The organism is Paenibacillus sp. FSL K6-2441, from assembly GCF_037964765.1.
Taxonomy (GTDB): domain Bacteria; phylum Bacillota; class Bacilli; order Paenibacillales; family Paenibacillaceae; genus Fontibacillus; species Fontibacillus phoenicis.
The window spans coordinates 631373-689043 of sequence record NZ_CP150174.1 but is presented as its reverse complement, the minus strand read 5'-3'; the positions used below and the strand labels follow the sequence as shown (position 1 = coordinate 689043).

Genomic DNA, 57671 nt, shown 5'->3' with positions numbered 1-57671 from the left:
CTTGCGCTGAAGCGACGTAGTCAACCATTTATGCAACATCTTGCGCTCCCCCTTTGCTTCGGTGTAGGATGTTCCTCCCTTATCCTTTCACCGCGCCGGCCGTCATCCCCTTCATCATTTGTTCCTGAAACAGCAAATAGAGGACGATCGTTGGGATAACCGACAGCGTCATCCCCGCGAACGACAAGCCATAATCCGTCTGATAACCGTCAGCGAAGTTGGCGATAGCCAGCGGCAACGTTTTGAGCGCCGTCTTGTTGATGAACACCAGCGCGAAGGAGAAATCGTTCCAGGAATGCAGGAAGCTAAGAATCGTCACCGTCGCCAAAGCCGGAACCGACATCGGCAGCATGATGCGGAAAAATAACCCCCACAGACCGGTCCCATCGATAAACGCCGCCTCCTCCAGCTCACGCGGTACACTCGTCAGGTAGGCCGTCAACACGAACACGGCTGTAGGCAACGCAAAGGCGGTATAAGGCAGAATCAACGCCCAATACGTGTTCAGCAACGACATCTGCTTCATGAGAATAAACAACGGAACCAACGTACTATGAATCGGAATCAGCATCCCGATCACAAAAAAGGTCAGTACCCCGCCTTTCCATCGGAACTGGAAGCGGGCAAGAATAAACGAGGTTAGTGCGGCGATAAACAACGTCAGCACTAGCGAGCCGATCGCCACGAGCACCGAATTGCCAAACGCTGTGCCCAGCCGCGAGCTTTCCCAGGCCCGCGTGAAATTGTCGCCATGCCACACCTGCGGGAGTCCAAAGGGCCGGACGTAGAAATCTTCATTTGTCTTAAACGCACTGATGACCAGCCATAAGAACGGGTACAGCGTGATCACGCCATAAAGCGTCAACAGCCCCCAAAACAAAGTGCGGCCTGTCTTCCTTAACACCCGTCCGCCGCCGCCAACCCCTGTATTTTTCGCGGATAACGTTGTGGTTGTATTGATGTTCAAGTTCATGGTTCCTCCTTTCCTTAAGCGGCATCCTTTTTACGATTGGTCAGCCACTGGCTGGTTCCGATCAACAACAAACTAATGATCATGATGCTGGTGGAAATGGCACTCCCGAACCCGTACCGGTAGGTCGAGAACGTGGAGTTATACATATACGTCGCCAGCAGCTCCGTCGCATGCGCCGGTCCACCCTTCGTCATGATGTACACCAGGTCGAAGGACTTCAAGCTGCCCGAAATACATAGAATAACCGCCACCTGCACCGTGTTCTTAATCATCGGCAGCGAGATGGTTAGCAGCTTGCGGACGCCGGAGACGCCGTCGATTTTAGCCGCATCGTGAATCTCGCCCGGAATGTTCTGGAGCGCGGACATAAAGATGATGAGATACAATCCAACGTAGCTCCAGATCAGCGGCGGCAGCAGCGAATAGATCGCAATCTTGCCGTCCGAGAGCCAATCCAGCTTCCAACTGGACAATCCCAATGCATCCAGCAAAAAGTTCAGAATCCCAATCTGCGGGTGATAAATGTACTGCCAAATCATCCCGATGACCACCGTGGACAACACCATCGGCAAAAATACCGCTGAGCGCAGGAAGCGCTGCAGCAGGTTGCTCTTGTGCAGCAGCACGGCCAACACGAGAGCGAGTGGAATTTGTCCGAACACCGAGGCCAGCACGAACACGATGTTATTTTTCAGCGCCCGCCAGAATATGGGATCTCGCAGGATTTCCGCATAATTGCTGAGGCCGGTGTATTTCGCTTCGCCGATGCCCGACCAGTTGAAGAAGCCGTAGTAGGCCGACCAGATCACCGGCACGAAGACGAACAGCGAGTAAATCACCAGCGCGGGCAGCAGTCCGGTGATGATAAAGCTCTTGCTGCGCAATGCGTTCATGCTTTCTCACATCCTTAAGAGGAAAAATAATCCCCCTCCCCTGAGGGGAAGGGGTTCGCTTTAATTGGCGGCTACCGATGCAGCCTGTGCATCCTGGATTTTGCGGGCGATATCCTCTGCCTTGCCGCCCATCAGCAGCTCCTGCAGCCCGTTGTTCACCACTTCAACCGTGGCCGAGCCCAGCTTGGAGTCGTAAACCGGAACAATCTTCACACGTTGGATCAGATCGTACAGTTCAACAAACAGCGGATGCGCTTTGCTCTTGTCGAGCTCGATATTGTAGCTGACGAGCGTGCTGCTCTCCAAGGTTGCCTTTTGTCCATCTGGACCTGCCAAGGCGTAGAACAGCTTCATCGCCGCTTCTTTCCGGGCTCCGGTCAGCTTCTTGCTAACCCCGAGACCGGTACCTACGACGCCCGAGGTGGTGTCTGGCGCACCTTTGCCTCCCGGGATTGTCGGAACGATGGTGATATGCGTGTTATCCAGCACTTCCGCCGGTGCGTTGTTCACCAGGTTTGCTAATGCCCAGCCGCCGTTTACAACCATTGCGGCATTCCCTTGGAAGTACAGCTGCATCATTTGCGTTTCATCGATACTGTTGAAGCCGTCTTGGAACGCCTTGATTTCACCAAGCTTCTGGAACGTGGTCAGCGCTTCGACAAACTCAGGATCCGTAAACTTCGCTCCGTCCTGGGCAACCGCCTTCAAGAACCAATCGGTACCGGTAATCCGGTCCGCCACGGTGCTAAAGAACGTCGACTGTGCGACCCAGTTCGCTTTGTTGCCCAGCGCGATCGGTATGACGCCGTTGTCGTTAAACGTTTTGACCGCCGTCTCCAGCTCTTCCCACGTTTCCGGTACTTTGACGTTATATTTCTTAAACAGGGCATCGTTGTAGAAAATAAACGAGCTTGGCGCCAGGTTCATCGGCACGGAGTAGATTTTTCCGTCCACGGTGTAGCCGTCCAGCGCATTCGGAATGAAATTGTTCTTCCAATCCGGATTGGCATCCAGTTCGTCATTGATCGGCTGCAGCAAATCGCCCTTCACGAATTCCTTCGTCATGGCGTCCGGCCACATGACGAACAAGTCCGGCATTTCGTCGGCCGCAGCTACCGTCCGCAGCCGAGTCTTTAACCCGTCAGTCGGAAGCCCTTCGTCGATGACTTCAATCTCGGGATGCTGGGCCCGAAAGTCCTCGATAATTTTTCGCATGGCCACCGCTTTCGCGTCTTGGCCTGTCCAGTTATGCCAGATGGAGATGCTTACCTTCTCTCCACCATTATCTCCGCTGCCGGAAGCTTCATTCCCCCCGCCGCAACCAGCTAGCAATACCATCAGCATGGCGGCGCTGCACAATAGTGATATCCATTTTTTCATCTTGTTTGATTCCCCCCTTGCTTTGATTAAACCCATTGTAATGTTAGCGCTCTCAAAACATAAGGAGAAGAATCGCGGCACCAGGGGTGAAAAATTTCGGCACTCCACACTCTCTTATGCTCTTAAATGTTAGCCCCTCATTCGACCTACAATTTCCTCCAGCGCTTTCTCCAGCGTATCGTAATGGAAGGTAAATCCCGCCCGTTGCAGCCGTTCCGGCAACACCCAGCGGCTCTTCAGCACCAGCTCGGTTTCCGTGCGAATGAAACGTGCGCCCAGCTCCAGCAACCAGCGCGGTGCGGGCAGGCCGATCGGAACGCCCATCGCCCGGCGCAGGCTGGCCATCAACTCCCGGTTCGTGACCGGGTTCGGAGCGGATGCGTTAAACACGCCGTCCAGCTCAGGGTGCTCCTGCAGGAACCTGACGATTCGGAACAGGTCCTCCATATGAATCCAGCTAAACTGCTGACGGCCGGATCCTTGAGCACCGCCCAGTCCAAAGCGAACCAGGTTCCGCAAGGGGGCCATGACCCCGCCGTCGTCCAGCACGATGGCGATCCGCAAGGCGATTTGCCTTGTAGCCGGGAGGTCAAAGGCAAAAAAAGCCTCCTCCCACGCCTTCGCAACGTCCACCGAAAATCCCGTGCCGATTTCTCCGCCCTCCTCCGTCATCGGGCGGTCTTCTGCATGCCGGTAAATCGTTGCCGTGCTGGAGTTGATCCATAACGCCGGCGGACGGCGGCAAGCCAGGACGCACTCCCCAAGCTGGCGTGTCGTTTCCGTCCGGGAGTTTAAGATCAGACGCCGGTTCTCCGGCGTATAACGGCAATTTACCGATCTGCCGGCCAAATTGATCAGCAGGTCTGCCCCTTCTAACGCCTCCACAATGGCGCTTTGATCCTCCCAAGGGATATGGGGAGCCTGTCTGGAAATGATCTTTACCTCCGCCCCCAGTTCCCGAAACCGCCTCGCAAACGCCTGTCCAACAAACCCCGTCCCCCCGGCCAATACCACTTTTGGCATGCGTTCCACTCCTTCGCCCTGATATTTTATTTAATTATATCATGGAGGGTAAGGAGGGGATTCCGCCTGGGAGTTGCAAACCGAGTAGGGGTAGGAGATAATTCTTCTAACTAAAGATGAGGAGGATGGCCGGTGGACAAGTTCGGCATGTACGCCAAATTCAAGGCGCAACCCGGGACGCGCGACCAGTTGGTCGACATCTTGTTGGAAGCCGCTGCGGGTGCGGGGGCAGCTCCGGACTGTGAGCTGTATGTAGTAAACGTTTCGGAGACGGAGCCCGAGACCGTGTGGGTCACCGAGGTCTGGAGCAGCAAGGAAGCCCACGACGCCTCACTGCAAGATGAAGCCACGCGGGCAATGATTCAGCGGGCCATGCCGTTGATCGCCGGCGTGGAGTCGATTCCGCTCCGCCCGATGGGCGGGAAAGGCATTAAGTAGCTGTAGAGTTGCAGAGTTTTGTATAGACTTAAAGTCGAATATTCGCAAAGTCACAGAGTTGCAAAATCGCATAGATGCAAAGCCACATACTCGCTTAATGGCATGGCCGCTAGTAGCAGAGTCGCATAGTTGCTGAGTCGTATATTCACATAGCCGAAGTGTCTCAATGTCGCATACCCTGCTAGTCGCAGAGTGACTACTCGCATAATCGCATTGCCACATCCCCTGCTAGTCGCAGGTGGAATGTAAAAGTGCAGTTCATTTTCGTTATTTTGGCTCGATTTAGGGCGTTCAAATGTAAAAGTGCAGCTTAAATCCGGTAAAAACTCCTCTTTCCACGGATTTGATCCTGAATGAAATGCACTTTTACATTTCAGCCGCTAAAAATAGCCGGTTTCGCGGAAAATCAACTGCACTTTTGCAGTTGACCCGCCGGCGTCAGCTCCAATGGGAAAGCCGCTGAACGCAAAAAATCCCTGTTCCACTCCCGGAACAGGGATTTTCGTCATTAGGCTTGCAGTTCTTTTACGATGCCGCGAATGGCGTCCACGACCGGAGTTACCGGCCGGCCCAGCAAAGCTTCCAGGTCGCCGCTCGGAACGTCCAGCGCACCTTCGCGAATCGCGCTTTGGATGGAGACGAGGAACGGAACCACCGGTTCCGGCACTCCCGCACCGCGCATCGTTTCCGCATAGGCCGCATCGTCAACATGCTGGACGGGAACTTCACGGCCCAGAACTTCACCGATCTTTTTCGCCAGTTCATCATGCGTCAGCACGGGTCCCGACAGCTCATAAATCTTGTTCTCATGGCCGCTGCCAGCCAACACCGTTGCTGCGGCTTGCGCGTAATCCTCACGCGTCGCCCAGCCAACTTTGCCGTCTCCAGCGGAAGTTACAAGCGGGGCTCCTGCCAAAATGCCTTGGATCGTCCCTGTTTCATTTTCGATGTACCAGTTGTTCCGTAAGAAGGCGTACGGAATGCCCGTTTTCGCAATCGCTTCCTCGGTCGCTTTATGGACGGGAGCTAACGCCAACGGGTTCGCTGCAGCATTCACCACACTCGTATAGGCGATGAACTTAACGCCTGCACGTTCTGCCGCCGCGACAGCCGCCAAGTGCTGGCGAGTCCGCGTATCGTTGTCACCCTGCGTGGATACGATAAGCAGCCGTTCCACACCGGCAAAAGCCGTGTCCAGCGAAGCCGGATCATCAAAATCCCCCTGTCGCACGTCCACGCCGCGCTCGCTTAACGCACTAGCTTTCTGGGGATCGCGTACGCTCACTGCCAGCTGTTCTGCTGGCACCGAAGCCAGCAGCGCTTCAACCACCTTGGCGCCGAGTTGCCCCGTCGCCCCTGTCACCAAAATCTTCATCCAAGACTCCTCCTATCAAATGGATTGCCATGAAGTCTACATTCTCACCTGTAACTATTATAGTTACACACCATCGATAAGTCAAAAAAATCTTAAATGATGAATGGTGCCGGGAACGCGGGATGGGTAGACGAAACGGCCGGCTGCTCGATAACCCTTTACTTACTCCTCTCGCAGCAGCTCCCTTAGCATACCCTCCCGACGATTGACGAACTCCTTCATGATGATATAATGGTCGGTCTCCTCCAGCGTGGTTTTCTTGATCCCGTCCGGCGTGAGCTGATACATGAGACTGTCCGGATAGGCCATCAGGATGGGCGAATGCGTGGAAATGATAAATTGGGAGCGACGTCCGACCAACTCATGGATCCGCGACAACATCGCCATCTGCCGGAACGGAGACAACGCCGCCTCCGGTTCGTCCAAGATGTACAGACCGTACCCGCTGAAGCGGTTCATAAACGCAGCGAAAAATGATTCGCCATGCGACATCGCATGCAGCGATTTCCCGCCATAGGAGTTGCGTATAGGTGGGCCAAAACTGTGTTCCCGGTCCAACCGATCGATTTCCGAAGCCAAGTTATAATAGCTCTCCGCCCGGAAAAAGAAGCCGTCCCGCGGCCGCATCGGCCCCCTTACGGTTCGAAGATACCGATGCAGATCAGAGTGGGTCTCAGCCGTCGCGAAACTGAAGTTCATCGTGCCGCCTTCCGGGTTAAATCCCAGAGCAACAGCGATGCCCTCCAGCAGCGTGGACTTGCCCATGCCGTTTTCGCCGATGATGTACGTGACTTTCGGGTGGAACTCCAACTGCCCCAGCGACGAGACCGCCGGTAAATGGAAAGGATAGTCGTCAAACGTCGGCACCTCGTCCCGCTGCAACATGATCCGCCGCAGATAGGCGTTCCACTCCATTAGGCGTCGCCCTCCTCTTGTTCTGCGTCCAAGCCGCCGTGGTACAAGCTGTAATAGAATCCGCGACGCCGCAGCAACTCTTCATGCGAGCCCTGCTCGATCAAACGGCCTTCCTTCAGGACCAGAATCTTGTCAGCCTGACGAATGGTATTCAAACGGTGAGCAATCACGAAGCTGGTTCTTCCTTGCATCAGGCGTTGCAGGCCCTCTTGGATTTTGATCTCCGTTACGGTATCGATGCTGCTGGTCGCCTCGTCCAGCACAAGGATCGAAGGATCCGCCAAAATCGCCCGCGCGATGGCCAGCAGCTGCCGTTGCCCTTGGCTGATGCCGCCGCCGTCTGCGCCAAGCACCTTGTCGTAGCCGCCCGGCATCCGCACGATGAAGGAATGCGCATTCGCCAGCTCGGCGGCCTCCTCCACCTCCGCATCGGTCGCATCGAGACGGCCAAAGCGGATATTCTCGCGGATCGTGCCCTGGAACAGGAACGAATCCTGCAGCACAAACGCCATCTGCGATCGCAGGCTGTCGCGCCGGATCGTGCGGATATCGCGTCCGTCGACCGTGATCGTCCCCCGGGACGGTTCGTAGAAGCGCGAGAGCAGCTGGATCAGCGTCGTTTTGCCGGCCCCCGTCGGCCCGACCAAAGCGATCGTCTCGCCCGGATTCGCGGTAAAGCTGATTCCCTCCAGCGTATCGCCGCCCTCGTTTTTATTTTCTTCATAGGAGAAGTACACATTGGAAAAGACCACCTCGCCCCGAACGGACGACAGCTCCACGGCCCCTTGTTCATCACTGGCTTCGATCTCCTCATCCAGCACCTCAAACACCCGCTCCGCACCGGCGATCGCCGACAGCAGCGTGTTCCACTGGTTCGCGAGGTCGTTCAGCGGTCGGGTAAATTGCCGCGCATACTCAACGAACACAACGATCACCCCAACCGTCACTCCGGCGCTCCCGCGCACGGCCAGTACCCCGCCGATCCCTGCCACGATCGCAAAGCTAAGGTTGTTCAGCCCGTTCATCAGCTTTGGAATGAAGCCGGAAATCGTCTGCGCCCAGAAGCTGGAGCTGCGGATCGCACCGTTACGCTCGCGGAAGCCTTGCAGCACCCGCTGCTCTTGTGAGAACGCCTTGATGATCCGCTGCCCCGACAACGTCTCCTCGATGTAGCCGTTCAGGTTGCCGAGATCCTGCTGGCGCCGCTTGTACAGCGGCCCCGTCCGCTTCGTGATCCAACGCATCCCGACCATCATCAGCGGCACGACGAGGAACGTCAGCAGCGTCAACAGCGGGCTGAGGTACAGCATGACCGTCAGCGTTCCGACCAGCGTCAGCACGCTGGAGAAAATTTGGATCGCCGAGCTGTTTAGCGTTGAGCTGACGTTGTCCATATCATTGGTCAACCGGCTCATAATCTCGCCCTGTTGGCGCTTGCCGAAGTACGGAATCGGCAGCCGGTGCAGCTGGGCGAACAGCTCGGAACGCATGCGGTACACCGTCTCCTGGGCAATGGTGATCATCCAGATATTTTGTAACCAGGAGGTGAGCGACGACCCTGCAAAGACCAGCGTTAGTCCGATGAGAAACAGCACCCACGGCCGGCCGCTGCCGGCCTCTAAGTACTCATCGATTGCCACCCCAACCAGATAAGGACCCAACAACGCTAATCCTGAGCTGAATACAACCATCAGCAGGACCGCGGCCAGCCGGGCTTTGTGAGCAGATAGATAACTCCAAATTCGGCTTAGCGTGCCGGACCAATTCTTCGCTCGCAGTTTGGGCCGTACGCTGCCGGGTCCACCGCCATGGCCGGGCCGGCGAGGCGCAGTCGCCGCAGGAGTTGGATCCTGCCGGGAGCCTCCGCCCTGCTGTGCAACCTGTGATAGTGGATCCAGCTTCGGGTACGGATGCCGGAACGGTTCAGTGAAGGTCTTGAACGGCATGAGCTTCCGCCTCCTTTCCTAGCTGGGATTCGCAAATCCGCCGGTATAATTCCGAATGCTGCAGCAATTCCTCGTGTTTGCCGCTGGCGATCAACCGCCCGTCATCCAGGAGCAGGATCAGATCCGCCGTCATTGTGGAGCTGATCTTCTGCGTCACCAGCAGCGTCGTGCAGGACAAGCGCGAGATCTCCTTCAACAAGGCCGCCTCCGTTCGGACGTCCAGCGCGCTCGTGCTGTCGTCTAGGATGAGGATGGCTGGGCGGCGGACCAAGGCCCGGGCGATCGACAGGCGCTGCTTCTGTCCGCCGGACAGATTCACGCCGCGTTGCCCAAGCCGCGTCTCATAACCCTGCGGCTGCCGCTCGATCGTGTCATGGATCTGCGCCTGCCGGGCTGCAGTCTGGATTTGCTCCAGCGTAGCGTCCTCGCGCCCCCAGGCGATATTTTCCCGGATCGTACCAGAGAATAACATCACTTCCTGCGGCACATAACCGATGGAACGGCGCAGCCGTTTCCGATCCAACTCGCGAATGTCCGTTCCATCGATGAGGATCGTACCTTCCGTGGGCTCATACATGCCTGGAATCAACTGGACAAGCGATGATTTCCCTGAGCCGGTGGCCCCCAGGATGGCGATTCGCTGTCCCGGCTCCGCCGTAAACGAAATCCGCTCCAGCGCCATCACATCGCGACCCGGGTAGCGGAACGAGACCTCGAGAAATTCAATGCGGCCTTGGATCGGCGCCGCCTCTCCTTCCGCATCTGCACCGCTTGCCCCTCCTGCGCGGCTTTCCCGTTCGCCTACCGGATCGCTCTCCTCCAGCACCTCGCGCACCCGACCGGCGGATGCCGCTCCCCGCGACAAGGAGCTCATGATCCAGGACAACGCGGACAACGCGCCAATCGTACGCAGCGAATAGTTGATCACGGCGACGACTTCACCAACGCTGGCGCCCCCGTCCGCAATCTCGATTCGGCCAAACCACAGCACCGCGATGATCCCGGCGTTCATGATAAACAGCAGGAACGGCATTGTCGTCTCCGTCAGCTTCAAAGCGGCGACCGTGCCCTCCCGCAGCTCGCGGTTGCGCTGCTCAAAGCGCCCAATCTCGTGCGACATCCGGACGAACACGCGGATCAGCCGCATGCCGGTCAAATTTTCCTGGATCAGGCCGTTCACATTATCCGTTCGCCGCTGCACCGTACGAAATAAAGCGGACGCTTTACGGATCATCCACAGGACGAACGCCAGCAAGACGGGAACGGTCAACGTCAGCAGCAGCCCCAGCTTCACATGCACGACCAGCGCCATCACCACACTCCCGACAACAATCAGCGGCACCCGTGACGCAAAGCGCAGGCACATGAAGATCACGTCCTGCAACACCGTAATATCCCCGGTCAGCCGGGTGATCAACGACGAAGCAGCAAATCGGTTAAACACCTCGTACGAAAAAGACTGCACCTTCTCGTACAGCTTGTCGCGCAGATCGTACCCGAAGCCTTGGCTCACATGCGAGGCGAAAAAGGAACTGGCGATCCCGGCGAGAAATGCCGCCAACGCGCTTCCCATCAGCACCCCGCCCCAAATCCAGGCGACGGACACTGCGTGCTGCCGAATCCCGTGGTCGATGATCCGCGAGATGATCAGCGGTTGAACCAGCTCCACTGCCAGCTCAATCAGCAGCATCACTATCGCGGAGATGGCGGCGATGCGGTATTTTTTGAAAATAGCGGTCATGACGGACATCCTGATACCTCCAGTGCGGGTGATTCCGTAAGAATCGCCAATTTGGTGAACTATGTTGTTTTATTATAAATCAGTTGGGAGGGCTTGTGTATTTTTCCAGCGGAAAACAAGCGTACAACACGCTATAGCAAAAAAGCCCTTCCTGTCCGGAATCAACCGGATCTCAGGAAGGGCATGATGTATGCCTTTAGCTTAATTTTGTTCCCCAACAATAAATTGGTAAATGCCGTCCACTTTCTCCTCCGTCAGTTCGCCGCTGTTGTCGAACACAAGAATCGATGAAGACGGGATGTCCCAATTAATCTCCGGCACGAATTGCACGCGGTGCTTAAAATCGTCCCAATGCTCCAGCTTCCACGTATCGCGGTCCGTACAGCGCTCGATAATCCGTTCCTTTTGGGTTTCCATGTCCTTGAGCGTCACGACAACCACCTTCACGTCCACTTCCTTCTTGGTGAGACCCGCCTCTTGAAGCAGCGTTTCGATCCAGTCTTTGTTCTTCAGTTCCGCCGTGAACGGGGAAATCATAAATACGTTTTGGCCGGCCGCCAAATTTTCGATGCAGATGTCCCGCGTCGTATCGTATTCCAGGTCACGCAGGTGCTGCTTGTAAAAATCGGAATCCCGGTCGTTCACGTCCAGACCGTTCATCGCCAGAATCTTCTCGACACAGCGGCCGCCCACCGTATCCCGATCCAAAAAAGCCGCCGGCATCCGTCTTGCCAGCTTGCGAGCCACCGTCGTTTTCCCCGTTCCAGCGACTCCTACGAAAAAGACCAATTTCAACATGATGTCCAAAAATCCCCCTTCGACAATTGCGAGCAGATATACCTTTTGTCCTATTGTAACATGTTTTGTCCGTTTGCGTCGTTGGCTGCGGCCAGAAGAAAGCCGTTTTCTTCGAGATCCCTTCGATCCATGAATAGCGGGACGGCAATTCCCATCAAAAATCTCAAAAAAACCGGCCCCAGGAAGCTTCCCGGTGCCGGCGATATTGGATTCTCCGCAATCCAAACATGTGTTGCCGTGATTCTTTTGGTTTGGCTTAAGACTGTTGGCGCAGGCGCGTTTCCCGGGCGAGCTCCTTCACGTTCTCCTCCAGCCGGGTGCGCAGCTCCCCGGCAATATCGAAGCCGCCGGATTCGGTGCGTGCTACCTGGGCGTCCACCGTATACACACCGCCCAAAATATAACGTGCGCCCAACGCGGACAAAACCGGCTTCAGCGCATAATCGATCGTCAGCAGATGCGCCAGACTGCCTCCAATAAAGAGCGGCAGCACGACTTTGCCGGCCAGGCCTTTTTGCGGCACGAGATCAAGGAACGTCTTCAGCACGCCGGTATACGACGCCTGATAGACGGGGCTGGCGACAACCACCGCGTCCGCCGCGGCGACCAGCGCATTCGCTTTGACGATCGCTTCACTTTCAAATTTCGTATGGATCAAATCCTCCGGCGGCAGCTCCACCACGTTCACATGGCTGACTTCGAAGCCCTCACCGCGCAGCAATTCCTCCGTCAACGCAATGACGGCCCCTAGCCGGGAGCCTGGTGTTGGACTGCCGTTAATAATCGTCACTTTCATATCGGATTCTCCCCTTATCTGCGACGGAGGTTCGTTTTCTCGCGAACCCCGGCCATTTGCCTAAATTTTAAAACGATGCTATCAATATTTGCTTGAAAAGTCAATGCAAACCGCGCCGCCGAAGGGCAATCCGGCGGCGGGCGGCATAAAGGCGCAGCGGGTTACAGCGCCTCGATGATATCCCCGGCGATGAGCGACGCCGGGTTACCCTTCCGGGCCGCGGCCGCGCGCTCGCCGGCCTGGCCGTGGAGGTACACGCCGAACGCCGCCGCTTGCACGGCGTCCAGGCCCTGGGCGAGCAGCCCGGCGATCAGGCCGGTCAACACGTCCCCCGAGCCCCCGGTCGCCATGCCGGGGTGCCCGGTGACGTTGACGAACACGCGGCCGTCCGGGGCCGCTACCACGGTGCGCGCGCCTTTCAGCACGAGCGTTACGCCGTGCTGAACCGCATAGCGCCGCGCCAGCCCGATGCGGTCCCGCTGCACCTCGGCCGTGGAGAGGCCGGCCAGCCGGGCCATTTCGCCGGGATGCGGCGTCAGGATCGCCGCCGCGTCCCGGCGAGGCCACGCCGCCGGCGCGCCCGCGGCGGCGAGGATGTTCAGGGCGTCCGCGTCCACGACGAGAGGACGCGGGGCGCCCTCCCAGACGGCGCGCAGGAAGCCGTCCTCGCCCGGGAAGCGGCCCAGCCCCGGGCCGATGGCGAGCACGTCGCGCGCCTCCAGCAGCCGCAGCAGCTCGGACGCCGCTGCGGCGTTCCAGGCGCCGGCTTCGCCGCCGGCCGGCGCCAGCATCAGCTCGGGCACGGCCCCGAGCACCTGCGGCAGCAGCGCCTCCGGCAGCGCCCACGTGACGAGGCCGCTGCCGGCGCGGAGCGCGGCTTTGGCGGCCAGCAAGCCGGCGCCGCTCATCGTGAGGCTGCCCGCCGCCAGCAGCACGTGCCCGTACGTGCCCTTGTGGCCGTCGGCCTCGCGCCGCCGCCCCGGGTCCACCCCGAGCTCGCCGCGCAGCGACTCCTCGGTGAGCAGCACCCCGGCTTCCGCCATCCCCGGCGGAAGCGCGCGGGGAATGCCGATATAGCGGACGATCACGTCCCCCGCCGCCTTCGCGCCCGGATACTGCGTCAGCCCCGCCTTCAAGAAGGCGAGACAGACGGTGATCCGGGCCTCTATGCACGGGTCGTGTACCGCGCCGGTATCGGCATCCAGCCCGCTGGGGATGTCGGCTGCCACGATCGGCAGCCGGCTCTCATTCGCCTCCCGAATCAGGGAGGCGTAGGCCCCCCGGGGCGCTCCTTTCGCCCCGGTGCCCAGCAAGGCGTCCACGATCCCCGTCACCCCGCGGGATCGGGCCGCCGCGACCGCGCCGGGCGTGTACACCTCGCCCGGCAGCCCCAGCGCTGCAGCGATCGCATGCTGCAGCGCAGCTTCGCCGCCGAGTCGCTCCGGCTCCTCGGCGTACAGCAGGCTCACCCGAACGCCCGCATCCACCAAATGGCGGGCGCACACCAGGCCGTCGCCACCGTTATTTCCCTTGCCAATGAGAATCAGCCAATGCTCTTCCGGCCACGCTGGCGGGCTGCCCAGATCCCGGTCCAAGCTGTCCGCACCAGCTGGACGCTCGCGGATCGTCTCCTCGGGGCGCTCCGGCAGCCGCCCTTCCCGCCGTTGCCGGCAAAAAAGCAGCACCTCCTCGGCAATCGCCCGCCCGGCGTTCTCCATTAACGCGACCGCCGGAATGCCGATCTGCTCAATCGCATAGCGGTCGACGGCACGCATTTGCTCGGATGTCACGAATTTCACTGGTTCTCCTCCCCCATCTAACCTAGTACCCTACGGTAAAACGGGTGCCGATATAATACGGGTCCTCCGCTTCGTCCAGGAGGGCTGCTGCGTAATCCTCCGCCGTAATCCGGCTGTGATCCCGTTCGTCGGCGACCAGACGGTCTAACCCTAAGCGGAACATCCCTGTGCGCTTCCCGGGCTCGATGAGCGCCGGCGGACTTAACACCGTCCACTCCAGGTCCGACGCCCGGTAGAGGTTCAGCGCTTCTTCATGGGCCCGGGCCAACGGCCGCACCTCCTCCGGAAACTCGGGCGTGTCCATGAGCCGCACACCTGGAGCAACTTCCAAGCCGCCTGCTCCGCCCACAGCGATCAGACGGCGGACACCGCCGCGCTTTACGCCTTCAATCAGCGAACGCGTGGCTTCCAGGAGCTCGTCCTCCTCCCCCAAGCGCGGCCCATACGCGCTGATCACAAGGTCTTGTCCTTGAACCAGCCGGGCGATGGAATCGGGGACCAAAATATCCCCTTCCTTCAGGATCAAATGCCCGGCCCTTTTGGAATCCGTCGGAACGAGATCAGTCACCCCCGTTTCGGCCGCCCGCGCCGGATCTCTGACCACTGCCGTCACTTCATGTCCGCGTTGCAGCGCCTCCACCGCGATTCTTTTTCCAATCATGCCCGTTGCGCCAAATAATACGATCTTCATCTATCGGTACGCCCTTTCTTCGCTGTTGGATGCGATTCCCAAGTTTTGCTGCTTACATTATAATCATCCTGCCCCCGCAAGTCCAAAAACAAAAGGGCTTCCCCCGCCGCGCGGTCAGAAAGCCCCAGATTCCCGCTGATTCCCTTAGCCCGCCTTCCCCAAAGCGAAGCTCAGGATCAAGATGATAAACACAATGGCAGTAATAACTACGTACCGGTAGTCCTTCTCCGCCCAGAACAAAAAGAGCGAGACGAACACCCGAAATACCGGTGTCAAAATGAGCAGCAGCAAACCGGTCTGGATGACCGCAACCGACTTCAAGGCCAGTAAGCCGGACATGATCGCGCCAAAGCTGGTAGGGTACGTATCCCCCGGGTATCCGCTGTCGCCCGTGACCAAAAACTGGATGAGCCCAATTACGATCACAGCGGCAGCGAGGATCACGCCAACCCGGAGCATTTTGCTGATGGCCGTCTCAATCTCAAAGGTGCGATTTTGCGTTGTCTCGTTATGGTCGCCCATGTCAGCCCCTCCATCCTTGATAGATCATTTGAAACGCCACGTACACCATGACCGGGATAAACAGCTTGCGGATCGTTTTACTCTTCATGCGCTGCATCAGGCGTGAACCGACGGTGGCTCCGATCAAAACGCCCAGGGCAACGGGAGCCGAAATCACCGGAATTATGTCCCCGCGGAGCAAATAGATCCCCGCACTGGCCGCCGCCGTAACGCCCATCATAAAATTGCTGGTGGCACTCGACACTTTCAGCGGCATTTTCATAAACACGTCCATCGCCATCACCTTAAAACTCCCGCTGCCAATGCCCAATAGCCCGGAAATGACGCCCGCACCGTACATGACTCCAAAGCCTTCGTACACACGGTCTACGTTATAGGCGACGGTCTTGCCCAGCGCCTTGTCGTAATACTCCCCTTGCAGCCCCAGCTTTTCGGCCACCGGATGCAGCGGAACGTTTTCCGGAACCTCTTGTTTGCTTTTTTTGATCATGGCATAGGCCGAGTAGAGCAGCAGTAAGGCAAAAATAATATACAAAAACCGCGGGGCAATCAACGCCCCGATAAATGCTCCGGTAATCGCCCCGACCGTCGTGGCGATCTCCAGAAACATGCCGACCCGCAAATTGGTGATCCGGTCGCGAATGTACGCCACCGCCGATCCGCTTGAAGTGGCGATGACGGAAATGATGCTCGCCCCGATGGCATGGTTGATGTCCACGCCAAACAGCAGCGTCAGCGCAGGGGTCACGATAATTCCGCCGCCCAATCCGAGAATCGAGCCCACGATCCCCGCCAGAATCGCGATCATAAAAATTTCAATTACTGTCGTAGTCAATCCGATGGCATCTCCTTTGCCCTTTACTCACCGGAGGGCTTCACTTGCTGCAAGCCTTCCCCTTGCTCACGCTATCGTTGTCTCCAATACATCCCCAGTCCGCCAGGAGCGGTATATTCGAAGCCGAAACGCCGGTACAACTTGTCTGCCGGCACATCCGCGATCAGGCTGACATAAGTTAAAGGCGGCGCATGTTGCTCCAGGAACCCCATAATTTCGCTCATGATCAATGTGCCTAAGCCCTTTCCCTGAAGATCCGGGCGCACAGCGATGTCCACCACCTGCAAAAAGCAGCCTCCATCTCCCACGACTCTTCCCATCCCCGCTAATCCCGCATCATCGTACAACGAGACGGCGAAGATGGAGTTGCTTAGGCCAATCTCTGCTCCTTCTGCGCTGCGCGGACTCATTCCCGCTAGTTCACGAAGCCTCAGGTAATCCGTAACTTCGGGCGCTTCGTATCTGATCTTCACATCGGCCCCCGATTGTTGTTCATTCATGCCGTTCCCTCCGCCTGCCGTTTTTTTGTGTAAGTTTTCACCAATTTTCAAGTATATCATATTTACAAAACTCCTGACTCAAGCTTGAATCCGAACGGCACCTGTGCAATAGTGAAAGGAGGAATATGGAAAGGGTGATCGCCGTGTCACTGTCGGAATGGGTTTCTTGGCTACAGAGCCCTGATCATGCCGCGCTGGCTGCCTTTCTGGCATTGTCTGCGTTCCTTGCACTTTATGTCGCATCGCGCAACAAACTCATTCGGGACGAGCGAATCCGGCTGGATTACATTAACTCGACCTTGGAACGCTATGCGGCAGCTGCGGGGTCGTTGATGTCTGCAACGGAATCATCTTCGTCAACGCTCCCGGACCCCAGCGCCCTGCGGGACAAGCTGCTGGCTTGCCGGGCCGCGCCTTATGTCAGCGAAAATGTGCTCGCGCAAATCTCCGCGTTTACCGAGGATGATGACGCCTCTCGCCTGCCTCTGCTGCTGAGAACCATCGAGCGGGAAAGCGAGACGCTGATCGCCGAACGGGACAAGCTGCTCCGCCAAATGGAAGGCCCTGGCTGGGGAAGCTGGCTATGGCGCATTTTTCGGCCCGTTTTGCCGGGAGTGCTCGCCGCCGCCTTCTTTATCTCACTGCTCTGGTTGTGGCACCTGCTGGACACAAGCCTCTCCAGCGGTGCGGGAAGCGAAAGCGCGCGGGAATTGGCGCTCGACTGGATGCAACTGGCCTCGACCTGGTTTGCGCTGCTCATGCTTTCCTTGGCCGTGATGGGCGGGCGGAACCGGCACGTTAACGCGGTACCGGCCCGGCTGCTAGCGGCCTTGATCGCCGTGCTGGCCGTAGGACATTGGGCCGGTTCTTGGCTTGCCCCATATCTACTCGGGGCACAGCTGCTGCTGTTTCTCGGCGGTTTCCGCCTCAACAGCCGCAAACCGCGGAGGGCGCGTCCGTACGTTGGCCATGATCCGCTGCCGATGACACCCAAGGCTTCAGACGCCGTCTCCTCCGAAGCCGTGCAAGCGCTAAGCCATAAGGGCGACGAAGGCGAAACGACGCAATAAGAAAAAAATCTGAAACGCAAACAACCCCGATTCCTTGAGGCGGACAGGCCTTCTGCCTGACTGCCCGGAATCGGGGTTGTTTTTTGCCTTGGATGATGTTTTCGATGTTATTCGGCTTGTTGTTTTCGTGTTGCTCCTCGTTCTCCATTTTGGATTCAGTCTTTGTGCTCGTTCTGGTTCTGGTTCTTGTGGAGCCTGGCAGCCGCTTAACGCTGTCTAGATTCACGCAAAGGTTTGGCCGTATGACGGGAAGCTCCGGTAGCCCTGGAGGCATTGCCCGGGTTCAACTCGTAACGTCTGCGCTCCGTACGTTCCATTTGCACGATTTGGCCTTCATGGACAACGATGTTCAATGAACCGAATTCCATGCCGCCCAGCAGCTCCGCAATCCGTTCCAGCCAAATTTCATCAACTTGCAATGGTTTCGCCATCCCCCTACCCCTCCCCTGATTTAGGTATATAGGTAAATCAATAGTTCTCGCTGGATCCCAGGCACTTTCGCTACACAGCCCAGCCAGCGCCCAATCTTGAATTCAGCCGAGCCTTCCGACCACTTGCAACATCCCTACGCCAAGCTCATGCTCAAACGACTGCATGTTTCCACGTTCGTCACACACTTCTAACGGAACCTAGCGCCGCTAATTGTGCTTTTCGCGGGTGTTTCCAATTCTAACGGAACGAGGAGACCTTATTTCGGACGATCTCTGTTCTTTCTCTACTTTTTCTGCCCAATAAGGTCTCTTGGTTCCGTTACAGCGGGAAAAGTCCGGGAAATAGGCCAATAAGGGCTTTACGTTCCGTTAGATGCTGAGCCCCACAGGATCTGGCTCGCGCTTGCACAGAAGCCAGCCTTCACCCTTCGCGGAACCGCCTCCCCGGAAGCTATCCCCGGCTTCACCCAGAAGGCTCTCCCCGTGCTTCCCCGCTCCATCTCTTCCCAAGGCCAGCCTGCGCAACTGGCGCACCCCTTGTCCCTGGTCTCAACCCTCCCTAATGACGGCTTTGGCGAGTGAACCAGCCTTTGAGCAGCAGGGTCACAAGCGCCAGCAGAAGCAAGAGAGAGGCTACCGCAAAGGACGCGGAAAATTGGTATTCGTTATACAAAATCTCCACGTGCAGCGGCAATGTGTTGGTTTCTCCCCGGATGTGGCCCGAGACGACGGAGACAGCGCCGAATTCTCCCATCGCTCGCGCATTACAAAGAACAATTCCGTACAATAAACCCCATTTGATGTTCGGGAGCGTGACCTTCCAGAAGATCCGGAAGCCCCGCGCTCCCAGCGTGATTGCAGCTTCCTCCTCCTGCTGCCCCTGGTCCTCCATCAGCGGAATGAGCTCACGGGCTACAAACGGGAAGGTCACGAACAACGTCGCCAAGATGATGCCTGGCAGAGCAAAAATAATCGAGATATGATGCTCCTCCAGCCACGGTCCGAACCACCCGTGCGAGCCATAGACCAGCACGTAGATCAGACCGCCGATCACCGGCGATACGGCAAACGGCAAGTCGATTAACGTGACCAGCACCTGCTTGCCGCGAAATTTAAATTTGGTGACGGCCCAAGCGGCAGCCACTCCAAAGATGGTATTCAGCGGGACGGTAATCAAAGCGACGAGCAGCGTCAGCCGCAGTGCGGATAATGCATCCGGGTCACGGATGGCTGCTACGTAGACGTCCCAGCCTTTCTTGAGCGCCTCCGTCAGGACGACGGCAAGCGGCAACACGATGAGCCACAGCAGGACCAGTGCGGCCGCCGTGATCAGCACCCACTTGATTACGCCAGAACCCTGCCCCGCCTGCTTCCGCGGAGCCGTTGGCTTGCTTGCTGCTAATGGCACAGAACCGGCCATCCTCTTCCCTCCCTATCGATTGGCGTTCCCGAGCTTGCCTATGCTCACCGGGCAGATAGCATCTCGTGATCGTCAGCTCTCCCCATCGGCAACACTCGTTATCGTGAGTCCGCGCTCTCAATCTCCTACCGCGCGGTCTTGCGAATCCGGCGCTGCAGCGTGTTGATGAGCAGCAGCAGCACAAACGAGATCAGCAGCAGCATCAGCGCAACCGCCGTCGCCCCGGCGTAGTCGAATTGCTCCAGCCTCGACATGATGAGCAACGGGGCGATCTCCGTCTTCATCGGCATGTTGCCGGAGATGAAGACAACGGAGCCGTATTCGCCGATGCCGCGGGCAAACGCGAGCGCAAACCCCGTTAACATCGGGGGCAGCAGCTCCGGCAGCACCACTTGGCGGAAGGTGCGGAAGCGGCTAGCGCCAAGCGTGGCCGCCGCCTCCTCCACTTCGGCATCCAGGTCCTGCAGCACTGGCTGTACGGTGCGCACAACAAACGGGATGCCGATAAACATCAGCGCAAGCGTGATGCCCGCCGGCGTAAACGCGATGCGAATCCCCAGCGGTTCGAACAAGGAACCGATCCAGCCGTTGGCCGAATAGATCGCGGTGAGGGAAACCCCGGCCACCGCCGTCGGAAGGGCAAAAGGAAGGTCGATCATGGCATCAAAAATGTTTTTGCCGGGAAAATCGTACCGGACCAGCACCCAGGCCAGCAGCAGCCCAAGCACCGCATCGATCAATCCGGCCACCGCCGCGGTCACAAAGCTCACTCTGTATGAAGCAAGCACGCGCGGGTCGGTTGCGATATCCCAAAATTTCTCCCAGGTTAGTCCTGTAGAATTCAGCAGCAAGGCGGAAAGCGGGATCAGCACGATCAAGCTGAGGTACAGCACGCTAAATCCCATCGTCAGCCCGAAGCCGGGCAGAACGCCGCGCTTTGCGGTGCTACTGTGCATATTCTTCGCCTCCGATTCGTTACGGTCGGTTCGTATTATTGCGGTACGTAAATTTGGTTAAAGATGCCGCCGTCATTGAAATGCTTCGTTTGGGCTTCTGCCCAGCCGCCAAATTCCTCAATCGTAAACAGCTTGATCTCCGGGAATTTGTCGGCATACTCCGCCTTGACGCTGTCGAGCGTTGGGCGATAGTAATTCTCCGCAGCGATCTTCTGTCCTTCTTCCGAATACAGGTATTTCAAATAAGCCTCGGCGACTTCGCGGGTGCCGTTGGCATCTACGTTTTTGTCGACCACGGCAACCGGCGGTTCAGCCAGTATGCTCTCCGACGGATAGACGATATCGAATTTATCCGGCCCCAGCTCCTGCACGGACAACCAGGCCTCGTTCTCCCAAGCCAGCAGCACGTCGCCGAGTCCACGTTCTACGAACGTCGTAGTAGCGCCGCGCGCCCCGCTGTCGAGAACCGGAACATGCTTGAACAGCTCTTGCACGAACTCCCGTGCTTTAGTTTCATCGTTATTGTTTTGATGCAGGGCATATCCCCATGCCGCCAGGTAATTCCACCGCGCCCCGCCAGAGGTTTGCGGGTTTGGCGTGATCACCTCAACGCCATCCTTGATCAGATCGTTCCAATCCTTGATGTCTTTGGGATTGCCTTTACGAACCAGAAATACGATCGTGGAGGTATAGGGCGAGCTGTTATGCTCGAACTTTTGCTGCCAGCCTTCATTGATCAGCCCGGTTTCCGCAATGGCGTCAATGTCGTATCCCAGCGCCAGGGTAACCACATCGGCTTTCAACCCGTCAATGACAGCCCGGCTTTGCTTGCCCGATCCGCCATGCGACTGTTTAATGGTGACCTTCTGTCCTTTTTCTTTCTCCCAATATGCCGCAAAAGCTTTGTTATAATTTTCGTATAATTCCCGGGTCGGGTCGTAGGATACGTTCAGCAATTCCACCGCTTTGGGCTTCTCCCCGCCGCCGGAATTCCCGGCTGCCGCGCTGGCCGCATCGTTGCCGCCGCTCGTGTTGGACGAGCAAGCCGCCAGGACCCCAACCAATATCAATGCCAGACTCATCAGAACCCCTTGCTTCAACCTTCTGTTCATCGTATCACTCCCCATACTCTTTTCTCGCTTTACTAGGGCAGGGCAGGCATCCACCGTATCAACCACTTGACAACGGAAAACGGAGAAACGCCCCACCCCCTACGGTCAAACCGAGCCACTACCCGTGTCTGCCAAGGCAAGTAGAGCGTTCCTCCGTCCGTACGGTGAGAACATTTTTAATTATTCCTACCTGTTTAGTATGCTATGGTGTTATTTTATATGCGGCAGCCCAGAAATGTCAAACCTTTTTATGCAAAAAAATCAATTTTTTTATAAGCCTCCCTTATAGCCGGTACAGGCTGCGGTATGGGTTGCGGACCTCCCTTCCAGACAATGCAAAACACCCGAAGACCGGCAAAATGCAGGCCTTCGGGTGTCTGGATCGGATCCTTCGTCCGCTTGGATATGAGATGAAGCTTCTGATTCACATGGAACCTGCCGGATGCTTACCCACGGCAAAGTCTGCCGGCAGCGGTTCAATGCAGGAGGGTTTGCTGATACTCAAGCTATGCACCGCAGGCGTCAGACTGCCGCTCTCGGGATCACGCCGCAAGGCGGCGATATTGCCGCTGTACTGATTCGCCACCAGCACATAGTCGTCCAGGACGGCGAAGTTCCGCGGCCAGCAGCCCCCCACACTCGTCCATTCCGGGTCCTCGAGGCGACCGGTGTGCCGATCGATGCGGAAACGGACAATGCTGTCATGTCCGCGGTTGGAGCCGTATACGTAACGTCCGTCCGGCGAGAAGTGAATATCGGCCGGATAGTTTTCCCCGCGGAAATCATCCGGCAGGGAGCTGACGTGCTGGATCGCCTCAAGCCGCCCCTCCACCGGATCGAAAGTATATGCCGTCATCGTATTGTTCAACTCGTTCATGCCGTAAGCAAACCGTTCCGACGGATGGAGCACGAAATGCCGTGGACCTGTCCCCGGCGGCAAATGGGTTACCCCGTGCTTTACTAGCCGTCCGCACTCCAACCGATAGATCACTATCTGGTCGGTTCCCAGGTCGGAGACGAAGGCGAACCGTCCATCATGGCTAGGCACAATGCTGTGAGCATGAGCCGATTCCTGGCGCTCCTGGTTTACACTACTTCCCTCATGGCGGATCAGGGCCGTCATTTCCCCTAACGACCCATCCGCTTCCAGTGCAAAGGCATTCACATGCCCGCTGGAATAGTTGGCGACCAGCAAAAACGGATCCCGCCCACATTTCAAAGCCAGATGGCACGGGTCGGCCCCATGCGTTGCCCGTTCGCTGTGCAACATCGTCAGCTTCCCATCCTTAGGATCAACCGCAAATCCAGCAACCTGCCCTTCGGTCTGTTCACTTACCGCATACAATCGCATACCCTTCGCATCGAAGGTCACAAAGGAAGGGTTGGTGAGGCCCGCAGTCTCGTGGATAACCCGCATCTCGCCGGTATCCCTCTGCAGCTCGCAGAGATAAATTCCGGGCTCCCCGCGATCAGCATAAGAACCCACAAAAAAGTGCCAATTCGGTCCAGCTTCCTTGCTCACCGATTTCTCTTCCTTCTCTTTCTCAAATTCATCCAGCATCTGCTTCACTTCAGACAACGGAAGCCGATCAAAAAACATCTCCACCTGTTTCTCTGCCCCGCTGTAGATCTGGTTCATCACGGCAGGGATGTTCGAGGAGATATTACAGGAAGAGTGCTCGCTGCCGGAACACCAGTTGGGATGCAGCGATCCTTGAGCGAAGATGCGGTACAAATCGCCGAGAGTAACCTGCGAAAGCTCGCACTTTAGCAAGTACCCGCCGCGGGCCCCTTCCTTCGTCGTCACCAGGTCGTGGCGGCGAAGCAGGCTGAGCACCTTACGTACACGGGCCGGATGGGTCGCGACGCTGCAGGCGATCTGTTCGCTATTGGCCATGCGATCCTCCTTGGAATCTAAATACAACAAGCAATGGACGGCGACCGTTAATTCGCTATTCATCTTCCTTCTTCCCCTTCCCTTACCAAGTTTGAAACAAGTGCAGACGAGTATGTTATAATGTTCTCGCGAATCGCTATTCGCTAGTCACTTTATTCCATTTCGCTAAATACTCAATATATACATACTATATACTTACAGAAAGGGAACCTCTATGAACCTAATGAATCCCTCTTATATGCAAGCCGCCTTTACCGTTGGTGCGATGGCCATGGCCGTCGCTGTTCTGTTTATCCGTCTGAAAGCCAGTCGTCGGCCTGTCACGGTGAAGAAAATCATCATTCCCCCGCTAGGAATGGCAACCGGCCTCTTCATGTTTGTTGTGCCGGAAACGCACATTCCTCTCCTGTGGGGCGTAATCGCCTTCGCTTTCGGTTGGCTCCTGTTCTCCTATCCGTTGATTCGGACAACCAAGTTCGAGAACATCGGCGGCGAAATTTACGCGGAACGTTCCCGCAGCTTTATCTTTATCCTGATTGGACTGCTTGTCGTCCGTCTCTTGCTGCATGAGGCCGTAGAACAATACGTCTCCGTCATGCAAACCGCGGCGCTGTTCTTCCTGCTCGCTTACGGCATGATTATTCGCTGGCGGCTGTATATGCTCAAGCAATACCGGGCAATGACCGGGAATACCGCCTCCTCATGATTCACGAAACCGTTGCAGCACCTCAAACATATTAAATTTTCTATATAGATGCAATCCTTTTATGGAGATTTTATTTTTGCATCACTTTCCAATCTATCACCCGGATGAATACAACAACAGCCGTACTCGCATGAAGCGAATACGGCTGTTGTTGCTCACCGCGCTCTCCGATTCCGGCAGCAGCTTTCGCCTATGCCTTCTTGGACGACGATCTTTGATCGGAGCTTGGATTGCTCAGTTGAGGGAGCATGCGCATCCCCATGACCATCTCGGACGAGCAGAGCGGACATACGGGGCTATATTCAAAGGTGAAATTGTCCCGCATCCACCCGTTGCAGTCATCGCTAGTGCAGGTCCATACCGGCGTATTTTCCTCAGGAATTTCCTCTAACGTCTTTTTACGGTAGTTCATAAATTCCCCTCCTCTTCAAGGTGAACGTTCCAACCAGGTGAATCGATGTAATTGTTGCAGCTTTATATGTACCATCAGAAGCGGACTTCTGAAAAATTAACCTCATGAATGATCTTCGCGAAGAAAAACTGCCCTTAATGCGAGCACGCATTAAGAGCAGTTCCTAACTAACTTACAGTTTTACAACGTTCTCGGCTTGCGGGCCGCGGTTGCCTTGAACCACGTTGAATTGTACGCGTTGGCCTTCGTCGAGGGTTTTGAAGCCTTCGCCGGTGATTGCGCTGAAATGAACGAATACGTCATTTCCGCCTTCCACTTCGATGAAGCCAAAACCTTTCTCAGCGTTAAACCATTTCACTGTTCCGGTTTCCATGGGGAATACCTCCTGTTTCAAGATTAACATGATTCATTTTTTTAACAGAAGTCGCTCAATAAAGGCTGACCCTTATTGAACATGCACCACTTGTATAAAAAAAATTCACACATTGAAAAAAGTTCCAGTTTTATAAAGTGACACCCTTTTCAATGCGTGAATGATATCCTCTTTCAAAACCATGATTTGAACTCATTATATCCTTTTGCCAGATAAAAAGCAAATCCCCTGGTTTTTGCAAGCTGGTCCGGAAAGACTGGACAAATCCAGTTGGCGAAAACTATAATGACAGATGTAATCTGCAGTCATATTGTTCAGGGGTGCTGGAATTGGCCGGCTGAGAGTGTATCCCTCCAAGATACTGACCCTTCAACCTGATCTGGATAATGCCAGCGTAGGGAGCCATACCATGGTGATGAACTTATTCTACATGTCATTTCCATTGCCTATTGCGTCCCGGATCCGGGACGTTTTTTTGTATCCGGAAGTTGGAAGTTACGCTTAAGGACGCACATCCAGGGTTATACCAAGAACAAGCTGCGGAAATCTACACCAACGAAGGAGAGTAGAAGTCGTGAAAGTTCAAGTACGTACCGCACTGGCCATGTTTCTCAGTTGCTTGCTGCTGATATTGTCCGCCTGCGGCGGAGCGAATGGGAACAGCGCCGGGAAGGCGAAAGCCGGAAACCCAAGCGGGCAAAATACCGAAGCCGCCGCACCAAATCAAGGTTCTAACACAGAGCTGCAAGATGTTAAAGTCGTGCTCGACTGGAGCCCGAATACGAACCACACCGGGCTTTACGTCGCCAAGGATCAAGGCTATTTCGCCGAGGAAGGGCTGAATGTGGACATCCTCTTGCCCGGTTCCGGCGGTGCTGAGGCGATGGTTGCCTCCGGAGAGGTGCCGTTTGGCGTCAGCGTGCAGGAGAACGTAACGCAAAGCCGGATCCAAGGCGTCCCGCTCGTCTCGATTGCCGCGATCATTCAGCACAATACGTCCGGCTTCGCTGCCCCCGTAGACAAGAATATTAAATCGCCTAAAGACTTCGAAGGCAAAGCCTACGGCGGCTGGGGCTCTCCGGTGGAACAAGCGGTGATCCAATCGATCATGGACCTGCAAGGCGCTGATGTCAACAAGGTGAAATTCGTTAATATCGGGGATGCCGATTATTTTACGGCGGTGAAGCGGGATATTGATTTTGCCTGGATTTTCTACGCCTGGACAGGCATTGAGGCCGAGCTGCGGGGCGAGCCGATCGACATGCTGTATGTCAAGGATTTCTCCGAGAAGCTGGACTACTACACCCCGGTACTCGTGACAAACGAGAAGACGATCAAGGACAACCCCGAGCTGGTAAAGGCTTTTATGCGGGCCGTGTCTAAAGGTTACAATTATGCGATCGACCATCCGGAAGAAGCGGCGCAGATCCTGTTGAAAGCCGTACCGGAGCTCGACAAGGACCTGGTGGTGGCCAGTCAAAAATGGCTGAGCCCGAAATACAAGGACGATGCTCCGCGCTGGGGCGAGCAGAAGAAAGAAGTGTGGCAGAACTACTCCGATTGGATGTTTGAGCGCAAGCTGCTGGAAAAACCGCTTGACGTAGATGCCGCTTTTACCAACGAGTTTTTGCCAAGCGAATAATTTACTATACTTTAACCCAATGATGCCAAATCCCTATTCGAAAGGATGAACCCACCCATGCCAAACGCGTTATTAAGCATTCAGATCATTCCGAAGACACCCAACGGCGAAGACGTCATTCCCTATGTAGACCGGGCCATTGAAGTGATTCAAGCATCCGGGGTCAAATATCAGGTGAACCCCCTGGAGACGACCATGGAGGGGGATCTCGACGAGCTGCTGGCCATCGTGAAGAAAATGAACGAAGCCGTCATTGAGTTCGGCAGTACGGGCATCATTTCGCAAATTAAAATTTCGTACAATCCCAAAGGCGTCAGCATGGATAAGCTGATTGAAAAATATCGGCCATGAATCTCCGCAGCCTTTGGCACAGCATCTGGCCGCCCCTCGTGGCGGTCATCTTGTTTTTGCTGATCTGGCAGGGCGCTACCGCCTGGTTCCACATCGAGAAGTGGATTCTCCCCAGCCCGGTGGATATCGGTCGTGAAGCGGCTGCCGGTGCGGCCAGCTTAGGGGAACACACGGCGGCGACGCTGCGGCTGATGCTTATCGGCTTTGCCATCGGGACGCTCGTAGGCTTGCTGACGGCGTTTGTCCTGCATTATGTCCCGTTTCTGAAGGCGTCGCTATATCCGCTGATCATCCTAAGTCAAAACGTGCCAACCATTGCGCTGGCGCCGCTGCTGATGATCTGGTTTGGATTTGGCATCCTGCCGAAGATTATCGTCATTACGCTCGTCTGCTTCTTCCCTGTCGCCGTGGCGGCCATGGACGGACTGAGCCGCACGGATCGGGCGATGCTCGATTATATGCGAATGATCGGTGCGTCCAAGGCGGATATTTTCCGCAAGCTGGAGGTGCCCTACGCGATCCCTTCGATCATGTCCGGGGTGAAAATCGCCGCAACATACAGCGTCATGGGGGCGGTCATTGCCGAGTGGATCGGCGCGGACAAGGGCATCGGCTACTATATGATGCTGCAGAAGGCGTCGTTCCGCACGGATAAGATCTTTGTCGCCATCGCCATCATCGTGGCGATCAGCCTCGCGATGTTCGCCTGCGTCGCTTTGTTGGAAAAATGGCTTGTCCGCTATAAACCGGCGAACGACCGGAGATAGGGCAGCTTACGGAAAGGAAGGCTTGGTTCATGAGCGAAGCATCAACGCATAGAGATAACGCCATCCCCGCGCTGGAGGTCCGGCAGATCCATAAAACGTTCCGCGACCGACGCCGGGAGGTCCCGGTCCTTCAAGACATTTCGCTGCGGGTGCCGGCCGGCGAATTCGTGTCGATCATCGGCCCATCCGGCTGCGGCAAAAGCACGCTGTTTCACGTCATCGGCGGCCTGACTGCGCCGGATCAAGGCGAAGTGCTCCTTCAGGGACGCCCAGTCACCGGCCAGCGCGGACATATCAGTTACGTGCCGCAGCAGCCGGCGTTATTCCCTTGGCGGACGATCGAGGAGAACGTCGTGCTGGCGCAGGAAATCGCCGAGGCCGGAAGCCGGAGCTCCCGTGCGGACATCCAGCACTGGCTCCAAAAAGCCGGGTTAAGCGGGTTTGAACGGGCTTATCCCCATATGTTATCCGGCGGCATGCAGCAGCGAGCTTCGTTCCTGCGGGGCCTGCTCGCCCCCCAGGAAGTGATGTGCCTGGACGAGCCGTTTAGTGCGCTGGACGCCTTAACGCGCAGCGAAATGCAGCGCTGGCTGCTGGACATTTGGGAAGAGAATAAGCGCTCCGTCCTGATGATTACGCACAGCATCGAGGAGGCACTGATGCTCTCGGACACGATTGTTTTATTTTCAAACCGGCCAGCCCGTGTGCTGCATACCATTCAGGTGCCGTTTCCCCGGCCGCGGCGCGAGGAAATGACGGAGGATCCCGATTTTATGCGATTAAAACGGGAGATTGCGGCCATGATGGCGGCGGAACAACGCAAAACAGCAGCAGGAGGAGTCTGAATCAGACTTCCTCCTGCTGCTAGAAATCCATCGCAACCTCAGTAACCTCCACCTGATCCACATCCAGCATCAGTTCGACCCATCGTTGCAGATGCTTGGCTTCCCCTGCAAAGGCGATCAGCCAGGTCACCGATTCGATGGATTCTAAAGGTTCCGCCGGATCTGAGAGATTCGGCGTCCGGTCCAGCACCTGCTCATAGGCGCTTAACTTCATGTCAATCAGCCGGAATCGCTCCAGCTTCTGTGTACAATCGGGAATTAAGGTCACGCGCAGGTAGAGCAAAGTCCTCCCTGTCCGGTTGGCTTCCTCCAGTTCCTCCGGAGTAACGGGACGGCTCCAGGACCTTTTTTCCATGTCCATTCCCCCTGATATCCGCTGATTACATAATGGAGTAAATATTCAGCATTTCATCGGAAAGCTCCATTAACGCATCCACTACTTCCGGATCGAATTGGGTCTCACGATGTTGGTGCAATTCCAGCTTGGCTTCAGCCATAGTCAGCTTCCGTTCCCGGTAATGCCGGTCCGATGTCATCGAATCGAAGGCGTCAACCACCGCGCAAATTCTCGCCTTATAGGGGATTTGTTTCCCCTTCAGCCCATCCGGGTACCCCGCCCCGTCCCAACGCTCATGATGCCAGCGGACGATATCCGCAATGCCCGGTCCAAACGCAGGATCCGCTTCTACCAGCTCTGCCCCGATGACCGGATGCAGCTTAATGATCCTCCACTGTATCTCCGTCAGCGGCTCCCGCTGCTCAATGATCGCGCGGGGGATCATCGTTTTGCCGATATCATGCATAAAGCACCCGCGGACCAGCATGTCCTTCTCAGCTCCGGTGATCTTCAGCGGCTCGGCGATTTTCTCTGCCAGCATAGCAACCCGTATACTATGGTGATAGGTTTCCGGATGTTTGCGCACCAGCAGGTTAAACCACTTCACGGCTTCCGGGCTATAGTCCATGTACCAATCGTCGACGAACTCATTAAAAACAGTCAACCGTTCTGCCCCCTAAAAAACCTGTGTCGTCATTTGTCTCTCCCGTCTCGGAGTCGACGTTCCTTATTTCCCGAAAGAAAAAAGTTATTTTGGCTAATAATTTGCTTAATCCCCGTTAAATTTTAACGCTTTTTACCCGATGATGATTCAGAGCAAACGGATGAAAAACAGACCATGTCGTACAATAACAATTATGCGACAACCCTAGGTAAAAACTGGTCGAAATTTGGCAAGGTTTGTAATTAACCCTTGTTACATTATAGGACAAAAGAGCGATTTTTGCATTATTTTCGACACAAAAAATAGATAAATAGCACTAAAAAAATAGAAAAATCACATAAATTCCATCAAACAGTCCTGTACGAAGTCAGGAGCCGCCTTCTTCATTTGCTCGACGGTGTGCAGATAGCGCTGGGTCGTGTTGATATGGGAGTGCCCCAAGCTTTCCTGAACCTGCTGCAGCGAGGCGCCCTGCAACAATGCCAGCGTCGCGTTGGTATGTCTTAACCAGTGGGGGGTCGGCTGCTTCTGAATTCCGCTCGCAATGCCTGCTTGTTTAATGATTCGTTCGATTTGCCGCGGCGTAATTGCAAACAGCTTCAACTCCGGATCCGGTTCATGCCCCTTCGCCAATCTGCGTGCATGCTCCTGGTACATGTTCCAGAGCTCTCGCGGAATTTTGACCTCGCGTGTTTTTCCGCGTTTTGCGTGGGATACGGTGAGCCATATGGATGTCTCCAGCATATCGGCATGAAAGTCCTTCCACTTGATGCCGCATAACTCGGACACGCGAAGGCCCAACAGCACCAGAGACAGGCCGATCAAGTAATTTCTCAGGCTCTGGCGCCGCAACGCCTCCAGCAGCTTGCCGACCTCGTTGCGGGTAAGATAATGTCTGCGGCTCGTTACGGCAATGGCCGGGATACGGACATTTTGCGCCGGATTATGATCGAAAAAGCCGATGCTGCTGTCGCTTCCCCATTTATAAAACGACTTCAGAGGCGCGATAAATGCAGCCACACTGGCCGGAGCAAGCGGTTTTTGGCCATCGCGGTAGAAGCCCTTCGTGAGGTAGATTTTATAAGCTTCGATTTCCCTCCAAGTCACATCCCGAAAACGCATTCCCGAAAGGAATTGCCTGAAATGCTCCAGGGCCCTAAAATAGTTTCTGCGGGTATTTGGCGCTTTGGCGCATGCCGTCAGGAACATTTGAATGATCTGTTCGTCCTGATAATCCTGTGTGACAGATAAATGGAACGGAAATTGCTGGGCTACAGCGGACAAATAATTAGTACCCATATTATGTAGTGGACCTCCTGTTGACTTTAATTTTTGTCGCATAATTGTTATTGTACGACATGCCCGGTTTCGCAGTAAGATTTAACCTTTTACATGATGGGCATTCTCTAACCAAAAAACGAAGAAACCCCGTGGCATCCGCTGAAACCTACCTAAAAACAGGTATAATGAGTACAAGCGGTTAACCTGTTTCTGGAAAGGGTCTGGTGAGATGTCCAACAATCTTTTTCGCGGTTTACCGAAGGGAATCCAACTCCCGTTCATTGATGCCCATATTCATATAGACCTTTACGACGAAGATACCCGTGAACGCCTGCTGCAGGAACTGCCGGGCTGCGGAGTGGAAGCCGTCATTGCCGTTTCGATGCATTTAGCCTCCTGCAAGCTGAACAACGCTTTGGCGGAGCGCTATCCGAACCTGGTGCGCCCGGCATTCGGATTCCACCCCGAGCAGCCTATCCCTGAGGATCGGGAGATCGATCTCCTGCTGAATTGGATCAAGCAGCATGCCGAGGATATGATTGCCGTTGGTGAAGTCGGGCTTCCATATTATGCGCGGCAAGAAGCTCTCCAGCAAGGAAAGGGCTTTGAGCTTGAGCCCTACGTGGACCTGCTGGAGAAGTTTGTGATGCTTGCCAAGGCGTTAGACAAACCGATTGTGATGCATGCGGTATACGAGGACGCCGAGCTTGCCTGCGACCTGCTGGAACGCCACGGCGTCACCAAAGCACATTTCCACTGGTTCAAGGGAGCCGAATCCACAGTGCGCCGCATGGCGGATCGCGGTTATGCGATCTCTTTTACGCCGGATATCGTCTACGAATCGAAAATCCAAGACCTCGCCCGGCGCTATCCTCCCGAGCAGGTGATGGCCGAAACGGACGGGCCTTGGCCGTTTGAAGGACCGTTTGCCGGTCAGATCACCCACCCGCGCATGACCCGTCACGTCGCCTTGGCCTGGGCGAATCTTCTGGGCATCTCTCCGGAAGAGGCCGCAGCGACGTTGTACCGGAACACGCGAAGTTTTTACGGATTATAACTTAACGACGAAAAACCAGCTAATGTTTGTCAACCCCAAGTGATTGGATTATGGCAAAGATACTGTTATACTATTTTTGTGCAGCACAAAAAAGCCTCCGTTGGCGCGGATGCTTCTGGGTAAATTTGATATTATGCTTTGTAGGGCTTGCCCTCTTTCCTTACACCATTTCCACCATACTCAGCAAAGCCGTCTGTTGTGCTTTGCTTGACTTGCTTAGAGACGGTAACGCCTGAATCTTCTCTTGAATCTTCTCTGCCTTTGTCTGAATCCAAGCCTTGCTGTGTGACGATCCTGCCGTTTCCCGAATCGTTTCTACCGTGATACTGTTTCCATACGGCTTATTTCGATCTGTAAACGCTTGGAGCACACTTGTCCCTTTCGACACATCCAATCCAATAACCGGTCTCATGTCATCTCCTCCTGAATAATAGCCGGCACTCCCACGATGGTTCCAATCCCACAGCTTCGCTTGTGATTCGAGGTCCGATGCCTCAACCAGCTCAAACATGGTCATTGGGGGTAGTGGGAGAACAGTTTTTGTGACGGGATCATTGCCCCTAAAAGCCGCACGTTCTCCCGGCTACCGCCATCTGACAGCGCCTAAGAAAAAAGGCCAACCAGAAATTTCTGGTTGACCTAATAATATAAGAAAAACGCCTGGCGGCGTCCTTTTAAGTTCGTTCAACTGAGTTCATACGTGTAAAATGGCCGGGTGTGGGAGAAAAACTTATACCCGGCTATTTTCTTACATCGCTAATCCTGTACTCGTAACCATGAATTCCCTCGTAATATTCCGGGTACATGCCTCCTCCACATTCTTCGCAGCTGAATTGCGGAGGTACGGTTGGATCTCCATCATCCATCGCATCGAAATTCCGAACGACATTCAGCGGAATCTCTTCTGTTGTATGACATTGAAGACAGATGTAGGTTACTTTCGCTTTGCTATGCAGCCCGCTTTGCGGCTTTTTCTTTTTCTTCGCTACCTTTCGTTTCTTTGACACCGGCGACATCCCGAATCATCCTCTCCAGACATGCCTTTGAGGTGGAGCACACCGCGTACTTCACCTTCAACTTCCCATCCTCAAGGCAGGCTTCTCCCTTGTATTCGTAATAACTTTCGCATTTTGGGCAACATGGCGGCTTCCCCGTCTGCTCCTTGATCCGTTCACTCCACGTTCTGCGTTTTAATATCCGCTTTGCCTTGACAATCCATCTTCTCGCGGCTTTTTGCCACTCACTGACTAACTTCTTGCACAGGCTCTTGATCCGCCGCGAATAAACCCCGTAGTAACGGATCGTTTTGAAGTTTTCATCCGGAATATGCCGCACAAGTCTACCCATAAATTCTTCTACCGAAATCGTCTCGGTCTTCTCTTCCCCGTCATTCTTATCCCGGTAACGAAATGTCACCTTTTCTCCGTCATACGCTTCGATCCGGCTAACCGCTATCGCTGGTCTTCTCATGTATCGCCCGATATACCCGAGTTGCTGCTTGACGTTCCCTTTCTGTTTCGGAGCATGCACATAAAAGCCTTCTCCGTTCTCGCAGTAAGCTTTTTGCAAACGGGACTGCACTTGCTTTTTCTCTTGTTCACTTAACTTTCGACGAATCAGCTTCAAAACAACCGTCTGCCATTGCTTACGCAGCATCTCGAACGGAATAAAATCGTATGTTTTCCACTCGCCGGTCTTCTTCATTCCTCCCATCGTTACAAGCATATGTACATGAGGATTGAAGTTAAGCCGTGCCCCAAACGTATGCAACCCGGCTACGATTCCGGGAGTTACCTTATGTTTCTTCTCAAAATGTTCTTTGACTAAGCGTACCGCTTCATCCATAAATTCTTTGAGTAATTTTGCCCGATGGAGCAGAAAGATTTCCCGTAATCCTTCGTCGATCGTGAAGACGACATGGCGGTGGTTGACTTGGAATACATCTTGTTCCAGGAGACGTGCCCATTCCTCTGTTTCTCCGCATGAACAGGTCGTACAGAATCTTCCTTTACAACGATACGGAACGAGCCGTAGGTCATGACATCCTTCACATACCATCAGCTTAAAACCGTTTCTGGGATCCCCGCATCGACGGAACTTCTCTACTTCTTTCCGCACATTGGCACGCAGCTTGCCACCATGTTTTGCCACAAACCGATCCCAGTGCCCTCGCTCATCAAAGAAGATTCGTTTCAAAATGTTCGTCTCCATATCCTAACCTTACCAAAAACAGAAATAAGGCGGAAGACCTGCTTCCACCCCAAAATTTATAAATTCTATAATGTCGAAAAAGCTGTCCCCGGGTACGACCCGATTAGGACAGCTTTTTTTGCCATTATTTCAAGGTAAAGCCGCGCTTCTCTAAAAATTCGCGCATATGCAGCCGCGCCGGCTGTGCCAGCTTCTCGGCCATGAGCTCCGACCAAGGGGTATCCTTCGCCCCTCCGGTCCGTTCACGCAGATACTTGGACATGACCTCGTCATAGGCCGCCACCTGTTCCTCTTGCCCGGCGGTATCATATTGGTTCCAGTGCAGAACTGCCGGCAGCGGAAGCCGTGGACGCACCCCTGGATTTTGATCCGGATAGCCGAGACACATCCCGAATACAGGATACGAAAGGTGGGGCAGGTCCAAGAGATCCGCCACCTCCTCGCTATGGTTGCGGATACCGCCGATATACACGATGCCAAGGCCCAGCGATTCTGCGGCTATGGCGGCATTTTGCGCTGCCAGCGCCGTATCGACCGTAGCTACAATAAAGTTCTCCGTCGTGCCTTCATAAGTCGTTTCCGAAGGAAGATGCCGCTCCGCTGCCCGTTTGAGTCTTGACAAATCTGCGCACCAGACTAGGAAAACAGGACACTCCGCCACATAAGCCTGATTCCCGCAAAGCTCGGCCAGCTTCGCTTTCCGATCCGCGTCCGTCACGGCAATCACGGTATAGGCTTGTACATTGCTGGAACTGGAGGCCATTTGGCCTGCGGATATGATTTGTTCCACCAGCTCTCGGGTCACCGGACGATCGCTGTATTTACGAATGGAACGGTGCTCCAGCATTTTGGATATCGTCTCGTTCATCTCCTCACTCCTATCCCTTGCTTTATGTTATTCCTAATTATGGAACTTTCCCCAACAGGAAGCAAGCCGCTCGCATCCCAGTGTCATACTGAGCTTCAAGGCTCCCCGCCGCCCTACTTCAAGTGATCAGCGACCACGGCACCGATCATATATAACGCCATCCCCCAGACGATAAGCGCAGACAATCGATTGATCCCCTGGAGCAGTTGACCTCCCCGGTCCAAGCTTCCGAGTGTTTTGCCTGCCCATGCCAATCCGAAAAACCAGACCCACGACACCAGAATCGCAGCCAGCGTAAACGCCCCTTTCGCCCCGCCGGTATAATCCAGAGAGCTTGTCCCGATCACGCCAACCGTATCCAGAATCGCATGGGGATTCAAAAACGTCACCGACAATGCAAACACCACCTGCTGTTTAGCTGGCAGCCCGGATGGCCCGGCGGAAGACGGTTTGGACACGTCCCTCCAGATGGTCCAGCCAATGTATAGCATAAAGACAGCGCCTGCCGCAAAGAGTACGGTTTTCAGCCAAGTCCATGACAAGACCAGCACCGAGACCCCCAACACAGCTAGCAAAATCAATATCGTATCGCCCAAAGCGGCGGTCAGAACAGCCGGCAAGGCCCGGCGCAGCTTTCGTCCGGCAGCCCCCTGGTTAAACACAAACACATTCTGCACGCCTAATGGCAAAATAAGTCCAACCGCCAGAAAGAACCCATGAATCGCAGCACTAAACATCTCTCTCCCCCTCTGATCTCTGTCTCGAACCCTATTGTACCCGCCCCCTCCCGATTTAGCTCCATCCATTTGGATGGATCAGAAACCAACCAAACGATATAATAGGGGAAAATAACGTCGTTCGCGCAAAAAATCTACAGTTCTGCAGATAGGGGGTATTCCGCATGAATCATTCGACCTGGCGTCCCAGCCGAAATTCGCCCATTCCGCTCCATCGCCAAATCATGGAGCATCTTTGTGATCGAATCGCCAGCGGCGAATGGCCGGTGGGGACACGCATCCCGTCCCAGCGGGAGCTGGCCGCGCGGTTTGGCGTCAACCGCAGCACAGTCGTCGCCGCGCTGGACGAGCTGATCGCAGCCGGGCTGCTTCAGGGCGACCGGGGCGGCGGCACCCGCGTCGTTAACCGGACCTGGGGCGTGCTGACCGCCTCCCCGCCGCCCGATTGGAACGAATACGTCAGCTCCGGCGTGCAGTACCCTAATTTGCCTGCCGTGCAGGAGATTAACCGGGCTGAGTTCCAGCCCGGCATTTTGCGACTCGGCACCGGCGAGATGGGCCCGGACCTGCTGCCGCAATCCGAAATGGCCGAGCTGTTGGGTCGGATGGCCACCAATGTCCCAAACCTGGGCTATGGCGAGCCCAACGGGGACCTGCGGCTCCGGGAGGCCATCGCCGCCCGGCTGAGCCTCCAAGGCATCACCGTATCGCCGGCTTCGCTGCTGATAATCTCCGGCGCCTTGCAGGCGCTCCAGCTCATTGCCGTCGGCCTGCTCCCCCAGGGCTCGACGGTACTGACCGAACGACCGTCGTATCTGTATTCGGTTCCCGTTTTTCAGAGCGCCGGAATGAAGCTGCGCGGTGTCCCGATGGATGAACAAGGCCTGCGCGCCGACCTGGTTTCTGTGTACGCCAAGCAATATGCGGGCGCATTGCTGTATACCATTCCGACCTTCCATAATCCAAGCGGAACGGTTATGAGCGAAGCGCGGCGACGTCAGCTGCTGGACGTCTGCGAGGCAGCCCGTTTACCCCTCGTTGAAGATGATGTCTACCGCGAGTTGTGGCTGGACGCCCCGCCGCCCCTGCCGCTGAAGGCTCATGACGCCAGCGGCAGCGTACTGTATCTGGGCAGCTTGTCCAAATCCCTCAGCCCCGGCCTGCGGATTGGCTGGATTGCCGGACCGCAGCCCGTCATCGAGCGGCTTGCAGACATCAAGATGCAAAGCGATTACGGCTCTAGCGCCCTCTCGCAACAGATGGCAGCGGAATGGCTGGAAAGCGGCAGCTACGACCGCCATCTTGAACGGCTGCGGGCGGCGCTCCGCCTGCGGCGAGAGGCGGCGGTGGACGCGTTGGAGCGGTATTTTCGCGATATCGCGGACTGGAAGGTGCCGCAGGGAGGGTTTTACATCTGGCTGAACCTGCACAACTCCCCCTCCCCGCGCAAAATATTTGACGCCGCCCTAAAAGCCGGCCTTCTGATCAACCCCGGCCACCTGTACAACCGCGCCTCCGGCAGCCACCTGCGCCTCTCCTACGCCTACGCCACCGCCGAAGAACTGACGGAAGGCATCGCCCGTCTAAGCGAAATCGTACGCTCCTTGGATTAAGCCCATGAAACATCGCACTACGGTACAGGCGCCCCCTTCTAGGCAGGAGGTGGATCACAGACGTTCGGGGACGTCTACACTATATCCAGAGCTACGCTGGGGACGAAGCTAATGGTGCGGGCAGCCTGGACTGCCTGGATAGCCCGCACCTGGCGGCGGTACCGTCAGCCCCTATTGCGAGTACAACGGGACGGGCTAAACCTGCCCGTCGTGCTCTGATCAGCTAAGGCCCGGCTGTCCCTGTCTGTTGCACCCCGACTGCTACGGTACGGGCGTTCCTGTCTGTCGCACCCTGACAGCTAAGATACGGCCGTCCCCGCCTATCTTGCCCTGGATCAGCAGCGATTCCAGTTGTCCACGCATAATCCCGTTTGATCAGCCGCGGTTCCACTTGCACACGCCTATCCCGTTCGATCAGCTGAAGTTCCACTTACCCAACGCCTATCCCGTTTAATCATCTGCGATTCCACTTGCACACGCCTATCCCGTTCGATCAGCCGCGAGGCCGTCTCGCTTCCAACCTCATTCCCTCCCCATTCCATCCCATAAGACACCATCCTCATCTCCATCCTCATCTCCATCCTCATCTCCATCCTCATCTCCATCCTCATCTCCATCCTCATCTCCATCCTCATCTTCACTCCCATCCAAGCTTCAATTGGTTCACACAGTTCTGCTCCATCGATAACTATTCTATCTGAGCGAAGGGGATAATCATGTAAAAGCCCCCGGCAGAGAATATCGCCGCCTCATATTTACATTATTTTGCAAAAGTGATATCATATAAATATCAATTTAATATGTGAAGGAGTGTCGCTTTATATGAAAGAAAAAGAAATTTCGTGCCTAAACGGTTTTGTTGCCCTGTTGTTCATTTTCGGATTTATTGCGTTGGGGACATTTCTCGTCACGTTAAACGATGTCGTTCCCGTGGCCGGCGGTGTGCTCTCCTTCGTCATCGCCTTCGTGCTCTTGACCGGGCTGACGATCGTACAGCCAAACCAATCGGCTGTCGTCACCTTCTTCGGCCGTTACCTCGGCGTGATCCGCAAGAGCGGCTTCTATCTTGCCATCCCGTTCTCAACTCGCAAAAAAGTTTCGCTGCGCGTTCGCAACTTCAACAGCGCCAAACTGAAAGTCAATGATGTCAAAGGGAACCCGATCGAAATCGCCACTGTTGTCGTGTTTTCGGTGGTCGACTCCGCCAAAGCGCTATTTGAAGTGGATGAATACGAAACCTTCGTGGAAATTCAGAGCGAAGCTGCACTGCGCCACGTCGCCAGCAAATATCCGTACGACCAATTGGACGATTCCGACACCGGCTTCTCCCTGCGCGCCAATACGGAAGAGATTGCGTTGGAGCTCACCAGCGAATTGCAGAACCGTCTGGCCATCGCCGGCGTTAAGGTCATTGAGTCGCGTTTGACGCATCTGGCCTACTCGACCGAAATTGCAAGCGCGATGTTGCAACGCCAACAAGCCGAAGCGATCATTGCGGCTCGCGAGAAAATCGTCGACGGCGCCGTCACCATGGTTCAAATGGCGATCGAACGGCTGCAGGCCGGTCAAGTTGTCGAGCTGGATGACGAACGTAAAGCCGCGATGATTAACAACCTGCTCGTCGCTGTCGTATCCGACCGTTCCGCCCAGCCGGTCATCAATACTAGCACGTTGTATTAATTAGGGGCATCCATTCACGATGGCCAGCAAGAAGAGCTTCCCACTTCGCCTTGACCCGACTCTTTATCAGGCTTTGGAACGCTGGGCAGCGGATGAATTCCGAAGCGTGAATGGGCATATCGAATACCTGCTGCGAGAAGCATTGCGCCGCGAGGGAAGACTGCCTTCCACCCGGGCGCCGGGCAAGGAGGAAGAGAAGCATGACGCAGACGACAGTAAAAAGTAAACCGTGGTGGGAACCGAAGTCGACAGCCCTGCTGAAAGAGTATGTCAGAACCTCTGGAGGGACTTACGCCGCAGGAACGTTCAGGAACTGGAAGTATAAGGGGCAGCATGTCCGTCTGCCGCTTTCCCCACGCTTCGGATCCTGTAAGGTGACGATCACCGACCCGAATAACGACACCTCCGGTAACGAGTACGCGATCACCGTGAAATACAGCTACCGGCCGCGCCGTAAGCTGGAGTTCGTGTTATTTTCGGCCAAACGACATGTCTTGGCCTGGTTTACCAGGGGGCTCCGGGAAGCCTCACTCCCAAACTCCGCAATGAATAAGAAGTTTCAAGCAAAAGCTTCCCATCCCAGTCTGCTGCGATCGGTATTGAAGTACGAAGGGATCGAAGAGTTGCTGAACCTTCATTCCAAGATCCATGTACGGCTGCGGATCAAGAACGGACGTGCCACTTTGACCTGTACGGAGAAATTAAAGAAGCCCGACGTGCCAGCCATTACGGCAACCGTCGAACTCATGAAGAAGCTGCTTCTCGCCCTGGAGGATCAAGGCATTATCGGGGATCCCCTCACCCATCCAAAAAAATAGAATCTACATCAAAAAAACGAGCCTTCCCTCGCAAGACCGGAACAAAATCCGGAACCTTACGGCCTGGAAGGCTCGTTTCGTTTGGCATTGTATAGTTACAGCTTCACCCGCTGCAAACGCAGCGCGTTCAGCACAACGGAGACAGAACTAAGCGCCATCGCAGCCCCGGCCAGCCACGGAGCCAGAAAGCCCGCAGCGGCTACAGGAATGCCGATCGTATTGTAGGCGAGCGCCCAGAACAAGTTCTGCTTGATATTGCCCATCGTGCGCTTGCTCATAGCGATCGCATCCGGCACGCCCTCCAGGTCGCCGCGCATCAGCGTGACGTCGGCGGCCTCCATGGCCACGTCGGTGCCCGTGCCGATGGCGATGCCTACGTCGGCCACGGCAAGTGCCGGAGCGTCGTTAATGCCGTCTCCAACCATCGCCGTCTTCAGGCCGCGGGCCTGGAGCTTTTTCACCTCGGCGGCTTTGCCTTCCGGGAGCACTTCGGCCAGCACCTCGTCGATCCCGACCTCGGCGGCGATCGCCTGGGCGGTGCGCACGTTGTCGCCGGTGATCATCACCACGTGAAGGCCCATCTCCTTCAGCCGCGCTACTGCGGCCTTGGACGTCTCCTTCACGGTGTCGCTCACGGCGACCATGCCGGCGTAGACGCCGTCGACCGCCACGAGCAGCACGGTTTGGCCGGCCGCTTCCAGCGCGGCCATGCCGGCCTCCGCGGCGGAGACGTCGACGCCTTCACGCGCCATCAGGCGGCGCGTGCCGGCGAGCACCCGGCGGTCCTCGACGACCGCCGTAATCCCGTGCCCGGGCACCGCCTCAAAGGCGGTTGCCTCGGGCAGATCCAGGGCGCGCGCCCGCGCCCCGGCCACCAGAGCATCCGCCAGCGGATGCTCAGAGCCGCGCTCGGCGGCGCCGACGAGCCGGAGCAATGCCGCGTCGTCCCAGCCTTCGGCCGGGACGACTTCCCGCAGCTCCGGCTGCCCCCGTGTGATCGTGCCGGTCTTATCCAGCACGATCGCTTGCAGCCCTTGGGCGGCCTCGAGGTGCTCGCCGCCCTTAAACAGGATGCCGTACTCCGCGGCCCGTCCGGACCCGGCCATAATCGACGTTGGCGTCGCCAGCCCCAACGCGCAAGGGCATGCGATGACCAGCACGGCGATCGCCTTTTCCAGCGCCACGGCGAAGCTGCCCGGCGCCACGAAGAAAAACCACACCAAGAACGTAACTACAGCGATCCCAACCACAATCGGGACAAAAATCCCGGAAATCACATCCGCTACCCGCTGAATTGGCGCTTTCGAGCCTTGTGCTTCTTCTACAACGCGGATGATTTGCGCCAGCGCGGTTTCGCTGCCAACCTTGGCCGCTTGCACGCGCAGCACGCCATGTTTGTTGACGGTCGCGCCGATGACCGTGTCGCCTTCCTTCTTCTCCACCGGGATACTCTCCCCAGTTAACATCGATTCATCGACGGACGAGACGCCGCCGATGACTACCCCATCAACCGGGATCTTTTCGCCCGGTTTGACGATCAATACGTCCCCCGGGACAACCGCTTCGATCGGTACCACCGTTTCAACGCCGTCTTTGAGGATCAGCGCCGTTTTGGCCTGCAGCCCCATCAACGTTTTGATCGCTTGGGAGGAGCGGCCTTTGGCTAACGCCTCAAACCATTTGCCGAGCAGGATCAACGTAATCAGGATCGAGCTCGTTTCATAATACAGCTGGGGGGTATGCCCGTGAGGCATCGACAAAGACTCCAAGCTCAAATACAGACTGTAAAAATACGCCGCCGACGTACCGAGCGCGACCAATACGTCCATGTTAGCGCTGCGGCTGCGCAGCGCTTTGTACGCCCCGACGTAAAAGCCCCAGCCGATCATAAATTGCACCGGCGTCGCCAGCACGAGCTGGAACCACGGGTTCATAAACAGCTCCGGCGTCCAGATCCATGAGGTGAAGGAAAAATGCCCGGCCATCGCCCACAGCAGCGGGAACGCGAGCACTGCCGACACGATCAGCTTATTTCTTTGCTTCCGGATTTCCCGCGCGCGGATATCCCCGGACTCCTTCTCCGACGGCTTCAACACCGCACCGTAGCCCAACTGGCTTACCTTATCGATGATCTGCTCGATCGAGACCGTCCCCGGCTCATACCGCACTTGCGCCGTTTCAAGCGCCAGATTGACGTTGGCTTGTTTCACGCCGGGCAGCCGGTTTAACCCCTTCTCGATCCGTGCCGCACAGGCAGCGCAGGTCATCCCGGTAATTTGCAACGTCGTTTGGTCGTGATTCGCGCCGGCGGCAGGCAATGCTTTTTCCATGACAATCCTCCATCTCAAAACCCGCATATTTCATACCCCATAGGGGTATATCAAGGGCAAATAAAAATACTTCCACATCCCACTCCCCGTCCCTTAAGACGCACGGCTAATTCGCTCGCACGTCTTATAGGTCCGTGAAAAAGGCTTCGGATCAAACGACGTCGTATCCTTGATCCTCAATCGCTTCTTTGATTTGTTCAACCGTCACTTTCGTTTCGTCGAAAGTCACTTCCACCTTCTTCGCGGCCAGATCCACTTTCCCTGTAGCGCCCAGCCCGGCGATGGCTCCTTCTACCGATTTGACACAATGATTGCAGGACATACCTTCAACGTTTAACGTAATATTTTGCATGAACAATTCCTCCCATGAGTTTAATAATGGCTTCATCTTGCAGCGTACCCCCAGGGGTTCCGCCGTTATTTCATCAGCTTGTTGACCGTGACTAGCAACTCGTCGAGCACTTCGGTCTCACCTGCTTGAATTCGCTCGATCACGCAGCTCTTCATGTGTCCCTCCAGCAGCAGCCGGCCCACGCTGTTCAGCGCAGATTGGACGGCGGCGATCTGGTTCAGCACATCGTCACAGTAAGTATCTCTCTCGATCAGCCCTTTGATTCCGCGGATTTGCCCTTCAATCCGGTTCAATCGGCTGATCAGGTTGCTCTTCATCGCTTCAGAATGGTGGCTGCGCCGTACCGGCTTGCCATTCTCCGTTTCCGATACGCTATGATGCCCGCCATGCTCCTCGCAGTGTGCGGACGCCAAATGTTCCTGTCCCTCGACCTTCGCCATACATGACTCCTTTCCAAACCAACGTGGTTTGCTGTGGTACGCTCATTATAATATACCCCCATGGGGTATGTAAAGAGTCTCCGTTCAACTTTTTTCCAACATAACGGACCTCAAAGACCTTATCTGTCATTTCCCGGCTCATTTCCCGCACTAACGGACCCTGTGGACCTTATTGACACGTAAGAGGGCCCACCCTTCGCAAAATCCGCAAAATAACGGCCGTGAAGTCCGTTAGCCCTCCGTCAACGCCAACCAACATCATTTAACGGCGCTACGGTCCGTTAGCGTTAACGACTCTTCTATCCTAGCTTCCCCCGCTAACGCCAAAAAACCCGCTGCCACATACGTGACAACGGGTTTCTTTTTCTGATATTCGACTGTGCTCTTATTGGTAACCCCAAATCATCGTCAGCAAGGTACCAAACACGGTCACTAGCCCGACGAACAGGGCGTATACGAGGTTAGCATACAATGCACCTTTACTGCGGTTCTCGCCGATGTGCATGAACATGAACAGCTGCACCGACATCTGTACGGCCGCGCAGACAAGCAGGATCGTCATGCCAACGGCAAACGACATATCCCAGAATACCACCGACAGCGCTACAGCAGAAAGGATCAGTGAGAACACATATCCCATGACGTGTTGAATCGGGAACAGTTTTTTCATGTCACATCAGTCCTTTCAAGTATACAAAGCTGAAGATGAAGATCCAGACCACGTCCAGGAAGTGCCAGTACAGCGAGAAAATAAACGATTTGTTCGCCGTATCATGGGTAAACCCTTCGCGTTTCACCTGAATCATCAGCCCGCTGCCCCACAGCAGCCCCAGCGTTACGTGGGCGCCGTGCGTCCCCAGCAGGACGAACAAGCTCGACAGGAACGCACTGGTTTGCATCGTTGCGCCTTCATGAACGTACGTAACGAATTCGGTAATCTCGATACCAAGGAACCCGAGGCCCAGCAGCAGCGTGATGGCGAAGAACGCCATAAACGGTTTTCTCAGCCCCAGACGCATACTGTGTACCGCCAAGCCGCAGGTAAAGCTGCTGGTCAACAGCAAGAACGTTTCGCCCAGCACCGGTCCGATTTCGAAGATTTCCGCTCCGTTCGGGCCGCTGCCGGTCCGGTTCCACAGCGTCAGATACACCGAGAACAGCGTGGCGAAGAGCACGATTTCCGCGCCCAGGAACAGCCAGAACCCAAGAACCCGGTTACTGTTCTCTTCCGTTTGATATTCCAAAGGCAAAGTATGATCTACCTTCATGCGTGTTCACCCCGCAATCCTGCATCCGTGTCCAACCGATTGGCCAAAGCCTGCTCGGTTTTGATGATTTCGCTGACCGGAATATGTCGGCCGTGGTCGCGTTCGAACGAACGTACCGCCAGCATGACGAGAATCCCCAGGCCGGCGATAATCGCCGGTACCCACCAGCTAAAGACCATAAAGAATCCGAAGAAAAAGAAAATCACACCCAGGATAAACGGTTGACCGCTGTTGTTCGGCATATGAATCTCTTCGATTTTATCCGTATACAGCGATTTACCCGTTTTCTTCGCTTTCCAGAACGGATCGAGCGAATCCACTTTAGGCACAACCGCAAAGTTGTACTCCGGCACCGGAGAATGCGTGCTCCATTCCAGCGTACGTGCGTTCCAAGGATCGCCGGTTTTGTCCCGCTCCGCATAACGGAAGCTCCAGTAAATGTTGTACACCAGCACGATAAACCCGATGGCGAGCCCCACCGCACCGATCGAAGCGATCAGGTTCAGCGGACCAAAGCCTGTGCTTTCCGAATAGGTATACATCCGCCGGGTCATCCCTTTCAAACCAAGGAAGAACAACGGCATGAAGGTCACGTTAAAGCTAATGGCAATAATCCAGAAGGCCAGCTTGCCTTGACGCTCGTTGAGCCGGAAACCGAACAATTTCGGGAACCAGTAATAGAACCCTGCGATCACCGCGAATACGGTACCTGGAATCAGCACATAGTGGAAATGCGCCACCAGGAACATCGTATTATGGTATTGATAGTCGGCGCTCGCCATCGCCAGCATGACCCCGGTCACCCCACCGATCGTAAAGATCGGAATAAAGGCGAGGGAATACAGCATTGGCGTTGTAAATTCGATGCGCCCTTTTTGCAGCGTAAACAGCCAGTTGAAGATTTTAACCCCGGTTGGAACGGCGATCGCCATCGTCGTAATCGAGAAGATCCCGTTGACCATGACGCCGTGACCCATCGTATAGAAGTGGTGCGCCCATACGATAAAAGATAGCAGCGAAATAACGATCATACTCCATACCATGGATTTATAGCCGTACAAGTTTTTGCGTGAGAACGTCGAAATGACTTCACTGTAAATCCCGAAGGCCGGCAAAATAACGATATAAACCTCCGGATGGCCCCATACCCAGAACAGGTTGGCCCAGAGCATATCCATCCCGCCGTTGGCCATCGTAAAGAACTGCGTACCAAACAGGCGGTCGAACATCATCAGTGCCAGCGCCACGGTTAATACCGGGAACGCAAACAAAATAATGATGTTCGTAATGAGGATCGACCAGGTAAACATCGGCATTTTCATCAACGTCATACCTGGTGCGCGCATTTTCAGGATCGTTACCAGGAAGTTCACTGCGGTCATCAGTGTCCCAATCCCTGCAATTTGAATCGCAATCGAGTAATAGTTGTTACCTACGCTCGGGCTGAACTCAACGCTGGCCAGCGGGAAATACGCCGTCCAACCGGCATCCGGGGAACCCCCGATGACGAAAGAGATATTAAACAACATCGCCCCAGCGAAAAACAGCCAGAAGCTGACGGCATTCAAACGTGGGAATGCTACGTCACGCGCGCCGATTTGCAGCGGGATTACGACGTTCATCAACCCGACAACAAACGGCATCGCCATAAACAGGATCATGATGACCCCGTGTGTCGTAAAAATTTCGTTATAGTGCTGCGCATCCAGCAGTCCGTTCTCCGGTACCGCCAGCTGCGCCCGCATGAGCAGCGCATCCACGCCGCCGCGGAAGAGCATCAGCAGTGCGGAGATGATATACATGATGCCGATCCGCTTGTGGTCGACGGTCGTTAACCATTCGCGCCACAGCCAGCCCCATTTCTTAAAATAGGTTAATCCGATGACGATCGCCAGCGATACAACAACGATGCTGACCATCGCGCCATAGATCATCGGCTCACCCGTGACGAAAAATTCGTCCCATTTCATGTTCAGGTACTCCCTTCCCGTTGATTAGTTATGCGCTTCGTGTCCGCTAGATTCTTCCGTCATGTCCATGTCGGAGTGGTCCATCGTAGAGTGGTCCATCTCCTCGCTTCCGTTCTCGCCGCCATGATTATGGCCGGCGTTCTCCCCTTCCGGTGCAGGACGGAAGTCCAGATGGGTCGAGCTGTACGTTTGGCGGCCAACATGCGCGGTCTCCAGCAACTTGTCGAACTCCGACTCGGTCAGCTCAGGAGCGGTGTCCTTCACTTCTTTGACCCATTTGTCATATTCCGAAGGCGCCATGGCCAGCGCTTCAAATTCCATGTGTGCGAAGCCCTCACCGGAGAAGTTGGAGTTCTTGCCCATATACGAGCCTTCATGCTCGGCAACGATGTTCAGCGTATTCACCATATCGCTCATCGCGTATTTCTGTCCCGCCAGCTGCGGAATCCAGAAGCTCGTAATCGGTCCGTACGAATACAACCGGAACTCCACTGGACGGTTCGTTGGGAAGTTCACATAGTTAACGGTCTCGATCCCTTCCTCCGGATAGCTAAAATGCCATTTCCAGTTGGAGGAAGCGGCGTAAATCACGAGCGGCTTTTGATCCTCATAGCCTTTCGGCACTTTTTCTACAGCCGACGTACTGCGGACGGTCACAACCGACAGCACCGCTACGATAATGATCGGAATCGTAATCCAAGTGATTTCCAGCCATTTGCTGCCTTCCACATGCGGCGGTTCGTAGTCCGGCGCTGCTTTGGAAGCACGATATTTCGTTAACATATAGATGTACAGCGTGTAAACGACCAGCAAAATAAAGGCCATCGTTACAATCGAAAAAATGATGACTTGTGATTGGGTCTTGGCCACCGGACCTTTCGGGTCTAACACCGTCAACTGATTACACCCGGTCAGGAGGACAAGAAGGGCTGAAAATAAAGCTAACAGCAACCCTTTCCTTTTCATAGGATACCGATACCCCTTTCTTCATTGTGAACACCATCCCCCAAGGCTTCGGGAATGGCTTCGTTCGATCAGCTACTTTTATGTTAGGAAAGGGGGGATTGAATAACAATTCATATAGAATGTTAATTATGTAAAATTATTACATTATATAGTGTGACTTTTATCCTTTACATCGCATAAAAAGTTGATTTAAGACGATTTTCGGCCATTATCCGGAAAAATCGGCGATTTTGATAATTGTTCACAATGCGGTCTCAGCCTACCAGAGTTCGCAGAATTGTCATAGATAATCCGTATTTTGTGATTCGGTTCACAATATTTCGTGTTACGTTTTGCTTCACACCCCCACATCTCCCCTTGATATCAAGGGAGAGTGTGACGTTTTCGTGACATTTTTGATTGAGACCAAACAAAGAGGCTGCCCCTAAGCAAAACTTCCCTTGCCTTCAGGACAACCTCTTACCTCAATATTTATGCTATTTATCGCATAGATAGACGAAACAAATGAAGCCGCGCCCGCTGTATGCGGAGTCTTCTGCCTACAACAGCTCTTTACGCAGTTGCTCCGGCGATTTCGGCGACAACAGGCCGAACGGAATATCGAAGACTGTTTTCGCCCCCGACTCTCCAGCTTGCGATAGCTTGTACGCTGCGCGGGCGTATGCAACCAGCACGCTAGCCGTAAATTCTGGATTGCTGTCCAGCTTCAGGCTGAACTCGATCAGCTGCGTGCTGTTTGCGCCGGTCCGGCCGCTGCGCAGCACCATACCGCCGTGCGGCATCGCGGAGTGGTTCGCCTTCAATTCTTCCTCACTAATGAAGTGAACAATTGTGTCGTAATCCGCAAAATAGTTTGGCATCGACTTGATCTCCTGCTCAATCTTCGCCAGATCCGCCCCTTCCTCCGCAACGACGAAGCATTCGCGTAGGTGTTTTTCGCGAGTGGACAATTCTGGATTTTCGCCTTGGCGCACACGCTCAACCGCCGCCTCAACCGGAATCGTATACTGAACGCCGTTCTTCACGCCCGCCACGCGGCGAATCGCATCGGAGTGCCCTTGGCTGACGCCTTTGCCCCAGAACGTGTAGTCTTTTCCTTCCGGCAGCACCGATTCGGCCAGAAGCCGGTTCAGCGAGAACAAGCCAGGATCCCATCCGGTCGAAATGACGCTGACCGTTCCTGCTTTCTCCGCTGCTTCGTTGACTTTTGCAAAGTATTCTGGAATTCTCGCATGCGTATCAAAGCTATCGACAGTATTAAACATCGCCGCCAATTGCGGCCCTTGCTCCGGCAGATCTGTAGCCGACCCGCCGCACAGGATCATTACGTCGATTTCACCTTTATATTTTTCAATTTCGGAAATATGAACCACGCCGCTAGCGGCTGCCACCTCGTCCGGTTGTCTGCGCGAAAAAATCGCTTTCAGTTGAAAATCGGGATTCTGTTTCAGCGCCATTTCCACGCCCCGTCCCAAATTTCCGTAACCTACGATACCGACATTAATTGTTGCCACTTAATATCCCCCTTCATTATGGTCAAACTCGTCATAACCCATAGACTAACCCCCATTGTAATTGACCCTAATCATTTTTTAAATAGTTTACATGCAAGGTTAGTGTTTTTGTTTAAACATTCTGCATATTTGTGCAAATCTTTTTACGTTTTATGCAAATCTTGGCTAGCCGAGCTTCACAAATCAGACACAATTAGACAGAGATTAGGGCGCGATATGGCCCATTCTAGTCATACTCAGGCGTAATTAATCCATGTAAAATGGTAATCATTGTGAGGAAGCTCATAGACTATCTGAATTGAGGATGAATTCGATTGAAAATATTTCTTCGTAAATGGACATGTTTCGCGGTTGCCGCTTGCATCATCCTTCTCGTACTAGCACCAACTTCTGCTTTTGCCCACGCGTATGTCGTTTCTTCCAATCCGGCGGCAAACGAGACATTAGATACGTCCCCTGAGATGATCGTCATCGAGTTTAATGAACCTATTGAGGCAGGCTTCCATAAACTCGAGGTCATCGGTCCAAACGGAGATGACGTAACGGATGGAGAAGCGGAAATCGATCCCCAGAAGCCGTCCCGGCTGACCGTCTCCTTGCAGCCGAATTTGCCGGAGGGGCTGTATACGGCAAAATGGAACGTGGTTTCCGGCGATGGACACACCATCTCCGGTACGATTCCGTTTCAGATCGGGCGCGGCGATCAGGGCATGGAGAGCGGGCCCCCGGTCCATCCAACGACGGATAGTGGCAGCTCGTTCCCGGGCTGGAGCCTGCTGATTGTCCGCTGGTTATTTTATGGCGGAATGGCGGGCTATCTTGGGGCGGTCGTCTTTCATGCGTGGCTTCTTCCCCGTCTGGACAATGCCTGGCCCGAACGTTTGAAGCGGCGCAGCCGAGTCATGTGGCTGAGCGGGCTGATCGCTTCCTCCGCCGGCATTCTGCTTAGTTTGCCGCAACAAACCGCTGACGATGCAGGCGGGGGATGGAGAGAAGCGTTTGATCCGGCGCTTTGGCGGCAAACGCTGGTGTATACAACCTTCGGGGAGGTCTGGAAGGTTCAGCTCTTGTTGCTGGGAGGCTTGCTCTTGTGGACGCTGTACCTGCTGCACGCCAGCAGAAGCACCCGGCCGCCTCAGCTTCCGTTGCTTGGAGCCATGCTGTTTGGCTTGGGGCTGCTGCTCTCCAAGGCATTCATCGGACATGCTGCCACGGCAGACCTGCGAGGACCTGCCATAACGGCGGACTTCCTGCACTTGGCCTCATCGTTGATCTGGTTGGGCGGTGTTGGCGCTTTAGCGTTTTTGCTTCCGGCAGCAACTCAGCCATCCGCTAAAAAAGAAGAGGCCCGGCATTCTGCACCGTCGCAACTTCCCCTGTCTTGGCAGACGGTTCGGCGTTTTTCCATACTCGCCTTCATTATGGTAGCCATCCTGTTACTCTCTGGCGTGTATGGGAGCTTGCTGCACGTGCCAACGCTGTACTCGCTTACGCATACGACGTATGGTCTTGTACTGTTGGCCAAAATTGCCCTGACCCTGATCTGCCTGCTGCTCGGAGGTTGGTCCTTCCTGCGCGGAAGACAGGCAAGAAAGCCGCTGAGCACCGCCGGCGTATGGACCGAATTGGGGACTGGACTGGCTGTCCTTCTATTAGCTGCTGTCCTGGCGAACTTGCCCACGGCTGCTGCATTCCCCGGTCCCGCTGCTCTGACCCATCAACTGGATGACGGGACAAAGGTCACGATCCGCGTAACTCCAAACGTCGCAGGCACCAACACCTTTCAGGTGAACGTGCTGGGTCCGGATGGACAACCCCGCAACGATGTGGACCAAGTGACGCTGGAGTTGACGTCAAAGGAGATGGATATGGGCACAATAGAAATCCTCTTCCCCGGCGGCTCCCCTCCCGAGGTGAGCGAATTGATTACGATGGGCGGCCGTTGGAACGTACACGTCCATATTTTGACGAGTTCACTGGACAGTTACGATTACGATACAGAGCTGGTAATAGGAAATCCGTAGAGAGGTTATCAAACTACGATCAAAGGAGATTTAGCCATGTTGAATCCAATATTTAATTTGAAAAAAACGTTTTGGCGTTACGCAGCCGGTTCCGCTATTGTGTGGGTCCTGACTTTCGCTTTCTTCACCGCCACGGCCGGCGCACACGTAACGGTTAAGCCAAGCCAATCCGCCCCGGGAGCCTGGGAAACCTACAGCCTGAAAGTACCTGTTGAAAAAGACGTCAACACGGTGAAAGTCGCGCTAAAGATCCCAGAAGGCGTCGCCTTCAAACAGTACCGTCCCTTACCGGACTGGAGCGTAGAACTGACGATCGCGGAAGATGGAACGGTCACGGCCGTCACCTGGACGGCCGAAGGCGCTGGCATCGGCCCCGGCGAGTTCCAGCAGTTTGAATTCGTCGCGCAAAATCCCGGCGAACCCGAGGAACTGGCCTGGGACGCCTTCCAATATTACAGCGACGGCAGCGTCGTGGAATGGACCGGCGCGGAAGGTACCGATCGGCCCCATTCGCTGACGGTGGTGAGCGCCGCGGAAGGTGCCGCGGATAGTGCCGGTTCCCACGGCGGAGCGGATGCCGGGGCAGGCACCACGGAGGACGCCGGGCATGATCACGGCAGCGCCAATGAAGGTGCTGCAGCCAATACTACGGAATCGAACGGTTCAGACACCGAAGCCTCCTCCGCGCCCCTGTCCAACGACAGTGGCAGTGGTTCCTCGGCCGGCACGACGGCCCTTGTACTTTCGGCTTGCGCGCTGCTCGTATCGCTGGCCGCTTTAGGGCTGGCTCTACGCGCTAGACGCAAGTAAGCCTAATTCAAAAAAACAGCGAGTCTCCCAAACGCTTCGCCGCGCTGGGAAACCCGCTGTTTTTTTACATAACAGAGACATCGATTATTTCATGCCGATGGGCGCCTGATCGAACGGCTCCTTACCTGAGCGCTGCTGCTCCCGGGGGATACCGAACAGGCAGCACAGCGCCAGCAGCATCCCCGCGGATGCGCTGATGAACAGCGCCGGATAACCAAACACGTCGATCACCCAGCCGAGCAGCGGAGGCGACGTAATCGCGGCCAGGGACGAAACGAAATAATAGATCCCCGTACGCGTCCCGATGCTCTCCTCCCGCCCGGTGGAGACAACCCACGGGTAAGAGTTGATGTTGATGCACGCCCAGAAAATGCCCCCGACAATAAGCAGCAGCCGCAGCCACAGGACGGAATCAACGAAAATCATGACGCCGAAGACAACAAACAATCCGGCAACTCCGGTGGAGATGATCGCTTTTTTCCCATAACGAGCTCCCAGCCAACCGCTTGGCAAAGCAAATAACAGGAACGCAAGCGAGAAGAACGTCAACGAAAAAGAAGCTTCAGCATCGCTCATCCCAATCTGCTTGGTACCATACAACGTGAACAATGCCTCAACGCCTTGATAGGCCACAAACCAGAAGAAGATGGCCCCCAAAATCAGTACCGTCGTCTTGTCAAGCTGGTCCTTGATGCGAATCTGCGGTTTCGGGTTCTCTCCGGCCGCGTTGTTCCCGGCGAACCCCGTCACGAACGCTGCCGCTGGTTCACGGATAACCGTCTTCAGTACGAACAAACAAATTAACATAACAACTCCGGCAAACAGAAACGGCATATACGAGCCGATCCCGTAGAGCTGAGAGCCGATGCCAAAGGCCAGCACTGAGCCGATGCCGCCCATGAAGTTGATAATGCCGTTTGCTTTGGTCCGCTGCGGCTCCGGCGTAATGTCAGGCATAAGTGCAACCGTCGGCGCGCGGAACAAGCTCATCGACAAATTCATTAACACCATGAACAAAACAAGCGTCACAAACCCGGTATGCCAAGGGATCAAAGCCGCAAACACAGCACCTAACGGCATGCCGATCAGCAGATAAGGCATCCGCCGTCCGTATCGGGTATTCGTCTTATCACTGCGGTGTCCAATCCATGGCTGCAATACAATGGCGAAATAATTATCGATCGTCATCATAAACCCGATCATCGCGGCGCTCTTCAAATAGTCGTCCAAAAACAGCGGAACAAACGCATTGTACAGCGCCCAGGTCAAGCTAATGCTAAAAAAACCGAGACCCAGCAGCCATGTTTTTCTCATCCGTTCACGCTCCTTATTTGGCCAGCAGTTCTGCCAAGCGGTCCGGGTAATCGGTAATGATACCGGCCACGCCTGCCGCGATCAGCGCCTGCATCAGCTTCGAATCGTTTACCGTAAACGGATGATAAACCACTCCGTTTGCCTTAGCTTCCGCCACCAGCTCCGGCGTCAGCGCATATTGGTAAGCGTGGAGCGCCTCCGCGCCCACCCGCTTCGCATAACCCCACGGTTCATACAAGCCTTCCATGTACAAAATGCCGGTACGGATGTCTGGAGCCAGTTTTTTGCATTCGACCAGAGAATAGTGATTAAAGCTGGAAATGATGATCCGTTCGCTTAAGCCAAAGCGGCGTACCGTATCCAGTACCTTTTGCTCGATGCCGGGGTACAAGACGACGCCGGTTTTCAGCTCGAGGTTGACGATCGTGTCCGTGTTCCGAACTAGGTCCAGCAGCTCCTCCAGCGTCGGAATGCGTTCGCCCGCAAAATCCTCGTGGAACCAGGAGCCCGCCTCCCGTTGCTTGATTTCGGCCAAAGTCAAATCCTTCACCCACTCCGGCGTTCCTGCCGTCCGCTGCAACGTCTCGTCATGGATCAAGACCAGCTCCCCGTCGCGCGTCATCTGCACGTCCGTTTCGATACCGGTCGCCCCGAGCTCCAGCGCTTTGGCAAAAGCCAGCATCGTGTTCTCCGGGTAATACCCCGCAGCTCCGCGATGCGCAAAATTAATAATATCGCTCAAAAGGATCATCCTCCCAGGCATTTATTTAAAATTAATATTAAACATTCCCCTACTATAATCCTGCATTGTTAGGCCTGTATAAAAAAGCACCCCATAGCGAGATCGATAAAGGGATCCTCTCGCTGCGCCTCTTTGCACGATTATCCCCTTTGCTCAGAATTGGGAAATCCATGAACGGGATTGAAATGAGGTGGCCCGTGGAGCTGATCATTCCGATTTTTACGAAGATAAGATGGTTATCTGGGATTTTTTTCTTGATTAACGAACATATGTTTGATATAATGACAAAAAAAGAGAACGTACGTGCGTATTTAGTGAACTAGAGGAATTTGAATTGGAGGGATCGGACTTGGAATTAGGTATGAATCCGGAGCTTCAATCTATCAGCAGCCGTTTTCAAAGTGAGGCCGACTGCATCGAGGCGATCATCGCTATGAAGTGGCCAAACGGCTTCGTCTGCCCGCGCTGCGCTTTTACCGAATGTACCCGCGTGTCCTCCCGTCGCCTTCCTTTGTTTGAATGTGGAAGATGCAGCTATCAAGCCTCGCCTTTGGTTGGCACCATATTTGAAAGAACTCATCTGCCCCTGGTGAAGTGGTTTCAAGCCTTGGAGCTGTTCCTGCTTCCCGACGGCATCTCGGCGCTCCGTTTGAGTCAGGTAATCCAAGTTACCTACAAGACCGCTTGGCTCATGCTGCACAAAATCCGCCATAGCCTCAGCGAATGTGATGCCCGAAATCTGCTCTCTGGAGAGGTAAAGGTGAACCGCGATCAGTATGGAACGGATCCCAACCGTTTTCATCCAGTTTCTCAACCTTATGCCACCGCAGTCGTCGCCGGTTGCACGGTAACTGAGTCTGGTGAACCCGGGCGAGTGAAGATCCAACTGGTATCACATAAAAGAGGAAGCGAGCAATGGGCTACCCGGTGCGATCTCGTCGCGTTCATCAACAAACATGTAGACGTCCATACCTCAACCAAGCGGTGGTTCCCTTTCGTTTATCGGATGTATCTGCCCTTACGGAGAGTCGTGAGACAAGCAAGGGACTCGATCAGACGCACGTATGTCGCCTTGGGGTTAACACATTTGCAGGCGTATTTGAATGAGTACACCGTCCGCCGTCACCTGCGCATGTCCTGTTCCGAGGAAGAGATGCGCCAGAACCTGCTACAGATGTGCTTGTCCATTCCTGCGATCCCTTACCGACAGTTAATCACACGCCACCAGAACGCACGCCATCGGAAGCCGTTCCTTGCAACAGCGGCGTAAATTGAAACGCTCGGGGCATTAAACTTGTCTTTATAATCTGGATCTGGACTTGAACTTCTTGTCCTCTTCAATCTGAATTTCACTTTCAATTCTGGACGATCTATTACTTCCTTTAACTTTTGTAACTTGCCTTCTTGCCTCAGCTTCAATCTGCCATATTGGTCATACTCCTAGGTCGTATTCCTAGGGCTATCTTAGGTTTTTTACGATTAAGTAAGGACTTAGCTCTCAACTGCTTCAAAGCAGGCTATTCTCCTCAGACAAAGCGCTTTTTCGTAACAACGATTTCTCTTTCTCTACTGCCTGATTCAACGGGATAATCATGAAAAAGAGGGCGGCTGCATAGGTTCCTACCTATCTTCGACAAAGGGAGCATAAGAAAAACGTGCCGCTGCAAATGCAACCGCACGTCGGTCTTCCATCTGTCTATGAAAGTAAAGATTAGGAACGATTCACCGCCAACGGCTCGGCTTTTCGCAGCTCGGCGTTTAGCGCCGCAGCCTCGCGGATCGCCCGGGCGTCCTTGAAGATCTCGCCCGGTCTGCTGGCTTTGCCGATCACATAACCGGCAAACGGTAACCCCACGAAATCAAACGTGTACTGCAGCTGTTGAATGAGCGGCAGCGCTTTGATCCGCGGATTATCGCCGCCGACCACGACGGCATAGGCTGTTTTGGCCGCCATCCGCTCTTTAAAGTTGAAACGGACATCGCGCAAGCTTTGCGACCAGCGATCGATGAAGTTCTTCATCAAGCCGGATGGCCCGTACCAATATACCGGCGTGGCGAAGATCAAAATATCATGCTCCAGCACCTGCAGGATCAGCTCGTCGTAATCATCGTCCACGGGATCGAAGCCGCCTTCGTCGTGCCGTTGATCGTGGATCGGTTTGATTTCTTTCTCCCGCAGGATGATATTCGTATAGGGTAACCCCTCTAAAACCAGCCGCGTCAGTTCCTCCGTGTTCCCTCCATTCCTTGCACTTCCCTGAATGACAGCAATGCGCATTCCCTGCACTCCCCTCCGAATTCTCAAGCGAAACTTCCCGAAGTTGCGCCTGCTTTACGCCTATTTATTGTTATGCGACAGGCATCTGAAATATATGCAATCTTCATAAGTTTATGGCGTTTTTTCGGGAAACGTGCAGGGGGTTGTCTAATGATACGTAGGTAGAACGACACCGGGACCTGCCAAAGCTTCAGCAGAAGCTGACTTTGGCCCTGATCCGGGACTAGAAACCGCGCTATCCCGATTCAATCGCCAAACCTCGTTCCCGCCGAGGTTTACCGGATAAGCTCGGCCCCCAAATTCCAGCAGACCCTCCACCGTCCGAACGCTCATCCCGATGAGCGCTTTAGGCTCACCGCGTCGATCGGTGACGAGACGGGTCCCGTAGGGAAACCGGCAGTACGGCTCCCCGTCCCGGTATACGGTGCTGCCTTCACGCGTATTGACCAGCTCGAATACCGTGCCGTCCACTTTCCGGGCATACGCGGTTTCCTCGGCCGGTACTTCCCCGTGATCCATCGGATAAGGCAGCAGCCCGGTGAACCACAGCTCTTCCTCCGGCGTCGGCAGGATGCCGCACAACCGCTCCACATAGTCGAGCAGACACAAAATCGCAGGGGAGTAGGTCTCGGTGAAGCCTTCCTCTCCCGTCCAAGGGCTGAGGCACTGGGCGAAACGCTCCATGCGGGCCATCGCCGACAGAATCGGCTGCAGTACCCAGGTTAGCTCCACATGCCGCCCGTGGTACTCAAACGCATGCGGAGCACGGATTAAGCTAAGGAAGTTTGTCGTCCCCGCCCAGGTGTTGTAGGCCGACGACGGATCAAACCGCGGGTCGTCCATGGCAATCGAAGTGAAGGGATACTTGGCAAAAAACTTCCGCGTATTCAGCAAATATCGTCGCAGCGACGAAGCGAAAAATTCCCCGTCCCCCACCTCGCAAGCCAATACGCGCAGCAGCACGTCAGACTGGATGCGGACGAACTGTCCGCTCGCGTCCACGTCGTAGAAGAACCCGTCTTCCGCATCATAGCAATGCTTCATCAGGCTGGACAGGCTCGCCTCCGCTTTAGCTGCCCACTCCGGTCCTGCTGCCGCCCCCAGCTCCGCGGCGATGGCCGCCAAATAACGCCGTTGACAGTAGACGTTAGCCGTCAGATCCGGCGCCAAAAACGGCAGCACCGGCGAGTCCGGATCGTACCGGCGCGGGTCGCCCAGATGCGACGTATCCGGCACATGCCAGAAGCGCGGAGATAGATCATGCCCCGTATCGAACGTGCAAAACGCCTCCACGCAGCCCGTCCCCCGCGTATCACGGAACGCGGCCAGCCAGGCGTCGTGCCGCTCCATGGCGCGGTACATCTTGTCCAGGAACTCCCGGTCCGCCCGGCCGTTCAGGCGGTAGTGGTTCCATACCGAGCGGGCCAGCGGCGTGACCATCTGGATTTGCCGGTATGCCGGTCCCGAGCCGGTCACCTTGTAGGGCATGAGGCCATCGGAGCGTTGGTAATCGGCAAACAAGGTGAAGGTCGCCTGCGCCACCGATGGCACAAAGCGGCTGAGCAGCTCGGCATTGATCGTGCCGGTGCTCTCCAGCCAAGTGCCGAGGTACACGCCGCCTTCATGCAGCACCGGCACGCCGCTTACCGACGGCACGATGCAATCGAGCAGCTTGCGCACGCCGGCGTAATAGACCCGCTCCAGCGGGCTCCCTTCGTTCGCCGCGAATTTGACGCCCGAAGCGGCAAACTCCTCCAGCACGGCTTGATCCGTGCTCTTACGCAAACCTT

Annotated in this window: 58 protein-coding genes and 1 riboswitch (2 of these 59 running past the window's edge); of the genes, 15 read left to right on the top strand and 43 right to left on the bottom strand. The window is 55.2% G+C overall.

Going from position 1 to position 57671, the window contains the following annotated elements:
• The 5 genes from NSQ80_RS02905 to NSQ80_RS02885 form a co-directional block, all read right to left on the bottom strand.
• On the bottom strand, positions 1–39 hold the 5' portion of the coding sequence (locus NSQ80_RS02905) for a sensor histidine kinase (protein WP_323078921.1). Its footprint begins 1908 nt before the window's first position; only the first 39 of its 1947 coding nucleotides appear in the window; the start codon lies at positions 37–39; the stop codon falls past the left edge of the window.
• A gap of 40 nt (positions 40–79) precedes the next feature.
• Entirely contained in the window at positions 80–904 is an 825-nt protein-coding gene (locus NSQ80_RS02900; RefSeq protein WP_050769714.1) for a carbohydrate ABC transporter permease, read from the bottom strand.
• 83 nt (positions 905–987) lie between these two features.
• Positions 988–1866, bottom strand: a complete 879-nt coding sequence (locus NSQ80_RS02895) for a sugar ABC transporter permease (protein ID WP_009224017.1) — start codon at positions 1864–1866, stop codon at positions 988–990.
• 60 nt (positions 1867–1926) lie between these two features.
• Positions 1927–3246, bottom strand: coding sequence for an extracellular solute-binding protein (locus NSQ80_RS02890; RefSeq protein ID WP_339301282.1), 1320 nt, complete (start codon positions 3244–3246; stop codon positions 1927–1929).
• A gap of 129 nt (positions 3247–3375) precedes the next feature.
• On the bottom strand, positions 3376–4269 hold the full coding sequence (locus tag NSQ80_RS02885; protein ID WP_260071368.1) for a TIGR01777 family oxidoreductase: 894 nt from the start codon (positions 4267–4269) through the stop codon (positions 3376–3378).
• Positions 4270–4401: 132 nt separating this feature from the next.
• On the opposite strand from NSQ80_RS02885, the gene NSQ80_RS02880 reads away from it, so the two are divergent.
• Positions 4402–4707 (top strand): antibiotic biosynthesis monooxygenase, encoded by a 306-nt coding sequence (locus NSQ80_RS02880; RefSeq protein WP_009224014.1) that lies wholly within the window; start codon positions 4402–4404, stop codon positions 4705–4707.
• A gap of 508 nt (positions 4708–5215) precedes the next feature.
• Here the strand turns inward: NSQ80_RS02880 and NSQ80_RS02875 are convergent.
• The 11 genes from NSQ80_RS02875 to NSQ80_RS02825 form a co-directional block, all read right to left on the bottom strand.
• Complete coding sequence (locus NSQ80_RS02875) at positions 5216–6082, bottom strand: SDR family oxidoreductase (protein ID WP_323078915.1); 867 nt, start codon at positions 6080–6082, stop codon at positions 5216–5218.
• 162 nt (positions 6083–6244) lie between these two features.
• Complete coding sequence (locus NSQ80_RS02870) at positions 6245–6997, bottom strand: AAA family ATPase (RefSeq protein WP_009224012.1); 753 nt, start codon at positions 6995–6997, stop codon at positions 6245–6247.
• Complete coding sequence (locus NSQ80_RS02865) at positions 6997–8943, bottom strand: ABC transporter ATP-binding protein (RefSeq protein WP_339301279.1); 1947 nt, start codon at positions 8941–8943, stop codon at positions 6997–6999. The genes NSQ80_RS02870 and NSQ80_RS02865 overlap by 1 nt, the downstream gene beginning before the upstream one ends.
• Positions 8921–10693, bottom strand: coding sequence for an ABC transporter ATP-binding protein (locus NSQ80_RS02860; protein WP_323078913.1), 1773 nt, complete (start codon positions 10691–10693; stop codon positions 8921–8923). The genes NSQ80_RS02865 and NSQ80_RS02860 overlap by 23 nt, the downstream gene beginning before the upstream one ends.
• A gap of 192 nt (positions 10694–10885) precedes the next feature.
• On the bottom strand, positions 10886–11482 hold the full coding sequence (locus tag NSQ80_RS02855; protein WP_036644450.1) for an AAA family ATPase: 597 nt from the start codon (positions 11480–11482) through the stop codon (positions 10886–10888).
• A 256-nt stretch (positions 11483–11738) separates the two neighbouring features.
• Positions 11739–12278, bottom strand: a complete 540-nt coding sequence (gene ssuE / locus NSQ80_RS02850; protein ID WP_009224008.1) for an NADPH-dependent FMN reductase — start codon at positions 12276–12278, stop codon at positions 11739–11741.
• A 161-nt stretch (positions 12279–12439) separates the two neighbouring features.
• Positions 12440–14077, bottom strand: coding sequence for an NAD(P)H-hydrate dehydratase (locus NSQ80_RS02845; protein ID WP_260071373.1), 1638 nt, complete (start codon positions 14075–14077; stop codon positions 12440–12442).
• 22 nt (positions 14078–14099) lie between these two features.
• Positions 14100–14768 (bottom strand): NAD(P)-dependent oxidoreductase, encoded by a 669-nt coding sequence (locus tag NSQ80_RS02840; protein WP_323078911.1) that lies wholly within the window; start codon positions 14766–14768, stop codon positions 14100–14102.
• Positions 14769–14912: 144 nt separating this feature from the next.
• Entirely contained in the window at positions 14913–15290 is a 378-nt protein-coding gene (locus tag NSQ80_RS02835) for a DUF1634 domain-containing protein (protein ID WP_016313680.1), read from the bottom strand.
• A gap of 1 nt (position 15291) precedes the next feature.
• A complete protein-coding gene (locus NSQ80_RS02830) occupies positions 15292–16125 on the bottom strand; it encodes a sulfite exporter TauE/SafE family protein (RefSeq protein ID WP_009224004.1) in 834 nt (277 codons plus the stop codon).
• A 71-nt stretch (positions 16126–16196) separates the two neighbouring features.
• Entirely contained in the window at positions 16197–16625 is a 429-nt protein-coding gene (locus NSQ80_RS02825; protein WP_009224003.1) for a GNAT family N-acetyltransferase, read from the bottom strand.
• A gap of 134 nt (positions 16626–16759) precedes the next feature.
• On the opposite strand from NSQ80_RS02825, the gene NSQ80_RS02820 reads away from it, so the two are divergent.
• On the top strand, positions 16760–17695 hold the full coding sequence (locus NSQ80_RS02820) for a hypothetical protein (RefSeq protein WP_198136169.1): 936 nt from the start codon (positions 16760–16762) through the stop codon (positions 17693–17695).
• A 206-nt stretch (positions 17696–17901) separates the two neighbouring features.
• Here NSQ80_RS02820 and NSQ80_RS02815 read toward each other — a convergent pair whose 3' ends face one another.
• The 5 genes from NSQ80_RS02815 to NSQ80_RS02795 all read right to left on the bottom strand — a co-directional run bounded on the left by NSQ80_RS02815 (position 17902) and on the right by NSQ80_RS02795 (position 23574).
• Positions 17902–18126 carry a YezD family protein gene (locus NSQ80_RS02815; RefSeq protein WP_009224001.1) on the bottom strand — a complete coding sequence of 75 codons (225 nt, stop codon included), beginning with the start codon at positions 18124–18126 and terminating at the stop codon, positions 17902–17904.
• Between the two features lie 559 nt (positions 18127–18685).
• On the bottom strand, positions 18686–19546 hold the full coding sequence (cysW, locus tag NSQ80_RS02810; protein WP_009224000.1) for a sulfate ABC transporter permease subunit CysW: 861 nt from the start codon (positions 19544–19546) through the stop codon (positions 18686–18688).
• Between the two features lie 125 nt (positions 19547–19671).
• Complete coding sequence (gene cysT, locus NSQ80_RS02805; protein WP_009223999.1) at positions 19672–20502, bottom strand: sulfate ABC transporter permease subunit CysT; 831 nt, start codon at positions 20500–20502, stop codon at positions 19672–19674.
• Between the two features lie 35 nt (positions 20503–20537).
• On the bottom strand, positions 20538–21614 hold the full coding sequence (locus NSQ80_RS02800; protein ID WP_323078907.1) for a sulfate ABC transporter substrate-binding protein: 1077 nt from the start codon (positions 21612–21614) through the stop codon (positions 20538–20540).
• A gap of 424 nt (positions 21615–22038) precedes the next feature.
• Positions 22039–23574, bottom strand: a complete 1536-nt coding sequence (locus NSQ80_RS02795) for a beta-propeller fold lactonase family protein (RefSeq protein WP_339301276.1) — start codon at positions 23572–23574, stop codon at positions 22039–22041.
• Between the two features lie 151 nt (positions 23575–23725).
• Between NSQ80_RS02795 and NSQ80_RS02790 the strand changes: the two genes are divergently transcribed.
• Positions 23726–24217, top strand: coding sequence for a cytochrome c biogenesis protein CcdC (locus NSQ80_RS02790; protein WP_339301274.1), 492 nt, complete (start codon positions 23726–23728; stop codon positions 24215–24217).
• A gap of 190 nt (positions 24218–24407) precedes the next feature.
• Here NSQ80_RS02790 and NSQ80_RS02785 read toward each other — a convergent pair whose 3' ends face one another.
• Together NSQ80_RS02785 and NSQ80_RS02780 are read right to left on the bottom strand one after the other, a co-directional pair.
• Positions 24408–24629, bottom strand: coding sequence for a cold-shock protein (locus tag NSQ80_RS02785; RefSeq protein ID WP_009223994.1), 222 nt, complete (start codon positions 24627–24629; stop codon positions 24408–24410).
• 172 nt (positions 24630–24801) lie between these two features.
• Positions 24802–25002 (bottom strand): cold-shock protein, encoded by a 201-nt coding sequence (locus NSQ80_RS02780; RefSeq protein WP_009223993.1) that lies wholly within the window; start codon positions 25000–25002, stop codon positions 24802–24804.
• A gap of 306 nt (positions 25003–25308) precedes the next feature.
• Positions 25309–25418: riboswitch (TPP riboswitch) on the top strand.
• 188 nt (positions 25419–25606) lie between these two features.
• Between NSQ80_RS02780 and NSQ80_RS02775 the strand changes: the two genes are divergently transcribed.
• Genes NSQ80_RS02775 through NSQ80_RS02760 form a run of 4 tightly spaced genes read left to right on the top strand, consistent with a single transcriptional unit; the run spans position 25607 to position 28607 of the window.
• Positions 25607–26644, top strand: a complete 1038-nt coding sequence (locus NSQ80_RS02775; protein WP_339302155.1) for an ABC transporter substrate-binding protein — start codon at positions 25607–25609, stop codon at positions 26642–26644.
• A gap of 57 nt (positions 26645–26701) precedes the next feature.
• A complete protein-coding gene (locus NSQ80_RS02770) occupies positions 26702–26995 on the top strand; it encodes an MTH1187 family thiamine-binding protein (RefSeq protein WP_009223991.1) in 294 nt (97 codons plus the stop codon).
• A complete protein-coding gene (locus NSQ80_RS02765) occupies positions 26992–27762 on the top strand; it encodes an ABC transporter permease (protein WP_339301266.1) in 771 nt (256 codons plus the stop codon). Before NSQ80_RS02770 ends, NSQ80_RS02765 begins: the two co-directional genes overlap by 4 nt.
• A 29-nt stretch (positions 27763–27791) precedes the next feature.
• A complete protein-coding gene (locus NSQ80_RS02760) occupies positions 27792–28607 on the top strand; it encodes an ABC transporter ATP-binding protein (RefSeq protein ID WP_009223989.1) in 816 nt (271 codons plus the stop codon).
• 19 nt (positions 28608–28626) lie between these two features.
• Here the strand turns inward: NSQ80_RS02760 and NSQ80_RS02755 are convergent, their stop codons facing one another.
• The 3 genes from NSQ80_RS02755 to NSQ80_RS02745 all read right to left on the bottom strand — a co-directional run bounded on the left by NSQ80_RS02755 (position 28627) and on the right by NSQ80_RS02745 (position 30907).
• Positions 28627–28962: a hypothetical protein gene (locus NSQ80_RS02755; RefSeq protein WP_260071379.1), complete on the bottom strand. Its 336-nt coding sequence runs from the start codon at positions 28960–28962 to the stop codon at positions 28627–28629.
• Positions 28963–28987: 25 nt separating this feature from the next.
• Positions 28988–29608, bottom strand: a complete 621-nt coding sequence (locus tag NSQ80_RS02750) for an HD domain-containing phosphohydrolase (RefSeq protein WP_028539866.1) — start codon at positions 29606–29608, stop codon at positions 28988–28990.
• A 333-nt stretch (positions 29609–29941) separates the two neighbouring features.
• Entirely contained in the window at positions 29942–30907 is a 966-nt protein-coding gene (locus tag NSQ80_RS02745; RefSeq protein WP_339301264.1) for a tyrosine-type recombinase/integrase, read from the bottom strand.
• A gap of 211 nt (positions 30908–31118) precedes the next feature.
• On the opposite strand from NSQ80_RS02745, the gene NSQ80_RS02740 reads away from it, so the two are divergent.
• Entirely contained in the window at positions 31119–31946 is an 828-nt protein-coding gene (locus NSQ80_RS02740) for a TatD family hydrolase (protein WP_009223986.1), read from the top strand.
• Between the two features lie 160 nt (positions 31947–32106).
• Here the strand turns inward: NSQ80_RS02740 and NSQ80_RS02735 are convergent, their stop codons facing one another.
• The 4 genes from NSQ80_RS02735 to NSQ80_RS02720 all read right to left on the bottom strand — a co-directional run bounded on the left by NSQ80_RS02735 (position 32107) and on the right by NSQ80_RS02720 (position 35762).
• Complete coding sequence (locus NSQ80_RS02735; RefSeq protein WP_323079186.1) at positions 32107–32358, bottom strand: hypothetical protein; 252 nt, start codon at positions 32356–32358, stop codon at positions 32107–32109.
• Between the two features lie 536 nt (positions 32359–32894).
• The gene (locus tag NSQ80_RS02730) at positions 32895–34142 is read right to left on the bottom strand and encodes a transposase (RefSeq protein ID WP_198524797.1); all 1248 of its coding nucleotides are present in this window, start codon (positions 34140–34142) and stop codon (positions 32895–32897) included.
• A gap of 139 nt (positions 34143–34281) precedes the next feature.
• Positions 34282–35025: an oxygen-insensitive NADPH nitroreductase gene (gene nfsA, locus NSQ80_RS02725; protein ID WP_260071787.1), complete on the bottom strand. Its 744-nt coding sequence runs from the start codon at positions 35023–35025 to the stop codon at positions 34282–34284.
• Between the two features lie 113 nt (positions 35026–35138).
• Positions 35139–35762, bottom strand: a complete 624-nt coding sequence (locus NSQ80_RS02720; RefSeq protein ID WP_323078895.1) for a LysE/ArgO family amino acid transporter — start codon at positions 35760–35762, stop codon at positions 35139–35141.
• 164 nt (positions 35763–35926) lie between these two features.
• Between NSQ80_RS02720 and NSQ80_RS02715 the strand changes: the two genes are divergently transcribed.
• Positions 35927–37375: a PLP-dependent aminotransferase family protein gene (locus NSQ80_RS02715; protein ID WP_339301261.1), complete on the top strand. Its 1449-nt coding sequence runs from the start codon at positions 35927–35929 to the stop codon at positions 37373–37375.
• 401 nt (positions 37376–37776) lie between these two features.
• On the opposite strand, the gene NSQ80_RS02710 is transcribed toward NSQ80_RS02715, so the two are convergent.
• A complete protein-coding gene (locus NSQ80_RS02710) occupies positions 37777–37944 on the bottom strand; it encodes a hypothetical protein (protein WP_339301259.1) in 168 nt (55 codons plus the stop codon).
• Between the two features lie 253 nt (positions 37945–38197).
• Here NSQ80_RS02710 and NSQ80_RS02705 point away from each other — a divergent pair, with 253 nt between their 5' ends.
• From NSQ80_RS02705 to NSQ80_RS02695, 3 genes are read left to right on the top strand one after another with little or no spacing between them, the layout of a single operon-like run.
• Positions 38198–39055: an SPFH domain-containing protein gene (locus NSQ80_RS02705; protein WP_009223981.1), complete on the top strand. Its 858-nt coding sequence runs from the start codon at positions 38198–38200 to the stop codon at positions 39053–39055.
• A 19-nt stretch (positions 39056–39074) separates the two neighbouring features.
• A complete protein-coding gene (locus NSQ80_RS02700; protein ID WP_009223980.1) occupies positions 39075–39281 on the top strand; it encodes a hypothetical protein in 207 nt (68 codons plus the stop codon).
• Entirely contained in the window at positions 39256–39873 is a 618-nt protein-coding gene (locus NSQ80_RS02695) for a hypothetical protein (protein ID WP_339301257.1), read from the top strand. Before NSQ80_RS02700 ends, NSQ80_RS02695 begins: the two co-directional genes overlap by 26 nt.
• 95 nt (positions 39874–39968) lie before the next feature.
• Here NSQ80_RS02695 and NSQ80_RS02690 read toward each other — a convergent pair whose 3' ends face one another.
• From NSQ80_RS02690 to NSQ80_RS02655, 8 genes are all read right to left on the bottom strand, one after another.
• Positions 39969–42203 carry a heavy metal translocating P-type ATPase gene (locus tag NSQ80_RS02690; RefSeq protein WP_260071791.1) on the bottom strand — a complete coding sequence of 745 codons (2235 nt, stop codon included), beginning with the start codon at positions 42201–42203 and terminating at the stop codon, positions 39969–39971.
• A gap of 151 nt (positions 42204–42354) precedes the next feature.
• Positions 42355–42555: a copper chaperone CopZ gene (gene copZ / locus NSQ80_RS02685; protein WP_036644441.1), complete on the bottom strand. Its 201-nt coding sequence runs from the start codon at positions 42553–42555 to the stop codon at positions 42355–42357.
• A 65-nt stretch (positions 42556–42620) separates the two neighbouring features.
• Complete coding sequence (locus NSQ80_RS02680; protein ID WP_009223975.1) at positions 42621–42995, bottom strand: metal-sensitive transcriptional regulator; 375 nt, start codon at positions 42993–42995, stop codon at positions 42621–42623.
• A 385-nt stretch (positions 42996–43380) separates the two neighbouring features.
• Positions 43381–43665, bottom strand: a complete 285-nt coding sequence (gene qoxD, locus NSQ80_RS02675) for a cytochrome aa3 quinol oxidase subunit IV (RefSeq protein ID WP_009223974.1) — start codon at positions 43663–43665, stop codon at positions 43381–43383.
• A 1-nt stretch (position 43666) separates the two neighbouring features.
• A complete protein-coding gene (qoxC, locus tag NSQ80_RS02670) occupies positions 43667–44263 on the bottom strand; it encodes a cytochrome aa3 quinol oxidase subunit III (protein ID WP_009223973.1) in 597 nt (198 codons plus the stop codon).
• On the bottom strand, positions 44260–46233 hold the full coding sequence (qoxB, locus tag NSQ80_RS02665) for a cytochrome aa3 quinol oxidase subunit I (RefSeq protein WP_009223972.1): 1974 nt from the start codon (positions 46231–46233) through the stop codon (positions 44260–44262). Before qoxB ends, qoxC begins: the two co-directional genes overlap by 4 nt.
• A gap of 24 nt (positions 46234–46257) precedes the next feature.
• Positions 46258–47199: a cytochrome aa3 quinol oxidase subunit II gene (gene qoxA / locus NSQ80_RS02660; RefSeq protein ID WP_323078889.1), complete on the bottom strand. Its 942-nt coding sequence runs from the start codon at positions 47197–47199 to the stop codon at positions 46258–46260.
• A gap of 539 nt (positions 47200–47738) precedes the next feature.
• On the bottom strand, positions 47739–48713 hold the full coding sequence (locus tag NSQ80_RS02655) for a diaminopimelate dehydrogenase (RefSeq protein ID WP_009223970.1): 975 nt from the start codon (positions 48711–48713) through the stop codon (positions 47739–47741).
• Positions 48714–49027: 314 nt separating this feature from the next.
• On the opposite strand from NSQ80_RS02655, the gene NSQ80_RS02650 reads away from it, so the two are divergent.
• Both NSQ80_RS02650 and NSQ80_RS02645 read left to right on the top strand, forming a co-directional pair.
• Positions 49028–50737 carry a copper resistance protein CopC gene (locus NSQ80_RS02650; protein WP_339301253.1) on the top strand — a complete coding sequence of 570 codons (1710 nt, stop codon included), beginning with the start codon at positions 49028–49030 and terminating at the stop codon, positions 50735–50737.
• 36 nt (positions 50738–50773) lie between these two features.
• Entirely contained in the window at positions 50774–51547 is a 774-nt protein-coding gene (locus tag NSQ80_RS02645) for a YcnI family protein (protein ID WP_339301251.1), read from the top strand.
• A gap of 84 nt (positions 51548–51631) precedes the next feature.
• On the opposite strand, the gene NSQ80_RS02640 is transcribed toward NSQ80_RS02645, so the two are convergent.
• Positions 51632–52861 (bottom strand): SLC45 family MFS transporter, encoded by a 1230-nt coding sequence (locus NSQ80_RS02640; protein ID WP_009223967.1) that lies wholly within the window; start codon positions 52859–52861, stop codon positions 51632–51634.
• 13 nt (positions 52862–52874) lie between these two features.
• Positions 52875–53603 carry a glycerophosphodiester phosphodiesterase gene (locus NSQ80_RS02635; protein ID WP_036644434.1) on the bottom strand — a complete coding sequence of 243 codons (729 nt, stop codon included), beginning with the start codon at positions 53601–53603 and terminating at the stop codon, positions 52875–52877.
• Positions 53604–53952: 349 nt separating this feature from the next.
• Between NSQ80_RS02635 and NSQ80_RS02630 the strand changes: the two genes are divergently transcribed.
• A complete protein-coding gene (locus NSQ80_RS02630) occupies positions 53953–54873 on the top strand; it encodes an IS1595 family transposase (RefSeq protein WP_339301249.1) in 921 nt (306 codons plus the stop codon).
• A 441-nt stretch (positions 54874–55314) separates the two neighbouring features.
• Here the strand turns inward: NSQ80_RS02630 and NSQ80_RS02625 are convergent, their stop codons facing one another.
• Positions 55315–55875: a flavodoxin family protein gene (locus NSQ80_RS02625; RefSeq protein ID WP_036644562.1), complete on the bottom strand. Its 561-nt coding sequence runs from the start codon at positions 55873–55875 to the stop codon at positions 55315–55317.
• Positions 55876–56028: 153 nt separating this feature from the next.
• On the bottom strand, positions 56029–57671 hold the 3' portion of the coding sequence (locus NSQ80_RS02620) for a hypothetical protein (RefSeq protein WP_339302154.1). 64 nt of this gene lie beyond the right edge of the window; the window shows 1643 of its 1707 coding nt (coding positions 65–1707); the start codon falls outside the window, past its right edge; its stop codon occupies positions 56029–56031.

Bases quoted from the DNA above. Each gene is read 5' to 3' on its own strand.
- NSQ80_RS02895 (WP_009224017.1), bottom strand. From the start codon at position 1,866: ATGAACGCATTGCGCAGCAAGAGCTTTATCATCACCGGACTGCTGCCC.
- NSQ80_RS02890 (WP_339301282.1), bottom strand. From the start codon at position 3,246: ATGAAAAAATGGATATCACTATTGTGCAGCGCCGCCATGCTGATGGTA.
- NSQ80_RS02885 (WP_260071368.1), bottom strand. From the start codon at position 4,269: ATGCCAAAAGTGGTATTGGCCGGGGGGACGGGGTTTGTTGGACAGGCG.
- NSQ80_RS02875 (WP_323078915.1), bottom strand. From the start codon at position 6,082: ATGAAGATTTTGGTGACAGGGGCGACGGGGCAACTCGGCGCCAAGGTG.
- NSQ80_RS02870 (WP_009224012.1), bottom strand. From the start codon at position 6,997: ATGGAGTGGAACGCCTATCTGCGGCGGATCATGTTGCAGCGGGACGAG.
- NSQ80_RS02865 (WP_339301279.1), bottom strand. From the start codon at position 8,943: ATGCCGTTCAAGACCTTCACTGAACCGTTCCGGCATCCGTACCCGAAG.
- NSQ80_RS02860 (WP_323078913.1), bottom strand. From the start codon at position 10,693: ATGTCCGTCATGACCGCTATTTTCAAAAAATACCGCATCGCCGCCATC.
- NSQ80_RS02855 (WP_036644450.1), bottom strand. From the start codon at position 11,482: ATGTTGAAATTGGTCTTTTTCGTAGGAGTCGCTGGAACGGGGAAAACG.
- ssuE (WP_009224008.1), bottom strand. From the start codon at position 12,278: ATGAAAGTGACGATTATTAACGGCAGTCCAACACCAGGCTCCCGGCTA.
- NSQ80_RS02840 (WP_323078911.1), bottom strand. From the start codon at position 14,768: ATGAAGATCGTATTATTTGGCGCAACGGGCATGATTGGAAAAAGAATC.
- NSQ80_RS02835 (WP_016313680.1), bottom strand. From the start codon at position 15,290: ATGGGCGACCATAACGAGACAACGCAAAATCGCACCTTTGAGATTGAG.
- NSQ80_RS02825 (WP_009224003.1), bottom strand. From the start codon at position 16,625: ATGAATGAACAACAATCGGGGGCCGATGTGAAGATCAGATACGAAGCG.
- NSQ80_RS02815 (WP_009224001.1), bottom strand. From the start codon at position 18,126: ATGGCGAAACCATTGCAAGTTGATGAAATTTGGCTGGAACGGATTGCG.
- cysW (WP_009224000.1), bottom strand. From the start codon at position 19,546: ATGGCCGGTTCTGTGCCATTAGCAGCAAGCAAGCCAACGGCTCCGCGG.
- cysT (WP_009223999.1), bottom strand. From the start codon at position 20,502: ATGCACAGTAGCACCGCAAAGCGCGGCGTTCTGCCCGGCTTCGGGCTG.
- NSQ80_RS02800 (WP_323078907.1), bottom strand. From the start codon at position 21,614: ATGAACAGAAGGTTGAAGCAAGGGGTTCTGATGAGTCTGGCATTGATA.
- NSQ80_RS02795 (WP_339301276.1), bottom strand. From the start codon at position 23,574: ATGAATAGCGAATTAACGGTCGCCGTCCATTGCTTGTTGTATTTAGAT.
- NSQ80_RS02790 (WP_339301274.1), top strand. From the start codon at position 23,726: ATGAACCTAATGAATCCCTCTTATATGCAAGCCGCCTTTACCGTTGGT.
- NSQ80_RS02785 (WP_009223994.1), bottom strand. From the start codon at position 24,629: ATGAACTACCGTAAAAAGACGTTAGAGGAAATTCCTGAGGAAAATACG.
- NSQ80_RS02780 (WP_009223993.1), bottom strand. From the start codon at position 25,002: ATGGAAACCGGAACAGTGAAATGGTTTAACGCTGAGAAAGGTTTTGGC.
- NSQ80_RS02775 (WP_339302155.1), top strand. From the start codon at position 25,607: ATGTTTCTCAGTTGCTTGCTGCTGATATTGTCCGCCTGCGGCGGAGCG.
- NSQ80_RS02770 (WP_009223991.1), top strand. From the start codon at position 26,702: ATGCCAAACGCGTTATTAAGCATTCAGATCATTCCGAAGACACCCAAC.
- NSQ80_RS02765 (WP_339301266.1), top strand. From the start codon at position 26,992: ATGAATCTCCGCAGCCTTTGGCACAGCATCTGGCCGCCCCTCGTGGCG.
- NSQ80_RS02760 (WP_009223989.1), top strand. From the start codon at position 27,792: ATGAGCGAAGCATCAACGCATAGAGATAACGCCATCCCCGCGCTGGAG.
- NSQ80_RS02755 (WP_260071379.1), bottom strand. From the start codon at position 28,962: ATGGAAAAAAGGTCCTGGAGCCGTCCCGTTACTCCGGAGGAACTGGAG.
- NSQ80_RS02745 (WP_339301264.1), bottom strand. From the start codon at position 30,907: ATGGGTACTAATTATTTGTCCGCTGTAGCCCAGCAATTTCCGTTCCAT.
- NSQ80_RS02740 (WP_009223986.1), top strand. From the start codon at position 31,119: ATGTCCAACAATCTTTTTCGCGGTTTACCGAAGGGAATCCAACTCCCG.
- NSQ80_RS02735 (WP_323079186.1), bottom strand. From the start codon at position 32,358: ATGAGACCGGTTATTGGATTGGATGTGTCGAAAGGGACAAGTGTGCTC.
- nfsA (WP_260071787.1), bottom strand. From the start codon at position 35,025: ATGAACGAGACGATATCCAAAATGCTGGAGCACCGTTCCATTCGTAAA.
- NSQ80_RS02720 (WP_323078895.1), bottom strand. From the start codon at position 35,762: ATGTTTAGTGCTGCGATTCATGGGTTCTTTCTGGCGGTTGGACTTATT.
- NSQ80_RS02715 (WP_339301261.1), top strand. From the start codon at position 35,927: ATGAATCATTCGACCTGGCGTCCCAGCCGAAATTCGCCCATTCCGCTC.
- NSQ80_RS02710 (WP_339301259.1), bottom strand. From the start codon at position 37,944: ATGGAGATGAGGATGGTGTCTTATGGGATGGAATGGGGAGGGAATGAG.
- NSQ80_RS02705 (WP_009223981.1), top strand. From the start codon at position 38,198: ATGAAAGAAAAAGAAATTTCGTGCCTAAACGGTTTTGTTGCCCTGTTG.
- NSQ80_RS02700 (WP_009223980.1), top strand. From the start codon at position 39,075: ATGGCCAGCAAGAAGAGCTTCCCACTTCGCCTTGACCCGACTCTTTAT.
- NSQ80_RS02695 (WP_339301257.1), top strand. From the start codon at position 39,256: ATGACGCAGACGACAGTAAAAAGTAAACCGTGGTGGGAACCGAAGTCG.
- NSQ80_RS02690 (WP_260071791.1), bottom strand. From the start codon at position 42,203: ATGGAAAAAGCATTGCCTGCCGCCGGCGCGAATCACGACCAAACGACG.
- copZ (WP_036644441.1), bottom strand. From the start codon at position 42,555: ATGCAAAATATTACGTTAAACGTTGAAGGTATGTCCTGCAATCATTGT.
- NSQ80_RS02680 (WP_009223975.1), bottom strand. From the start codon at position 42,995: ATGGCGAAGGTCGAGGGACAGGAACATTTGGCGTCCGCACACTGCGAG.
- qoxD (WP_009223974.1), bottom strand. From the start codon at position 43,665: ATGAAAAAACTGTTCCCGATTCAACACGTCATGGGATATGTGTTCTCA.
- qoxC (WP_009223973.1), bottom strand. From the start codon at position 44,263: ATGAAGGTAGATCATACTTTGCCTTTGGAATATCAAACGGAAGAGAAC.
- qoxB (WP_009223972.1), bottom strand. From the start codon at position 46,233: ATGAAATGGGACGAATTTTTCGTCACGGGTGAGCCGATGATCTATGGC.
- qoxA (WP_323078889.1), bottom strand. From the start codon at position 47,199: ATGAAAAGGAAAGGGTTGCTGTTAGCTTTATTTTCAGCCCTTCTTGTC.
- NSQ80_RS02645 (WP_339301251.1), top strand. From the start codon at position 50,774: ATGTTGAATCCAATATTTAATTTGAAAAAAACGTTTTGGCGTTACGCA.
- NSQ80_RS02640 (WP_009223967.1), bottom strand. From the start codon at position 52,861: ATGAGAAAAACATGGCTGCTGGGTCTCGGTTTTTTTAGCATTAGCTTG.